We start from the raw sequence: 57671 nt of genomic DNA on the forward strand, positions 1-57671 counted from the left end.
CGCCGTTGGTGCGCGCGTCGCCGAGGATGAGCACCGACGTGCGCGGGCCGACGGCGTCGAGCCACTTGCCGGTGAACCCGCGCAGGGCGCCGCCGTAGTCGCTGTGCCCGTCCCAGCGCACCACGGCCGCTTCTTCGAGGATGCGCGCGCCGAGGTGCTCCGGGTCGGCGACACCCGCGGTGACCAGGTGCGTGACCTCGTCGGTGCTGTCCACGAACGCGAACACGCGCACCTTGCTGAACTGGTCGCGCAGCGCCTGCACCAGCAGCATCGTGAAGTTCGCGAACCCCGCGACCGAACCCGACAGGTCGCACAGCAGCACGATCTCGGGCCGGCCGGGCCGCCGGTGCCGGAACGCCGGACGCACCGGCACGCCACCCGTCGACAACGACCGCCGCAGCGTGCGCCGCAGGTCGATCTGTCCGCGGGTGGTGCGCTTGCGGCGCGCGGCCAGCCGGGTCGCGAGCTTGCGCGACAACGGCTGCACGGCGCGGCGCAGCTCGGCCAGCTGCGCCCGGCTGGCGATCAGGAAGTCCACGCGGTCCGCGGCCGGCGCGATCGCGTGCTTGGCCACGCGGTCGCGGCCCCGCACCTCGGCCGCGCGCCGGCGGGCCTCCGTGCGGACGTTCCCGCGGAAGTCCTCGACACGGCGGCGGACCTCGTCGCGCGTGAGCCGGTCGGTGAACTCGCCGCCCTCGTCGGAGCCGCCGCCCGCGGCCCGGATCGCAGCGAGCACGCGCACGATCAGCGTCTGCGGCTGCAGCCGGTCCAGCGTCTGGTGCGCGGAGAACCCGCCGCCGGCGCCGGAACCCGCGCCGTACCCGCCGAGCATCTCCACGGCGACGCCGGCCAGCTGCGCCAGCGCCTGCTGGTCGCCTTCGGCGAGCGCGGCCGCCACGGCCTCCCGCAGCTGTTCGAGGTCCCGCGGCCGGTCGTCGCGCGCCAGCTCGGGCACGCCCACGCCGGCCGGGAAGTACAGGTCGAACGCGGCGTCGAACACCGCCCGCTGCCCGCCGCGGCGCACGAGCGCGGCGGCGAGGCCCTCGCGCACGAGCTCGCGGTCGTCGAAGCCGAGCACCTCCAGCGCGGCCCCCGCGTCGACGGTCTCGGCCGGGCCCGCCGGGATGCCCTGCGCCCGCAGCGCCTGCACGAACGCCGTGAGCCGCTCGGTGACGCCGGGCGCGCTCAAGACGCGTCCAGCACCTGGTCGAGCTTGAGGCCCGCGCCGGCCTTGGTGATGTCGTCCTGGTGCTTGAGCACCACGCCGAGGCTCTCGCGCACGATCTGCTCGTCGAGCGTGCCGGAGCCGAGCTCCAGCAGCGTGCGCGCCCAGTCGATGGTCTCGGCGACCGACGGCAGCTTGCGCAGGTCCATGGCGCGCAGCGCGGCGATCACGCGGACCACGGAGTCGGCCAGCGCAGCATCGATGCCGGGCACGCGCAGCTTCACGATCCGCAGCTCGAGCTCCGGGTCGGGGAAGTCGATGTGCAGGAACAGGCAGCGCCGCCGCAGCGCCTCGGACAGCTCGCGCGTCGCGTTGGACGTGAGCACCACGAACGGGTCGCGGGTGGCGGTGATCGTGCCCAGCTCGGGCACGGTGACCTGGAAGTCGCCGAGCACCTCCAGCAGCAGGCCCTCCACCTCGACGTCGGCCTTGTCCGTCTCGTCGACCAGCAGCACGGTGGACTCGGTGCCGGAGATGGCCTGCAGCAGCGGGCGGCGCAGCAGGAACTCCTCACCGAAGATGTCGGTGCGCGCGTCCTCCCACGTCTCGTCGCGCCCGGCGGTGATGCGCAGCAGCTGCTTGGCGTGATTCCACTCGTACAGCGCGCGGGCCTCGTCGATGCCCTCGTAGCACTGCAGGCGCACGAGCCGCGAGCCGCTGACGGCGGCCACGGCCTTGGCCAGCTCCGTCTTCCCCACGCCGGCCGGGCCCTCGACGAGCAAGGGCTTACCCAGCCGGTCGGCGAGGAACACGGTGGTCGCCACCGCCGTCGAGGCGAGGTAGCCGACCTCGGCCAGCTGCGCCGACACGTCGTCGACGGACGAGAAGAAACCGGTGCCCACGTGACCTCCTAAGCGGATGCTCACCTCGCACTGTACTGGCCGGGCCTCAGTCCGTCTCCACGATCCGCGCGAGTGTGCGGTTGAGCTCCGCCACCGTCACCCCCAGCCGGTCAGGCTGGCCGGCCCGCTGCTGGTCGCCGCCCACACCGACGGCCCGGCCGGGGCGGGCACGCTCGTCGCGGGACCGGTCACGGCGCCGCCGATGGTCGCCGCGGGCCGCACCGCGACCGTGGCCCGGCCGGCACGGTGCGGGAGCCGAGCGGCCGGTCGCGAGCTAGCATCTGGCCACGTGACCTACGTTGCGGCGACCAGCCGATACGACTCGATCCCCTACCGGCGCTGCGGGCGCAGCGGACTGAAGCTGCCCGCCATCTCCCTGGGCCTGTGGCACAACTTCGGCCACGACCGGCCGCTGCAGGTCCAGCGCGACATCCTGCGCCGCGCCTTCGACCTCGGCATCACGCACTTCGACCTGGCCAACAACTACGGCCCGCCCTACGGCTCGGCCGAGTCCAACTTCGGCCAGATCCTCGCCACGGACTTCAAGCCCTACCGCGACGAGCTGGTGATCTCGACCAAGGCCGGCTACGACATGTGGCCGGGCCCGTACGGCGACTGGGCCTCGCGCAAGTACCTGCTGGCGTCGCTCGACCAGTCGCTGGGCCGCATGGGCCTGGACTACGTCGACATCTTCTACTCCCACCGCTTCGACCCGGAGACTCCGCTGGAGGAGACCGTCGGGGCGCTCGACCGCGCCGTGCGCTCGGGCAAGGCGCTCTACGTCGGCATCTCCTCCTACAACTCCGAGCGCACCGCCGAGGCCGCGCGCCTGCTGCGTGAGCTGGGCACGCCGCTGCTGATCCACCAGCCCTCGTACTCCATGTTCAACCGGTGGACCGAGGACGACCGCCTGCTCGACACCCTCGAAGAGGCCGGAGCCGGCTGCATCGCGTTCTCTCCGCTCGCCCAGGGTCTGCTCACCGACCGCTACCTCGGCGGCGTGCCGGCCGACTCGCGCGCGGCGCAGGGCAAGTCCCTCGACCCGGACACGATCACCGAGAACCGGCTCGCGAAGATCCGCGGCCTCGGCGAGATCGCCACGCGCCGCGGCCAGTCGCTGGCGCAGCTCGCGCTGGCCTGGGCCCTGCGCGACCCGCGCATGACGTCGCTGGTGATCGGCGCGAGCAGCGTCAAGCAGCTCGAGGACAACGTCGCCGCGCTGGACAACCTCGAGTTCACCGCCGAGGAGCTGGCCGAGGTCGACCGGTACGCGACGGAGTCGGACATCAACCTCTGGAAGCAGTCGAGCGACAGCTGACGGTCCGCCGGTGGCCGGTGGCGATGTTCGCGCCACCGGCCACTGTGGACGGTCGTCGACGGCTCACCCGGCGCGGGTCGGCCGCGGTGCCGGCAGGTGCGAGGTCTCCGGGAACAGGTGCAGCGCGCGCAGCGCCGCGCCCAGCTCCGCGATGTCCTGCGGGTCCGTGAGCGAGCGCCCGAGCTCGTCGGTGATGCGGCGCAGGCGGTGGCGGATCGTGTTGGGGTGGCAGAACATCCGTTCCGACGTGAGTTTCGTGGAGCCCTGGCAGTCGAACCACGCGCGCAGGGTCAGCAGCAGCACGTTGCGGTCGTCGCCGGGCAGGTCGAGGATCGGGCGCAGCACGTGGTGCGCGAGCTGCACCGACGCCTCCGGCGCGCTGGCGACCAGGCCCGCGAGCGGCGACTCCGTGAACTGCACCAGGCCCGTCGAGCCGGGCGCCATGCTGGACAGCGCCACGCGGGCGAAGTGCAGCGCCCGGGACGTGTTGCCCAGGCCTGAGAACACCGGGCTCATGCCGACGCGGCCCACCGGGGCTTCGCGCAGCAGGTCGATGGTCACCTTGCACGCCGACGGGTCGCGCAGCGACACCACACCCACCTGCAGGTCCGGCGTGAGCCGCCACGCCGAGGCGTGCTGGGCTTCGCGCAGGCGCTGCTCGATCTTCGGCAGCGGTTCGTGGCCCAGCCGCGGCGTTTCGGCCGCGACGACCACGAAGCTGCCGTCCACGGTCAGCTCCAGCACGCGGGCGATGTCCCACAGCGTGCCCTCGGTCGCGGCGCCGCCGGCGAACAGCGCCTCCACCAGAGCGGAGCGCCGGTTCTGGTGCGCCACCACGACTTCGGCCGCGGTGTCCCGATAGGACGAAGTGAGCGCCTCGGCGTAGTCGTCGACCAGCGCCCACACCGCGGACGTCGCGGCGACGAGCCCGGCGAGGTCCTGGTGGTCGCCGCGCGCGGTCAGCAGCACGAACCGGTGCCACACCTCGGTGAGCCCGATCCGGTACGCGCGCAGGACTTCCGGCAGCGGCGCGCCCTGCAGCGCCCGCGCGCGGCCGGTGGCCCGCGCCTGGGACAGGTCGGGCACGTCTTCGCCGCGCAGCGTGCGCATCACGTAGTCGAGGTTGGCGCGCACGGACTTGCGCAATTCGGCGTGGGTGACGAACCGCTCGTCGCGGTAGACCGGCATCTGCTCGAGGATCTGGTGCGTGGTCGCTTCGATCAGCTCGGGCATGGCGGTTTCGACCTCGGCGGCCAGCACCGAGACCACGGGGGCGAGCCCGTCGCGCAGAACTGTCTGGTAGTGCATCAACGCCCTCCAGGCCTGGGCGAAGGGCGCTCGCGCGCCCCTCACCCGTGACCGTACGGGGACTCGTCGTTGAGCCCTCGGGAAGGTCATCTAACACGACACCCGATCACTCGGCCGGGTGAACTTGTGACACTTGCCGCGAATGCGGAAGAACTGATGTAGAACTTCCGCATTCGCGGGTCACATCTTCGCGGCGGCCGCCTTGATCGCCTCGCGGATGCGGAAGTACGAACCGCAGCGGCACACGTTCTCGATCGCGTCGATGTCGGCGTCGGTGGGGTTCTTGGTCTTCTTCAGCAGCGCGACGGCGGCCATGATCTGGCCCGGCTGGCAGTAACCGCACTGCGCGACGTCCTGCTCCAGCCACGCCTCCTGCACCGGGTGCAGCTTGTCGCCGTCCGCCAGGCCCTCGATCGTGGTGACCTCGCGGCCCTCACACTCGGAGACCGGCGTGACGCACGGGTTCATGGCCTCGCCGTCGAGGTGGCTGGTGCAGGCCTTGCAGACGTTGATGCCGCAGCCGTACTTGAGGCCGCGCACCTTCAGCTTGTCGCGCAGCGCCCACAGCAGCGGCAGGTCGGCCGGCGCGTCCACGGTGACGGTCTTCCCGTTCACCACAAAGCTGTAGTTGGGCATGGGAACTCCTTGCGGTGGTGGGGAAGATCAGCGGGGGAACGGATCGAAGTCGACGGGGAAGTTGATCGGGAAGCTGCGCGGCTTGATGCCGGTCGCGCGGGCGTAGGCGTTGGCGATGGCGCCCACCGGCGCGGGCAGCCCGAGCTCGCCGGCGCCGCCGATCTCGCTGCCGTTGGCCGGCATCACGAACACGTTCACGTCCATCGGCGCGTTCTTCTGCCGCGCGTAGTGGAACTGCGAGTAGCTGCCTTCGAGCGGGAGTCCGTTGTCGATGTGCAGGCCCGCGGTGAGCGTGGTCGAGATGGCGTCGGTGAGGCCGCCGAGCATCTGCGACTGAATGCCGCGGGGGTTCACCGGCTTGCCGACGTCCACGGCGATCGTCGCCTTGGTCACGCGCGGGTTCTTCGGGTCGCGCGCGTCCATCTCCACCAGGCAGGCGGTGTAGGACTTGTACTCGCCGTGGACCGCGATGCCCTGGGCGAAGCCCTTCGGCATCTTCTTGCCCCACTCGCCGAGCTCGGCGACCTTGTCCAGCACCGCCTTCTGGCGCGGCTCCTTGATGAACTCGCGGCGGAACTCCAGCGGGTCCTTGCCGAGCTTGGCCGCGATCTCGTCGGCCATGATCTCCTCGGCCCCGCGGGTGTTCGCGGAGTACACCGAACGCCACGCCGAGGTGTGGAACTTCAGCGGCACCTCGTTGAGCAGCTGCGTCGTGACGCCGTAGTTGTAGGGCGACTTCACCGTCAGCAGGAACACCGTCTGCGCGAAGCTCAGGTTGCCGCCCACGGGCAGCTTCGCGGCGAACGCGGTGAGGATCTCGCCGAGGCCGTGGCCCCAGTCGGTCTCGACACTGGCCACGCGGTGCTCGAAGGTGAGCACCTGGCCGAGCGCGAACGTCGCGCGGATCTTGTGGTGGCTCGCGGCGCGGGCGCGGCCGTGGCGCATGTCGTCGATCCGGCTCCACATGAGCCGGACGGGCTTCTTCATGGCCTTGGAGATGTGCGCGGCTTCCAGCGCGGCGTCGAAGAACAGCCGGCGGCCGAACGAGCCGCCGCCCTGCTGGACGTGCACGGTGACCTTGTTCTCCGGCAGCCCCAGCTCCTGCGCGATGGTCTGCTTCGCGACGATCGGCGACTTCAGGCCGGCCCAGATGGTGGCGCTGTCCTCGCGGACGTCGGCGACCGCGGAGTTCGACTCCATCGGCGCGTGGCTGACGAACGCGAAGTCGAACTCGCCGTCCACGTACTGCGTCAGCAGCGGCGGCACCACGAACGGCAGCGCCGCGGCCTTCAGCTTCTTCGTGATGGACGCGTTGTTCTCGCCGTCGACGGTGCCCGCGTTCCAGGTGACGTCGAGGGCGTTCTTGCCGTCGAGCGCCTGGCCGAAGGTCTCGGCCATCACCGCGACGCCGGTCTGCACGACGGCGATGTCGATGATGCCGGGCATCGCGCGCACGGCGGCCTCGTTGTTGACCTTCTTGACCGTGCCGTTGATCGTCGGCGGGCGCCGCACCATCACCGGCATCGCGCCGGGGATGTCGAGGTCGAGCGTGTAGACCTGCTTGCCCGTGACCATGGCGAGCGCGTCTTTGCGCGACGTCGGGGTGCCGACCAGCGTGTGGGCTGACTCGGCCTTCGGCTTCACGGCCGCGGTGGGCAGGTCCGCGCGGGCTGCCGGGCCGGCGAGCACACCGTAGGAGGCCTTGCGCCCGTCCGGCGAGCGCACGAGACCGTCGCGGGTCGACAGGCGCGCCGCCGGGACGTTCCACTGCGAGCTCGCGGCGGCCACCATCCGGGCCCGGGCCGTCGCGGCGGCGGTGCGGATCGGGTCGTACAGCGAGCGCATGGTGTTGGAGCCGCCGGTGAGCTGGTTGAACAGCAGTTCCGGGCGCGCGTCGGCCAGCACCACGTCGACCTTGTCGAGCGGCAGGTCCATCTCTTCGGCGACGAGCATCGCGCTGGCCGTGTTGATGCCCTGGCCCACCTCGGCGCGCGGCAGCTGCAGGCGCACGCGGCCGTCGTTGGTCACCTCGAGCACGAGCATGCCGGCCGTGGGCGCGTTCGAGAGTGTGAGCACGTCGCCGAGGTCGAGGATCTCGGCGGGCTGCGGCAGCGTGGGCACCACGGCTTCGGCCTTGTCCGGCACGAGGGTGTCGAACGACAGCTTCGTCGCGACGGTCAGCGTCGGCGCGGCGACGAGGTAGGTGAGGAAGCGGCGGCGGCCGACGCGCCCGTCGTCGTCCGGCGCTGCGTTGTCCGGCTCGGTACCGCCCTGTGGTCCGGGGCTGGTGGTGGGACTGGCCATCGGGAATCCCTTCGAGGCACTCGCGCCGGTGCGGACGGCGCGGCCGGGCGAGCGCCGCTGCGACGGTGCAGCCCGGGTGGTGGGGTGTGACGCGGTGGTGGAACGGGAGGTCTGGCGCGCCACGCTAAGGACGTGACAGAATCGACGCAACGCGCAGTAGTCGTGTCGACTGATGTCTGTGACGAGGTAACAGCCGACCGCCTTCGAATGTGCGTCGTGACACATTCACCACTGGTCGGATCGGGTGTTCACGGGGGTGCCGACGGGTGAGCGCGGGCTGCGCCGGATGGCCGTTCGTACACTCGTCACGCCTTGGCTCCGCGCGCCCTGCGCCGGGATGGCGCCGACAGCCCGTATCGTCGCCTGGACGCTCTGCCGCTGGTCACCGAACGGGTGAAAAGAAGGTTTCCTGCCGAAGCCGGTTACCTTGGCAGTGATGACATCGGCACGAGTAGGAAGCGGGCGGCACGTGGTGGGCGCGGGGACTCCGCCGGTCGGCACGCCGGCCGGGATGCGCAGGATCAACCAGCGGGCGGTGCTCGACCTGCTGCGCCGCGGCGGGCCGGCGACGCGGCCGCAGGTCGCGAAGGACACCGGGCTGTCCAAGCCGACGGTGAGCCAGGCGCTGCTGGCACTGGAGGCCGCGGGCCTCGCGCGGGCGACCGGGCACACGTCCACCGGCACCGGCCGTTCCGCCGTGCTCTACGAAGCCGACCCCACCGCGGGGTACGTGCTGGGCGTGGACATCGGGCGCGAGCACATTCGCGTCGCCGTGTCGGACCTGGGCCGCACGGTGGTCGCGAGGCGCGACGCCCGCAACACGGCCCGCTCCGGCAGCGCGCTCGTCGCCTCCGTCGGCCGGCTGGCGCGCGAGATCGTGGCCGAGGCCGGGCTGACCGACGCCGACATCGTGGTGCGCGTGCTGGGCTCCCCCGGCGTCGCGGACCCGGCGAAGCGCTGCTTCCGGCACGCGCCGAACCTGCCGGGCTGGGGCAAACCCGGCCTGCTCGACGAGCTGGAGGCCGCGCTGGGCGCCGGCCTGGTCGTGGAGAACGACGCCAACCTCACCGCCGTCGGCGAGTGGGAAAGCGGCGCCGCCCGCGGCGCGTCCGTGGTGGGCTGCCTCATGATCGGCACCGGCGTCGGCATGGGCCTCATGGTCGACGGCCGCGTCTTCCGCGGCGCGACGGGCGCCGCCGGCGAGATCGGCTACCTCCCCTACGGCCGCACCCAGTCCGGCGGCGAGGTCCCGGCCCGCGGCCACCTCGAAGAGGCCACCGCCGCCCAGTCCGTGGTCCGCGGCGCACGCGAACTCGGCCTGGGCACGGCGAAATCGGCCCGCGAGGTCTTCCGCCTGGCCCGCGAGGGCGACGAACTGGCCCAGCGCGCGGTGCGGACGGAAGCCGACCGGCTCGCCTACACGGTCGCCTCCGTGGCCGCCGTGGTGGACCCCGAACTCATCGTCCTGGGCGGCGGCATCGGCACCGCCGCCGACCTGCTGCTGGACCCCATCGACCGCGCCCTGCGCTCCTTCACGCCCCTCGTCCCCACCGTCGTCCAAGGCGAACTGGGCGACGACGGTGTATTGACGGGGGCGATGAGTGTGGGGTTGCGGGCCGCGGAGGGGTTGGTGTTCGAACGTCGGGTCGGGGCGGCCTGAACCTCACTGCGACCCGGCCGCGAGCCGGGACGCCTCGGCCAGTTCGGCCAAGTGGTGCAGCGAGTTGACGAGGTGGTCAGGGGGGAACGGCGGGAACCGGATACCGCGATCGCGGATGAACTGCGGTACCGCCGCCCAGTCGTAGGTGAGCGTGACTTCGGTGCCGGACGGACCGAGCGGCGTGAGGTCGTAACGCCAGGTCCAGCCCCCGAACTCCAGTTCGCCGTCTTCTTTCTCCTGTCCGGTGAACCAGCCGACGACGCGCGGCGGCTCGAGCACGTGAACCTTGTTGACCACCCGGTAGCCGGTGGCGTAGTACATGTCCATCCGGAACAGCTGCCCCACCTCGGTGAGCAGCGCCCGGTCGACGGGTTCCCGGACCCAGCCGGTGCCGTCGATCGCGGCGTGGGTCGCCGGGTCCGCCAGGACCGCGAAAACCGTGCCGGCGGGTACTGCGATGGTCAGGGTGGCACTCACGTTCTTCTCGGCCATGACGGGCACGCTCCTCATCAGTTCGTCTCGGGCTTCCTCCCGTGTGAAGCCCTGCGCACCCACTCGACGAACGCACCGGCGCCGGTTCGACACCGCGGCTGAACATTCCCGCGCGGCCCAGAGCTCGGCCGCGGTGGTCGGCGGGCGGCCGGGGTGGAATCATCGGGCGTTGTGAGCATCGAGCCCGACCGGCGTCTGATCGACCCGGAGCGCGTGGCCGCCGCTGTCGCCGGGTTGGGGGACAGGGCGGTCATCGAAGAGTGGGCCGGGCGGTTCGCCGTGGTGGCCGATCCGTCGCGGCTGGCGTTGCTCGTGTCGATCCACTACGCGCGCGAGATCAGCGTCACCGACCTCGCGGCGGCCACGGGCATGACGGACACCGCCGTTTCGCAGGCGCTGCGGCTGCTGCGAGCCCACGGATTCGTGACCGCGCACCGCGACGGGCGTGTGGTGCGGTACCGGCTGGCGGACGCGACCGTGCACGAGCTGATCCACCGCGTGCGCCCCCACGACACGGGTGCCGCGGAAGCGAGTCCGGACCGGTAGGTTTGCGCTCATGATCGGACTGCCGGACACCATCACCGCCTGTCTGTTCGACCTCGACGGCGTGCTGACCGGAACGGCCGTGCTCCACCGTGAAGCGTGGAAACGGACGTTCGACGAGTTTCTTCGCGGCCGGGACGGCGACACGTTCCGGGAGTTCACCGACCACGACTACGCGGCCTTCGTCGACGGCCGCCCGCGCGCCGACGGCGTGCGCGAGTTCCTGCGCTCCCGCGACATCCGGCTGCCCGAAGGCTCCCCCGACGACGGTGTGAACGAGCCGACCGTGAACGGCGTCGGCAACCGCAAGAACGAGCTGGTCCTGAAGATCATCGAAGAACGCGGCGTGAACCCCTACCCCGGGTCCGTGCGCTACCTCGAAGAGGCGAAGGCGGCCGGCCTGCGCATCGCCGTGGTGACGTCGTCGGCCAACGGCGCGAAGGTGCTCGAAGCCGCGGACCTCACGAAGTTCGTCGAGGCCCGGATCGACGGACTGGTCATCCGGCGCGACAACCTCAAGGGCAAGCCCGCCCCCGACTCCTTCCTCGCCGGCGCGAAGGCGCTCGGTGTCGAGCCTGCGCACGCGGCCGTGTTCGAGGACGCGCTCTCGGGCGTGCAGGCCGGGAGCGCCGGCCACTTCGGATACGTGGTGGGCGTGAACCGCGCCGACCAGGCCGCCGAACTGAAAGCCCACGGCGCCGACGTCGTGGTCGACGACCTCGCCGAACTCCTGGAGAAGGCATGACCGAAACGCCGTTCGGCTACGAGTGCTCGCCGTGGGAGCTGCGCTGGCGCGGCCTCGACGTCGACGCGCTGCAGCGCACGGAATCGGCGTTCGCGCTGTCCAACGGCCACATCGGCTTGCGCGGCACGCTCGAGGAAGCCGAGCCGCGCGGACTGCCCGGCACGTACCTCAACGGCTTCTACGAGCAGCACGAACTGCCCTACGCCGAAGGCGGCTACGGCTACCCCGAGGAGGGGCAGACCGTAGTCAACGTGACCGACGGCAAGATCCTCCGGCTGCTGGTGGAGGACGAGCCGCTCGACATGCGCTACGGCACGGCGCTGGAGCACGACCGCGTGCTCGACTTCCGCAGCGGCACCCTGACCCGCTCCACCGAGTGGTCCTCCCCCACCGGCCGCCGCGTGCGCGTGAAGACCGAGCGGCTCGTGTCGTTCACGCAGCGCGCGATCGCGGCGATCCGTTACGAGGTGGAGCCGCTCGACGAGGACCTGCAGCTCGTGGTCCAGTCCGACCTGCTGGCCAACGAGCCGATCGAGTCCGACGCCCGCGACCCACGCGTCGCCGCCGCTCTCGACACGCCGCTGGTGTCGCAGTTCAACCGCGCGGCGAACTACCAGGCCGTGCTCGTGCACCAGACGCGCAACTCCGGCCTGCGCATGGCCGCCGCGATGGACCACAAGATCGAGGTCGACGACGGCATCCACACTCGCATCCACAGCGAGGACGACCTCGCGCGGCTCACGGTCGCCGTCGACGTCCCGAAGGGCGGGCGCCTGCGGATCACGAAGTTCCTCGCCTACGGCTGGTCCGCGCAGCGGTCCGTGCCCGCGCTGCGCGCGCAGGTCGAGGCCGCGCTCGCCGGCGCGCGGCAGACGGGGTGGAAGGGGCTGATCAGCGAGCAGCGCCAGTACCTCGACGACTTCTGGGCGACCTCGGACATCGAGATCGACGGCGACCCCGAGCTTCAGCAAGCCGTGCGGTTCGCGCTGTTCCACCTGCTGCAGGCCGGGGCCCGTGGCGAGCAGCGCGCGATCGCCGGCAAAGGCCTGACCGGTCCCGGATACGACGGACACGCGTTCTGGGACACCGAGACCTTCGTGCTGCCCGTGCTCACCTACACGATCCCGGGCGCGGCTAGGGATGCGCTCAGCTGGCGGCACTCCACAATGGACAAGGCCAAAGAACGCGCGAAGCAGCTCGGCCTGAGCGGCGCGGCGTTCCCGTGGCGGTCCATCACCGGCGCCGAGTGCTCGGCGTACTGGCCCGCGGGCACCGCGGCGTTCCACGTGAGTGCCGACATCGCCGACGCCGTGCAGCGCTACCTCAACGCGACCGGCGACGAGGAGTTCGAAAGCGGCTGTGGCGCCGAGCTCCTGGTGGAAACCGCGCGGCTGTGGGCTTCACTGGGCCACTACGACCGGCACGGGCACTTCCGCATCGACGGCGTGACCGGCCCGGACGAGTACTCGGCGGTGGCGGACAACAACGTCTACACCAACCTGATGGCGCGACGGAACCTCCTCGCCGCGGCGCAGGTGTGCGAGAAGTACCCCGACGACGTGCAGCAGTTCGAAGTGGACATCGCGGAGATCGACAGCTGGCGCTCCGCGGCCGAGGCGATGTTCCTGCCCTACAACCAGGAACTCGGCGTGCACCCGCAGTCGGAGGGCTTCCTGGAGCACGACGAGTGGGACTACAAGGGCACCGGCCCGGCGTTCTACCCGCTGCTGCTGAACTACCCGTACTTCGACCTGTACCGCAAGCAGGTCGTGAAGCAAGCCGACCTCGTGCTGGCGTTGCACTTGTGCGGCGACTCGTTCAGCCCCGAGGAGAAGGCCCGCGACTTCGCCTACTACGAGGCCCGCACGGTGCGCGACTCGTCGCTCTCGGCCGGCACGCAGGCCGTGATCGCGGCCGAGGTGGGCCACCTGGACCTCGCGTACGACTACCTGGCCGAGGCCGCGCTGACCGACCTGCACGACGTGCACAACAACGTCCGCAACGGCCTGCACATGGCCTCGCTAGCCGGCGCGTGGCAGGGCACCGTCGCGGGCTTCGGCGGCCTGCGCGACCACGGCGGGCAGCTCTCGTTCGCCCCTCGCCTGCCCCGCCAGCTCGGCGGCATCACCTTCCGCCTGGCCTTCCGCGGCACGCGCTTCCAGGTCGCCATCCGCCCGGGCGAGGCCACCTACCACGTCCTCGAGGGCGAGCCCTTGGAACTCGTCCACCACGGCGAGCGCTTCATGGTCACCACGGACCCCGTGACGCTCCCCATCGCGGACGTCGACCCTGGCGACCCGCCGCTCCAGCCCTACGGCCGCGCACCCCAACGCCGGGACGGGTCGAAGCTGCGCCAGTTCGTGTCCCCGGAGGCCTGAGTTTCCCCGGCCCCGCGGGCGCTCAGGCTCCGCGGGGCTCTACCACCACCACACCTGCGCCTGCAGCCACCCCGAATCCGCCGGCCGCACCACAAACCGACGCTCAGGCGTCCTCAGCGTCTTCGGTGCCCGGTGGCGGCTCCACTTCCTCCGTATGGCTCGGCGTCAGATCCGGCCCCGGAGCCGTGGGCACCTCGGAGCGCACACGGCTGGGGTCGGGCAGCGTCAGGTCGTCTTCGTCGTCCTCGGAGCGGTCGCGCGGGAAGAGCTCACGTGTCATGGGTCCGGGATACCTCGTTTCGGCCTGGTCGCACCAGGGGTGTCACGCGGCTGGACGCGAACCCGTGCTGTCCGGCGTTGTGGCGAGCGCGTCGAGCAGGGTGAGCAGGAGGCCGTCGCGGGTGGACCACGGGCAGATGGCCATGCGGCCGCCCGTGATGGTGAGCAGGGCTTCGGCCACGACGGCGCCGCCGAGGGCCTGCTGGGCGCGCTGGCGCGAAATGCCGGGCAGTTCGGCGCGTTTCGCCGACGGCATGGCGGCCAGGCGCGGGATCCAGACGCGCAGGTCGTCGAGGTGCAGCTCGCGGTCCTTGCCGGGGCGGTCGCCCGCGAGGCGGGCCAGCTGGCGCAGCACCTTCGAGCAGCCAACCACGCGGTGGTCGGCGAGGTGCTCCGTCGCGTCGCCCAGGGCGCCGGACACCTCCTCCAGCACGTGCTCACGCAGCGCGCGGACCCGCTTGGACCGCACCGGCGGCTCGGCGGGAAACCAGTCGCGCGTGACCGAGCGGGCACCCAGCGGCAGCGAACGGGCGAACTCGGCCTGCGAACCGCCGCCGGCCGACAGCTCCACCGTGCCGCCGCCGATGTCGAGCACCAGCAGCGGGCCCGCGGACGCGCCGTACCAGCGCCGCGCGCCTACGTAGGTCAGCTCGGCCTCGCGCCGGCCGGAGAGGAACTGCAGCTCCACGCCGGTGTCGCGGCGGACGCGGCGCACCACCTCGGTGGCGTTGGCCGCGTCGCGGATCGAAGACGTCGCCAGCGGGAACACGTCGCGTACGCCGTGTTCCTTCGCCACGGCCACCCCGTCGGCCACCGCCGCGGAGATGGCGGCGATCCCGCGCGGGCTCAGCCGGCAGTCGTCGTCGAGCTCACGGTCGAGGCGCAGCCGAGTCTGGTGGCTCAAGGCCGGCTCCAGCGGCGTACCCCCGGGCTCGAGGACGACAAGGCGGGCGCTGAACGAACCCACGTCCAGCACTCCTGCAGCCGGCCCCGCTACTCTGCGCACAGTCAGGCCTACCTCGCTTTCGCCTTCGCCGTCGTGTTCCCCCGGAAGACCGTTCTTACACCCGAAGTGACCCACCAGCGGCAGATTTACGGTTTTCCACCACAGCCGCGGGCCCGAGGTGCGACTTCTTCACACCTTCCGATTACGACATGATAAACCGAACGCCTGAGCGAACCAGATTCGTCCCGCTCACCGGCGCGTCGGCGCAGGTCAGCCGATGATCTCCCGCAGCTTCGCCACCGCGTCGACCCGGGCCTCGCGACCGGGCTGCAGTGGACTGACCACGAGCGTGGTCACCCCCGCTTCCTTGAAAGCCGCCACCCGTTCCTTGACGTACGACGCGGGGCCCACAAGCGAGATCGCGCGCAGCAATTCCAGTGGCACGGCGGCCGCGGCTTCGTCCTTCTTGCCGTCCAGGTAGAGGTCCTGGATCTCCTTCGCCTCGGCCTCGAAGCCGTAGCGCTGGGCGAGGGTGTTGTAGAAGTTCTTGCCGCGCGCGCCCATCCCGCCGATGTAGAGCGCCAGGTGCGGCCGGATCTGGTCGAGCAGGTGCTCCACGTCGTCGCCGATCGCGAGCGCCGGGCCCGCGAACACGTCCAGCTCGCCCAGGGCCGGGTCGCGCTTGGCCTTGCCCTCGGCCAGCGCCTCGCCCCACACGTCGTTCGCCTTCTCCGGGTGGAAGAAGATCGGCTCCCAGCCCTCGGCGAGCTCCGCGGTCAACGCGACGTTCTTCGGCCCCAGCGCCGCGAGCAGGATCGGGATCCGCTCGCGCACCGGGTGGTTGATCAGCTTCAGCGGCTTGCCCAGCCCCGTGCCCTGCTCCGGTGGCAGCGGGATCGGGTAGTGCTTGCCCTCGTGCACGACTCGCTCGCGCCGCCACACCTGCCGGCAGATCTCCACGATCTCGCGCGTGCGGGCCAGCGGCGCGTCGTACTTCACGCCGTGGAACCCCTCGATCACCTGCGGGCCCGACGCGCCCAGCCCGAGCGTGAACCGGCCGCCGGACACGAAGTCCAGGCCCGCCGCCGTCATCGCGGTGAGGCTCGGCGTGCGCGTGTAGATCTGGAAGATCCCCGACGCCAGCTGCACGCGCTCGGTCTTCGCCGCGAGGTACCCCAGCTGGCTCACCGCGTCGAAGCTGTAGGCCTCCGGGACGAAGGCGATGTCGAGCCCGACCTTCTCCAGCTCGACGATGTCCGCCACGCTGTCGGCGAACCCGCCGGAGTAGTTGATGCCCGTCCCGATCCTCATCGTGCTCCCTCGTTCCCACGGCCCGGCGCACCAGCCTGGCTAAGCGTGCGCTTAGCCTAGCGGGGCACGACCCCGCGCGGCCACCTCCCCGAAGCCGGTCCGGCGCAGGAGATACCGGTCTCCGCGACGTCGAGCCTGGACTCTGCGCCCTCCGGCCCGAATCGCCAGGCGGTGGTCGAGGTCACGCACGCGACCGATGCGCAACGGCGGACCGCCTGCTCGCGGAAGGCACGCGAGGCACGGCTCTCAGCCGAGGTCGGCGAACTGGTTCGCCGTGATCACCGCGCCGAGCGCTTCGGCGCCAGTGCCGAGTGCGCCCGGGAGGACCTCGGGCGTCCGGTTGGTGACTGGCGAAACGTTGCGCGCCAGCGTCTCCCTGATGCCGGTGAGCAGCGGCTCGCCGGTCTGCGCGAGGGTGCCGCCGACGACGACCAGTTTCGGGTTGAGCACGGTGCAGACGGGGGCCAGCGCGGTGCCGACGGCCCGGCCCGCGTCGCCGAGCAGGCGCCGGACGCCGGGATCTCCCTGGTGCGCCAGGGAGATCAGATCGGCGAAGCTGCAGGTGGGGCCGTGGCTGTGGGCGAGCGTGGTGGCCAGCGCGCGAGCCCCGACGACGGTCTCCAGGCAGCCCCGGCTGCCGCATCGGCAGATGAGCCCGTCCGGTACCACCGTGACGTGCCCGAGCTCACCCGCGGCACCGGCGTCACCCTCGTAGAGCCGGCCTTGCAGGACAAGGCCGGCGCCGACCCCCTCGGACAGCATCACGTAGACGAAGTTGTCCGCGGACGCCGCCGCGCCGAGGCGCCATTCGGCGAGCGCGCCGAGATCGGCGTCGTTGCCGACATGCACGGCCAGGCCCATGCGCTTCCCGAGCCGGGCCGCGATGTCGACCTCCCCCCAATCGCTCAGCATCGGCGGTGAGCTGAGGGTCTGCGAATGCAGCAGCACCGGAGCCGAGACCGCCACCCCGACTCCCAGCAGCCCCCGGTGCGGGATTTCGAGGTCCGCGACAAGGTCGAGCGCCGTGGAGGCCACGTACTCGAGGGTGTCGGCCGGCTGGTGTTCGACGTCGATGTCGTGGGCGTGTTCGGCGCGCACGGTGCCGTCCACGCCGGCGAGCAGGATCCGGACCCCCGCGTGGGCCAGGTGAATGCCGATCAGCGCGCCCAGTGCCGGGTTGACGGCGAGCGCCGCGGCCGGGCGCCCGCCGGCCACGCCCGCGGCGGGGACTCGCTGGGCCAGCTCGACCAGGACACCGTCCGTGATCAGGTCGGCGACGAGGCCGGAGACGGTGGCCGCCGAGAGGCCGGTCATGCGCGCGATCTCGAGACGGGTCGTCGGACGCCCGAATCGTGCCGCGGCGAGCACTGCGCGCCGATTGCGCATTTGTCGCGATTCCACTCCGGTCACGTTAGCAAGGTTAGCCACATAATTGAAATAACCTCCCCCATTTCTGGCGAGGGTTGGCCATTGACTCGCTCTATCTCGGCCTCTTAAGTTGACGACGACCCCGCGGCCACCGTGCCCGCCCTGACACGAGGAGGTGTCGTGTGCGCAAGACGACGAAACTCAGCACGCTGATTCTCGCGACCGCTGCTTTGTTGTCCTCCGTATCCGCGACCGCATTCGCCGCACCATTCCCCGCCCACAATCCGCCCGGAAATCTGCACGCCGGGCCGTATCCCGACGCGTTTGCCCGCGCCGGCTACTCGAGGAGACAGGTCGACGCCAAGGTGAACACCACTTGGCAACAGCTCTTCCACGGCAGCCCGGGCACCGACGCGAACCGCTACGACGGCCAGACGCTGTACTACCAGCTCGCGCCGGACTTGGCCTATGTCGAGGACATCGGCAACCAGGACGTGCGCACCGAAGGCATGGGTTACGCCATGATGATCGCGGTGCAGCTGGGCCACAAGCAGGAGTTCGACGCGCTGTGGAACTTCGCGAAGACGAAGATGCAGATCCAGAGCGGGCCCGAGCAGTACTACTTCGCCTGGCACACCGACACCACCGGGAAGATCATCGACACCGGCGTGGCGCCCGACGGTGACCAGTGGATGGCCGCGGCGCTCGACTTCGCGTCCGGCCGGTGGGGCGACGGGCGTGGGACTTACGACTACGGGCAGCAGGCGGAGCAGATCCTGCACGCGATGTGGCACGAGTCCGATCACGGCGGCGTCGACATGTTCGACCGCCAGTCCTCCCTGCCGACGTTCTCGCCGCCGTTCGCGGTCGACTACACCGATCCCTCCTACAGCCTCACCGGGTTCTACAAGGTGTTCGCCGCGGCTGACCCGTCGGATCGCGAGCTGTGGGACAAGGCCTACACCGCGGGCGAAAATCTGCTGCAGAAGGCGGCGAACCCGGCGACGGGCCTGGCGCCGGACTACGCCCACTTCGACGGCACGCCGTACCTGCGGCCGAGCGAGACGGTCACCGACAATGCCTACGACCACAACTTCCAGGAAGACGCGTGGCGCGCCATCGCCAACGCCAACGTCGACGCTTCCTGGTACGGCGTCAAGCCGTGGGAGGCGCAGTACTCCAACACGCTGGAGCACTTCTTCCAAGGCCAGGGTGTCAGCACTTATGTCAGCCGCTACCACCTCGACGGCACCCCATTGACCTCCGGCCAGAACACCTACGAACCCGCGCACGCCGAGGGGCTCGTGGCGATGAACTCGACCTCCGCGATCTCGGCCACCAATCCGGACAAGAACGCCTTTGTCCGGGATTTCTGGAACACGCCGATCCCGACCGGGCGGGCCCGTTATTACGACGGAATGCTCTACCTGCTCGGCCTGCTCTACGACAGCGGCCAGTTCAGGATCTGGGCACCGCACGGTAACCACAACTGAGCGACAGACCGGGCGAGAAGTAGAAATCAGGGCGGGAGAGCCGGAATCCTCTCCCGCCCTGATTCCTTTTCACCGGATCAGGGTCGTACGAGCAGTTCTCTCCCCTGAGAGTGCGCTTGGCCCAGCGGGGCACGACCCGCCCGGCCACCGCCCGCACGGATCACCGCTCCGCGGGCCGGCAGCCGACGATCCGCAGGGCGAAAGTGCCGTAGAGTGCGGCCACTTCGGCCGCGGTGTAGTGGCCGTCCGGGTGAAACCAGGCCTTCGCGTTGTTGCCCATCTCCAGGATCGCGAACGAGGCGACCCGCGGTTCGGACACGTCGAACAGACCTTGCGCGCAGCCGCGGTCGACGATGGCGAGGATCTGCGCACCGTAGGCGTCACGTTTGTCGATGATGGCCTGGCGCAACGGTGTTTCCAGGTTGCGGATCTCGCTGTTGCAGACCGTGACCTCCGCGGGGTTCTCGAGGAAGTCCAGCACCGTGACCTCCGTGGCGCGACGCAGCTGGTCCGCCAGGTCGGTCACGCCGTCGAGGGCGGCGGCGAGCGCGGCCAGGGCGCGGTCCATCGCCACGTCCATGATCCGGTAGAGGAGATCCTGCTTGGACGTGACGTGGTTGTAGAGGTTCGGCGCCGAGACCGCCAAGACCTGCGCGATGTCCTTCATCGAGGTGCCGCGGTAGCCCCGGCTCGCGAAAAGATCGCGAGCGGCTTCGTGCACGGCCTGCGGCGAGACGGCCGTTGACTTGGTCACAGCTCCAGACTATCGTCCCTTTCCACCCATTAATGAACGTTAATTAACGGTCGATCGGCCGACTCCGGCCGATCGATCTCGCGAACGGCCGACTCCCGCCACAGCCACGCGGCCGCCCTCGCTCCTGGATGCCAATGCAGTCATCGGGTTCGGACAGCGCTGCCCGCCGTCCCCAAAACGACGAGGAGAGGTACATGGCGAGTGAGCTGACGCCGGACCGGTCACGGAGCACATCGAGATCCGCGACCGCGGAGGGCGCTCCCGCGGGGTCGTCGCCCCAAGCTCGTCCACCGATGCGGCGGGTCGCCCTGTCGGTGCTGATCGGCACGACCATCGAGTGGTACGACTTCCAGCTCTACGGGATCGCCGCCGCCCTGGTCATCGCACCGCTGTACTTTCCCTCCGCAGACCCGCTCGCCGGCTCGTTGCTCGCGTTCTCCACCTTCGCGATCGGGTTCGGGGCCCGGCCGATCGGCGGGATCATCCTCGGCCACTTCGGCGACCGGATCGGCCGGAAGAAGATGCTGGTCCTGTCGCTGACCATGATGGGGTTCGCGACCTTCCTCATGGGCGTGCTGCCGACGTATGCGCAAGTGGGCGTGTGGGCGCCGATCCTCATGGTGCTGTTGCGCCTGGTGCAGGGCTTCGGAGTCGGTGGCGAATGGGGCGGCGCCGTGCTCACGGCCGTGGAATACGCCTCGCCCCGCAAGCGCGGCCTCTACGGCAGCCTCCCCCAGATCGGCGTCCCGGCCGGGCTGGTGCTGTCCACCCTCGTGTTCCTGCTGGTTTCGCAGCTGCCCGAGCAGCAGTTCATGGCGTGGGGCTGGCGGATTCCGTTCCTCATCAGCATCGTGCTGGTGGTGGTGGGGCTCGTAGTGCGGTTGCAGCTGCGCGAGACGCCGGTGTTCGAGAAGGTCCGTGAACGCAACGAGGCGCAGCGCGCGCCGCTGATCACCGCGATCCGCGCGTACCCCAAGCAGATTCTGCTCGCCATCGGATCGATGGTCAGCACCGGTGCTTACTACTACATCGTCAACGCCTACGCCCTGAGCTATGCCGCCTCGGCGAAGACCATCGACCGGGCCTCCATGCTCACCGCCATCATGGTCTCCGGAGTGGTCGCGTGCGCGGCGCTGCCGTACTTCGGCTCGATGAGCGAACGGTTCGGCAGGCGCCGCATGATCCTGATCGGCCTCGCCGCGATGGCGGTGTGGATCTACCCGACGATCCTCGCGGTCGCGAGCGGCAACTTCGCCGCCGTGATGGCGGCTTACCTCGTGGGCGCGATCTTCTTCAGCATCAGTTACGGGCCGCAGGCCACGTTCATCGTGGAGATGTTCGACGCCCGGGTCCGGTTCAGCGCCGCGTCGACCAGTTTCCAGATCGGCGTCCTGCTGGGCGGCGCGCTCGCGCCGATCATCGCGGCTTCACTGGTGCGGGCCACCGGCTCGGTCGTCTCGGTGGCTGTCTACGTCTGTCTGGTGTCGTTGGTGTCGCTGGGCTGTGTGCTGGGCGTCAGCCGGGCGGCACTGGCCCGAGGGAGTGCCGACCTCGACTCCGTGTGATCACTTCCATCCCCGATCACCTCGGAGTTTTCGGCTGCGCGGATCCGCCTGCGCGCCTCGGGGGCCGTGCCCACGCGGGTACGGCCCCTTGGGGTGTTCGCGTGCTGCCCTAGCGGGGCACGACCCGCCCTGCCACCTCCCCGAACCCGATCCGGCTGCCGGCCGGCCCGGGTGCGGTGGCGCTGATCGAGACCTCGTCGCCGTCTTCGAGGAACGTCCGTGTCTCGCCGTCGCCCAGCGCGAACGGTTCGCGCCCGCCCCAGCTCAGCTCCAGCAGCGACCCGCGCTGCTCCTTGGCCGGGCCGGTGACGGTGCCCGACGCGTACAGGTCGCCGGTCCGCAGGCTCGCGCCGTTCACGGTGAGGTGCGCGAGCTGCTGCGGCGCCGTCCAGTACTGCGTGGCGAACGGCGGGCTCGACACGAGGTGGCCGTTGATCCGGATCTCCAGCGCCAGGTCCAGCCCCCACGGCTCGGTGACCCGCAGGTACTCCAGCGGCTCCGGATCCTGCGCCGGCTGCGACACGCGCGCGTGCTCCAGCGCGGCCAGCGGCACGATCCACGGCGCCACCGACGTGGCGAACGACTTCCCGAGGAACGGCCCCAGCGGCTGCGACTCCCAGCCCTGGATGTCGCGAGCCGACCAGTCGTTGACCAGGCACACGCCGAACACGTGCTTCGCGAAGTCCTCGACCGGCACCGGCGTGCCCGGCGTCGACGGGGTGCCCACCACGAAGCCGACCTCGGCCTCGATGTCGAGCAGCTGCGACGGCCCGAACGACGGCTCGGTCGCGGTGCGTGGCTTGCGCTGCCCCGACGGCCGCACGACCGGCGTTCCCGACACCACGACGGTGCCGGCACGCCCGTGGTAGCCGATCGGGAGGTGCTTCCAGTTCGGCATCAGCTCGTCGTCGGCGCCGCGGAAGATCCGCCCGGCGTTGATCGCGTGCTGCTCGCTCGAGTAGAAGTCGACGTAGTCCGCGACCTCGAACGGCAGGTGGTTCGTGATCTCCGCGCGCGGCACGAGGTGCGGGCGCAACTGGTCGGCGTAGCGCTCGGCCGTGAGCCACTCCCGCACCTGCTCGCGAACGGCGCGCCACGTCGCCGGCCCGGCCGCCAGCAGCGGGTTGAGCACACCGCTCGTGAGCAGCTGCGCGAACGACGCCGCCGCTTCCTCGGCCGCCGCCGACAGGTCGAGCACGTGCTCGCCCACCGCCACGCCGACGCGGCGTTCGGGCTCGCCGCCGCGGGAGAACACGCCGTAGGGCAGGTTGTCGAGCCCGAAGTCCGTGTCCTCGGGCAGGTCGAGCCAGGTCACCGCGCGCCCTCCGCCCGCCGGGCGGCGATCCACCCGGTCACGAGCGTGTCCAGTGTGGACAGTGGCAGGTTCCCGTTGCCCAGCACCACGTCGTGGAACTCGCGGATGTCGAAGTCCGCGCCCAGCGCCTCCTCGGCCGCGGCGCGCACGCGCTCGATCTCCAAGCGCCCCACCATGTAGCCGAGCGCCTGGCCCGGATTCGCGACGTAGCGGTCGATCTCCGCTTCGATCTCGATCCGCGCCATCGGCGTGTTGGCCACGGCGTAGTCCACGGCCTGCTGCCTGGTCCAGCCCAGCGCGTGCAGGCCCGTGTCGACCACGAGACGGGCGGCGCGCATCGAGTCCTGTGTGAGCATGCCCAGGCGCGTGACGTCGTCGGAGTACAGGCCCATCTCCTCGGCCAGCCGCTCGGAGTAGAGGCCCCAGCCCTCGATGTAGGCGTTGAACGGCACCAGCCGCCGCAGCAGCGGCAGGTCCGTGAGCTCCTGCGCGAACGAGAGCTGGAAGTGGTGCCCCGGCACGGCTTCGTGGAACGCGATCCCCTCACTGGTGAACCGCGGCCGCGAGCTCGCCTCGTGGGTGTTGGCGTAGTACGTGCCCGGCCGCGAGCCGTCGAGCGACGCGGGCAGGTAGTAGGCGATCGTGCCGCTGGCCGCGTCGGCCTCGGGCACCGGCGCCACCACGCATTTCGCGGCGGGCACGCGTGAGAACCACTGCGGCGCAACGGCTTCCGCCCGCGTGATGGCGGCGCGGGCGCCGGCCAGCAGCTCCTCGCCGTCGCGCCAGCGCAGCTCGGGGTCGCTGCGCAGGTGCTCGAAGATCTCGGCGAGGTCCTCGGTGCCGAACACCCGCCCGCCCAGCTCGCGGTACTCCCCCGCCAGCTTGTCGGCGATCCGCAGGCCCGTGTCGTGCAGGTCCTGCGCCGTGCGGTCGGTGGTGGTCTCGGCGCGGATCAGGCCCTGGTACTTCTCCTGCCCGCCCGGCAGGTGCCCGATGCCCGGCTCCGACTCGGACTTGGCGACCGGCGCCACCTCGTCGGCCAGGAACGCACGGTAGCGCGCGAACGCCGGACGCACGACCTCGGCCAGCAGCCGGTCGCGCTCCTCGGCGAACCCGGCGACCTCGATCGCGGGCGTGACCCGCAGCGGGTCGGCGTCCTCGGCCGCGAGGTAGCGCTCGACGTACCCGATGCCCACACGCACCAGGAAGTCCGGCGGCGCGAAGCCGTCGGCCACGGTGGCGCGCTGGGCTTCGATCACGGCGTCGAGGTAGTCGCCGACGCCCGCGAGCCGGCGGAGGTAACCCCGGGCCTTCTCCTCGTCCTCCGGCACCAGCGCCGAGAGGTTGGTGATCAGGTACAGCGCGGGCGAGCTGAACCCGTCGCTCACGGCGAACCCGGACAACCGCGAGTCCAGCGTGTCGACGACGCCGCGAGCCCGGGCGATCACCACGTCGCGCGTCACGGCGTCCGTCGCCGAAAGACCGGCCCGGTCGATGGTCTCCGCGCGGTCGGCGAGGTCGGCGAAGCGGGCGCGGAAGCTCGCGGTCGCGGCGAGGCTCGGGTCGGGCAGCGCGCCGTGGTCGCCGGGCAGGCCGTACATCGTGCGCTCGACCGGCGCGCGTTCGAACTCGAGCTCCAGCAGGTCCTCGGCGAGGCCGTTGACGGTGTCCCCGTGGCCGGCGACCCACTGCGCGACCACGGTGTCGAGCACCGACAGCGGCAGCGCGCCGCCGGAGAGCACCACGTCGTGGAACGCGCGGACGTCGAACTCGCTGCCCAGCCGGGTCTCGGCGGCGGCACGGATCCGCTGGATCTCCAGGCGCCCCACCAGGTACGCGAGCGCCTGGCCCGGGTAGCCGATGTAGCGGTCGATCTCCGCCTCGATCTCCAGCTTGCCCATCGGCGTGTTCCCGACGAGGTAGTCGATGGCCTGCTGCCGGCTCCAGCCCAGCGCGTGCAACCCGGTGTCGACCACGAGCCGCCCGGCGCGCATCGACTCCAGCGTGAGCATGCCGAGCAGCGAGACGTCGTCGGAGTACAGGCCCATCTCGTCGGCGAGGCGCTCGGTGTAGAGGCCCCAGCCCTCGACGTAGGCGTTGAAGTCGCCGAGGCGGCGCAGCAGCGGCAGATCGGTGAGCCCGAGCGCGGTGCTGAGCTGGAAGTGGTGACCCGGGATCGCCTCGTGGAAAGCCGTGGCCTCGGCGGTGTGCCGGAACCGTTCGGTGGCCTCGTAGGTGTTGGCGAAGTAGGTGCCCGGACGCGAGCCGTCGACGGCCGGCGGCATGAAGTACGCGGGCGGCGCGCCGGGCGCGGAGTCCTCCGGCACGGCCTCGACGGTCCACGGTTGCTCGGGAATCGTGCCGAACCACTTCGGCGACTCGGCCGCCGCGCGCGTGATGGCCGAGCGCGCGGTGTCGAGCAGCTCCTCGGCGCTCGTCCAGCGCAGCTTCGGGTCGGTGCGCAGCCGCTCGAAGATCTCCTGCAGGTCGCGCGTGCCGAACACGCGCTCGCCCAGCGCCTGGTACTGCTCGACCTGGCCCGCGATCACCTCGAGGCCGGTGTCGTGCAGCTCCTGCGGCGAACGGTCGGTGGTGGTGTGCATGCGCGCGAGGCGCGCGTAGATCTCGTCCCCGGCGGGCAGCCACGACACGCCCACGCGGTCGTCGCGCCGGCCGTGGGCGAGCACCTCGGCTTCGAGGAAGTCGCGGTACTCCTTGAACGCCGGGCGCACGACGTCGCGCAGCAGCTCCTCACGCCGGCTCGCGAACCCCTCGTCCGGCGCCGGCTGGCGCAGCAGCGGGTCGCCCGCCGGCTCGGCGAGGTAGCGGTCGACGTGGGCGATCGCGCCCTTCACCAGCCGTTCGACGGGCACCAGCCCGGCCTCGATGCCCTCGCGGTGCCGCAGCGCGACCGCGCGCAGGAAGGCCGGGATCCCGGCCAGCCGGTCGAGGTGCACCGAGGCCTTGTCCCCCGGCAGCACCGGCACCATCGGCAGCGCCGAGAGCAGGCCCGCCGCGGGCCCCACGAACAGGTCGGTCACGGTGAACTCGCCGAAGCGGCTGTCGATGAGGTCGAGCTTGCCCTCGATCGAGTTGATCACCACCTCGCGCGTGACGCGGTCCGTCGCGTCGAGCTCGGCGGCCTCGATCGCCCGCGCGCGCTCCAGCAGGCCGGCGAGCCGCTCGCGGTACGCGGCTTCGGCGGCGGCGCTCGGGTCGCCGAGCCCCGGCGCGTCGGGCTTGATGCCCAGGATCGCGGCGGAGAGCGGTTCGAAGCCGAACATCTCGTCGACGAGCTCGTCGGCGAGATCGGTGACGACGGTCATGGGTGCGGACTCCCGGGGTTCGGTGGTGCCGTGCGATTCCGACCCTAATGGAGACCCAGGCCCGGGGGTGGCGTTCCGGCACGAGCGTCCCGTTCACTCATGGTGAACGGCGGATCCGTGCCGTTCCTGATACCCGGGGCCACCGAAACCCGGCTGGGGCCACCGGACCGGGCGACGCGGCCCGGCCTCGCCGCGCCCGGAGCGGCCCGGAAGGTAGCGTTCCCCGAGTGGCCGTGACCGATCCCGCCGATGTCCGCCTGCTCGCCGCCCTCGCCGAGCTGGGCAAAACGGCCGTGCACGACCTCGCCGCGAAGGTGGGCATGGACCCGCGTGAGGTCGCCTACCGCCTGGTTGCCTTGTCCGGCAGCGGATTGCCGCTGCTCGTGGGCGTGGAGAGCGACCCGGCCGGGCTGCGCGCGGCGATCGCGGGAGCGCCGCCGTCGTGGCAGCAGGCCCCGCCGCCCTCGGGGGCGATGCCCGTCGCCGCGCCCGGCGGACGGCCCGGCCCGGGCATGCCGGCCGGAGCGGGTCCCGGGATGCCGACGGGACAAGGATTTCCGGCCGCGGCCCCGCCGAGCGCCCCCGTTCCGCGTCCCGGGAACGGACCCGGAACGCCAGGAGCGCCGTCCGTCCACGGTGGACCGTCGGGACCCGTGCACGGCGTGCCGTCCGGCCCGTACGGAGTCCCTTCGGGTCCCTACGGCGTGCCGTCTGGCGCGTACGCAGCTGCACCGACGCCGCTCGACCCCGCACTGAGCACGTGGGGTGTGCCGCAGACGGCGTCCTGGGCACGCGGCGACGAACCGCGCCGCGCGGGCCCGGCCGAGGGCAAACACGGCCGGATCGGCGAGACGCTCGCGACGCAGGGACTCGAAGGCGAGCAGCTCACCGTGCAGCTGCTCGAGGTGCAGGACCCGGCCGACTACCTGTTCGGCGCCGCCGGCTACCGGCTCGACGCGGGCGAGCGCGCGGTGGTGGTGCACACCGAGATCACCAACCGCGGCAGCGTGCCCTTCGCGTCGCTGCCGGACAACTACCTCGAGCTCGTCACGGCCGACGGCACGACCGTCGCCAAGGCGCCCGTGTCGCTGACCTCCCGGCCGCCGCACAAGATCGGCGTGCGGCCCGGCGAGACGCTCGGCGGCCACACCGTCTACGTCCTCCCGGACGCGACGCGCGTGGTCTCGGTCCGCTGGAGCCCCCGCCCGGAGCCGGACGACCGCACGCTGACCTGGGCCGTCGAGGGCTAGTAGCTCTCCTCGCGCAGGATCTCCAGCGCGCGGGCGAGGTCGTCGGGGTACTCGGCCTCGAACTCGACCCAGCGGCCGTCGGCCGGGTGCGCGAAGCCGAGAGTGCGGGCGTGCAGCCACTGCCGCGTGAGGCCGAGGTGGCGCGCCAGCACCGGGTCGGCGCCATAGGTCAGGTCGCCCACGCACGGGTGGCGCAGCGCGGAGAAGTGCACGCGAATCTGGTGCGTGCGGCCCGTCTCGAGCTTCACGTGGGCCAGCGACGCGGCGCGGAACGCCTCCACCACCTCGTAGTGCGTCACGCTCGGGCGCCCGCCCGCGACCACGGCGAACTTGTAGTCGTGGCGCGGGTGGCGGTCGATCGGCGCGTCGATGGTGCCGCGCGTCGGGTCCGGGTGGCCCTGGACCACGGCGTGGTAGCCCTTGTCGACGGTGCGTTCCTTGAACGCGCGCTTGAGCACCGTGTACGCGTGCTCGCTCTTGGCCACCACCATCACGCCGGTGGTGCCCGCGTCGAGCCGGTGCACCACGCCCTGGCGCTCGGCGGCGCCCGACGTCGAGATGCGCAGGCCCGCGGCGGCCAGGCCGCCGACGACCGTCGGCCCGGTCCAGCCGGGGCTCGGGTGCACGGCGACGCCCACGGGCTTGGAGATCACGATGATGTCGTCGTCGTCGTGGAGGATCTTCATGCCCTCCACTGGCTCGGCGATGACCTGGATCGGGGACTCCGGCTCCGGCAGCGTCACTTCGAGCAGGCCGCCGGCGGTCAGGCGGTCGGACTTGCCGGCGGGCCGGCCGTCCACCAGCACGTCCCCGGCTTCGGCGAGCTCCGCCACGACCGTGCGGGACAGGCCCAGCAGCTTGGCGAGGCCGGCGTCGACGCGCATGCCGTCGAGCCCGTCGGGGACGGGCAGCAGGCGCGCGGTCACGCGGTCTCCTTCTTGCTGTTCTTGTCGCGGGTCGAGGTGCCGTCGTAGTCCTTGCCCAGCAGCGACAGCAGCACGATGAGCACGCCGCCGCAGCAGATCGCGGAGTCGGCGATGTTGAAGATCGCGAAGCCCTCGCCGTTGGGGGCGAAGGCCGAGATGAAGTCGATGACGTGGCCGCGCAGCGGGCCGGGGGCCCGGAAGATGCGGTCGGTGAGGTTGCCGAGCGCGCCCGCGAGCACCAGGCCGAGGCCGATGGCCCAGCCGACGCTGCGCAGCCGCCGCGAGAGCCAGATGATGGCGACGGCCACGGCCGCCGCGACCAGCGCGAGCACCCACGTCATGCCCGTGGCCATCGAGAACGCGGCACCGGGGTTGCGGATCACTTGCAGGTAGATGAGGCCGCCGAGGATGCGCACCGGCTCCTTGCCCTCGAGGTTGGCCGCCACGAGGTTCTTCGACACCAGGTCGATCACCCAGATCAGAGCCGCGACCGCGAACACCAGCCCGACCCGGCGCTTGGGCAGCACCACGGGCGCTTCGGGCTCCTCCGAGACCGCTGAGGCCGCGTCACCGCTCACCGCCGGTTCGACGGCGGGCGCGCCTTCGGGCCGGCCGGGTTCGGGCGAACCGGGCTCGGACAGATCGTGTTCGGACGAGGAGGACTCGGTGCTCACGCCCCCATTGTCCACGCCCCGGCCTCACCCGTTCGCGGCGGCAGGCCGCGAACGGCCCTTCACGGGTCCGGCGACCACCAGAAACGCCACCGCGAGCAGCACCACTGCCGACGAAACCACCCCCGCGACGCCCGGTAGCAGCATCGCCACCGCCACGAAGCCCACGGTGACCGCGAGGACCAGGAGACTGCGCTCGTACCCCGCCAGCACCACCAGCCCCACGGCTGCGAGCGCCGGGCCGCGGGCATCGGCGTCGAGGTCGAATTGGGCGTAGGCGGCGAGGTCCAGCACGGGCACCGCCAGCACACCGCCGGCGAGGGCCAGGGCGAACCGGCCGGTTTTCGGCCTGGTCCCGGCTCGCGCGTAGCCGACGAGCACGATCGCCACGACCAGCGCGAGTGCGATCGGCCAGCCCAGCGCTGACGTCGAGGTCGGCGCGGGCAGCGGGTCCTGGCTCAGGAACTGCTCACCGCCGATGGCCGTGTCGAAGTAGTCCACGTGCACGCGGTCCATCGGCACCGCGGACAGGTTCACGAACTCGCCCGCGGCAGAACCGGCGCCGGCCGCGAGCCGCACCGCGGCCAGGATCAGCTCGGCGAAGCCCAGCAGCGCGAGCGGAACCCAGAAACCCCAAGATCTCCCCACGCGCCGAGGGTAGCGAGCGGGCTCAGGCGCAAAACGGCGGCAGCTCCCGCGGGTCCCCCACCGGGGCCCAGCGGCCGTCGACCTTCGTGTACTCCCAGCGGGCGCCGCGGGCGACGATCTGGCGCAGCGCGAGCACGAGGCGGTCCACGTGCTCCTCGGTGCTGCCCAGGCCGAGGCTCACGCGCACGGCCTGCTGCCCGTCGCGGCCGCATTCGCCGATGAGGCGCTTGGTGGCGACGTGGGCGCAGAACGCGCCGTCGCGCACGCCGATGCCGTACTCGGCCGAGAGGACCGCGGCGAGCCAGCCGGGTTCGAAGCCGTCGACGATGAAGCTCACCGTGCCCACGCGGTCCACCGGCGCGTCGAACAGGCGCAGCTCGGCGCAGCCGGGCACGCCGGCCAGGCCCTTGCGCAGCCGCTCCAGCAGCGTGGCCTCGTGCTCGCCCACGGCGGCCCAGTGCGCGGACAGCTGCTCGCACGCGACGCCGAGCGCGTAGACACCGACAGTGTTCGGCGAGCCGGCCTCGTGCCGCTCGGCACCGGTGTTCCACACCACGGCGTCCTCGGTCACGAGCTTGGTCGCTCCCCCGCCGGCGAGGTATGGCTCGGCGGCGCGCAGCCAGTCGGACCGGCCGATGAGAGCGCCGGCGCCGAAGGGCGCGTAGAGCTTGTGCCCCGAAAGCGCGACGTAGTCGACGTCCAGCTCCCGCAGGGAAATCCGGCGGTGCGGCGCGAGCTGCGCGGCGTCCAGCGCCACGCGGGCGCCGTGCTTCCGTGCCACGGCGGCGATCTCGGCCACCGGCAGCAGCTCACCGGTCACGTTGGACGCTCCGGTCACCACCACGAGCCGCGGCCCCTCCGGGCAGGCGTCGAGCGCTTCGTCCACAACGGACACCGCGGCCAACCGCGTGCGCGGCAGCTGCACGCGGCGCACATTCGGGCCCCGCCAAGGCAGCAGGGCCGCGTGGTGCTCGGTGTCGAACACGACCACGGACGTGCGCCGCGGCAGCGAACGCGCCAGCAGGTTGAAGGAATCCGTGGTGTTGCGGGTGAACACGACGGTGTCGGTGGCGCGCGCGTCGACGAACCGGCGCAGGATGTCGCGCGTGCGCTCGTAAAGGCGCGTGGACACCTGCGAAGCGAAGCCCGCGCCGCGGTGCACGCTCGCGTACCAGGGCAGGAACTCGTCGACGGCGGAGCGGACCGCGTCGAGACACGGCGCACTCGCGGCGTGGTCGAGGTTGGCGTAACCGATCTCGCCGCCGGTCACCAGGGGCACCCGCAGTGCCGCCCCCGCGACGCCGGGGATCCCCTGTGCGGCAACGGTTTCGGTGTTTTCAGCGGTACGGTCCAGAGCGAGAGTCATGGCGGTGCCTCCTCGGCAGTCCGGGGGACCCCCGGCGAGGGGCCCGCGCTTGCCCGTCGCACAACACGACCGGCCCGGTCTTCACCCGGGGCACCCCACCGCGGTAGGAGGGTTGCCGGCCAGCAAGCCGGGGCTGAACGCTGGCACTCATGACCTGTTGATGAAGGTAACCGATTCCGGGCGTGCGGAGAAAGCCCCGTCCCGTGATCTGAGATGGCGCTCACACGCCGGCGAACCCGCGAACGTCACCGAAAACGCGTCAACGGCCCAGCTCACCGCGCCAGCGCGCGAGCCGCCCGGCCCGGTCGACGGCGCGGATCCGGCGCTCGGTCGCGTCGCGGACCCCGGCCGTGGTGACCACCAGCAGCTGGTCGTCCTCCTGCAGGCGGCTGGTCTTCTGCGGCGTGAACCCGGAGCCGCGGCGGACCACGAGGCTCACGGTGGCGCCGGCGGGCAGGCCGAGCTCGGAGATGTACACGCCGTGCAGCTTCGAGCCCTTCTGGATGCGCACCTGCAGCAGCTCGGCGCCGAGCTCGTCCAGCGGCGCGGCGTCGACCTCGATCTCGTGCGCCTCGGAGGGTTTTGCGAGGCCCAGCAGCCGCGCGACCGGGCCGAGTGTGGCCCCCTGCAGCAGCGTCAGCACGACGACCAGCACGAACACGGCGTCGACGAGTCGCTCCGCGCCCGGCACACCCTGGGACAGCGGGATCAGCGCCAGCACGATCGGCACGGCCCCGCGCAACCCGGCCCACGACAGGAACGTCTGCTCCCGCCACGGCAGCCGGAACGGCAGCAACGACAAGACCACCGACAACGGGCGCGCGAGCAGCAGCACCACCGCGCCCGCGACGAGACCCGGGATGAGCGCCTCGAGGATCCGGCCGGGCGAGGCGTAGAGACCGAGCAGCACGAACAGCCCGATCTGCGCGAGCCAGCCGAGCCCCTCGGCGAACGAGAGCGTGTCGGAGCGGTGCGGCAGCCGCGAGTTGCCCAGCACGAGACCGGCGACGTAGGTGGCCATCAGGCCCGACGCGTGCGCCAGCTGCCCGCTGGAGTACGCGAGGATGCATACGGCCACCGTCGCGAGCGGGTAGAGGCCCGTGGCCGGCAACGCGGCCCGGCGCAGCGCCATCGCACCCAGCCACCCGAACAGCAAACCCAGCACGAGCCCGGCGGCGAGTTCGTAAACGACCAACAGCGGCAGGGTCCAGTCCAACGCGGCCGCCGAGGAGAGCGCCACGACCGCGATGTACGCGGGTGCGTCGTTGAGCCCGGATTCCAGCTCCAGCGTACCCACGAGCTTCGGCCCCACGGAGAACGTGCGCAGCACCGAAAACACCGCCGCCGCGTCGGTCGACGCGAGTACGGCGCCCCACAGCAGCCCGAATCGCCAGTCGAGGCCGAGCAGCCAGTGCAGGGCCGTGCCGGTGACCACGATGCTCACGATCACGGCCACTGTGGACAGCAGGATTCCCGGGCCCAGCGAGGATTTCACCGCGCTCCAGCGCGTGGTGAGGCCACCTTCGGTGAGGATCATGACGAGCGCGGCCAGCCCCAGCGACTGCGTCAGGCTCGAGTTGTCGAAGTGGATCCCGATGCCCGATTCGCCCAGCGCCACACCGATGCCGAGGTACAGCAGCAGCGACGGGAGACCGAGGCGGATCGACACGCGCACGGCGAGCACCGACGCGAGCAGGACGACACCGCCGACGCCGAGCACGACGGGAAGCTGGTCCATGTCCGCCCCCTCCCGGTCGCCGTGGGCTTCCAGAATAGAGAGACGGAGCCGTTCACTCGTTCGTGCACCACTGGACAACTCGGGCAAACTGCTGTGTTAGGACACTCAGCCCCCACTGAGTGTCGCCAGATCGACACCGAGCGCCGCGAACGGCTTCTCCCCGACCGGCCTCAACCGCACCGCGCGTTGCCGGTCGCGGGTCACCCACCCCGCGTCGACGGCCCGCGCCAGGATCGCCGCGGGCACGGCGCCGGCGAGGTGGTCGCGCCGCTCCGTCCAATCCAGACAGTCACGCAGCAGCGGGCGCCGGCCGCGCTCCGGCACGGCGACACCGAGCCCGCCGAGCACCTCGCGCCCGGCCGCGGTCAGCGTCAGCCCGTCGCCGGTGTCGACGATCCCCTTCGCGATCAAGCCCTCGCGCAGCGCCACACCGACGGTGCCCGCGAGGTGGTCGTAGCAGCTGCGCGCGAAACTCAGCCGCTGCGTACGCAGGGACGCCTTCAGCCCCACCGGTTCGCGGTGCTCGGCGTGCTGCGCCAAGTGCTCGATCAGCTCGGCCACCCGCGGGTCGGCGATGCGGACGTACGCGTGCCGGCCCTGCTTCACCCGCGCGACGAACCCGGCGTCGTGCAGCCGCGTCACGTGCTCGCTCGCGGTCGACACCGCGATCCGCGCCGCCGCGGCCAGCTCGCCGATCGTCCAGGCGCGCCCGTCCAGCAGGGCGAGGCACATCGTCGCCCGGCTCGGGTCGGCGAGCACCGCGGCCACCTCGGCCAGCGCGACGGTCTCCATGCCCCCACCGTAGGAGCCCGACGCTTCGGCCGCCGCCGAAGCGCTACTTCACGCCGGCGAGGAACTTCGCGCCGAGTGTGACGGCGGGGCCGGAGTCGTTTCCGCCCTCCAGGAACACACAGAACGCGACGTCTCCGCGATAGCCCACGAACCAGCCGTGCGCTTCGGCGCCGTCACCGAACTGCGCGGTGCCGGTCTTGCCGTAGACGGTGCCCGAGCGCGCCAGTCCGGTCGCGGTGCCGCCTGTGACGACCTCGCGCATCATCGCGCGCACCGAGGCCAGCACGCTCGCCGACGGCGCGTGGTAGCCGTCGTTGACGGTCGTGGCCGACGAGGCGTCCAGCCACAGCTTCGGCGTCACCGCCTTGCCCGCGGCCACCGTCGCGGCCATCACCGCCTCGCCGAACGGGCTCACCTGCACGGTGCCCTGGCCGATGCCGTCCTCCACCTGCTCATCGGCGCTGCCGGCGGCGCCGACCTTGCCCATCTCGGTGGTGAGGCCGGGGATGTCGAAGTCGGCGTTGAGGCCGTACTGGCTCGCGGCTTTGGCCAACGCGTCCGGCGGCAGCTGCGAGGCGAGCTGGCCGAACGAGGTGTTGCACGAATGCGCGAACGCGCGGTGCACGGTGGTGGTGCCGAGGTCGAAGCCCTCGTTGGAGATCGTGCGGGTGCCGATCCGCGCGGTGAGCGGGCACGCCACCTGCGAGTCTTTGGTGACGATGCCGGCCTCCAGGGCCGCCGTCGCGGTCGCGATCTTGAACGTCGAACCCGGCGCGTACAGGCCGTTCAGCGCCGAGGGACTCGTGCCCGCGGCGGCATTCTGCGCCACCGCCAGCACCCCGCCGTTGGACGGCTGGATCGCCACGATCACGGCCTTGCCGCGGTAGGAGTCGACGGCCGACTGGGCCGCGTTCTGCACGGAGACGCTCACCGTGGATTTCACCGCCTGCTGCCCGCTCTCGGTCTTGCCGAAGAGCGTTTCCAGCGCCTTGCCCGAGGTGTCGACCCGCTGGACCGCGAAGGTGTCGGACGGCGCCGACGTGCCCTGCCCGGTCAGCGCCTGCGTCAGCAACGGAAACTTCGCGGCAGGATCGAGGTGCGTGCCACCCGGCCCGCTGATGACCACCGGCTTGCCGTCGCGATCCACCACGGCGGCCTCGTCGGCCGCCGCGGTCGCGATCACGAGCCGCTGGCCGGCCTGCAGCTTCGGCTGCAGCGTGGCGGGCGTCCAGTGCACCCGCCAGCTGTCGCCGGACTTCACCACGTCGAAGCTGCCGCTGTAGGACCAGACGTGGCCGGGGCCGAGGTTCCAGGTGAGCGTGTAGCTCGCGGCCGTCTTCGTCGCGGCCGCGGCGGCGGGCTCGACCTTGTCGATCTTGGCCTGCACGTCCTGCGGCTTGAGCGTGTACCAGGCGTCGCGCAGCGCGGCGGCCGCGTCGTGCGGGTTGTCGGTGAGCAGGCTGGCCTCGTCGGTCTGGTTGCCCGCGAAGTCCTTCAGGTACAGCTGCGCCGCCGACGTCGGGTCCGGGGCGACCGGTCCGGCCACGACCGAGCTCTCGGTCGGCTCGGCGGCCGCCTCGGGTGCCGGCGAACCGCCGGTCAGCAATACCACCGCCGCGACGACGATCGCGACCATGGCGACCGCGCCCCCGGTCAGGACGGCTCTCTTTCCGGCAGGACTCACTTGCGACTCTCCCCCAGGCCCGTGCGGCGTGCGCGCACCCGGCCCAGCTTGCCCATCGCTGACGGACAAGGGGCGTTACAGGTGAGAAAGCGGCCTTCCCGACGCCGATTCGTGATCAACGCCAGGAAGGCCGGTTCGCTACGCCTTCTCGACCGCCACGCGGACTTTCACGCCGTCGCCGACGGTGCCCTCGAAACCTTCCGGCGCGTCGCCGTAGGTCACCGACGTGGCCAGCGTTTCCGAGGCCACGAACTCCTCGAACTTCTTCACCGCGGCCACGACCTCGTCCGGCGCGTCGATCGTGAGCGCGATGCGGTCGGACACGTCGAGGCCGGCCTCGCGGCGGGCCTGCTGCACCACGCGCACCAGGTCACGGGCGATGCCCTCGTCGGCCAGGTCGGCCGTGACCTCGGTGTCGAGCTGCACCAGCCCGCTGCCGCCCGGCAGCTCGGCCGCCGCGCCGCCGTCCTTGGCCACCAGGCGCCGCTCATACTCGCCTTCGAGCAGCTCGACGCCTGCCGCCACCACGGCGCCGCCCGGGTTCGTCGTCCAGTCGCCGGCCTTCACGGCCTTGATGACCTTCTGCACGTCCTTGCCCAGCCGCGGCCCGGCCGCCCGCGCGTTCACGGCGACCTCGAACGAGCCGTGCGCCGCGACGTCGGTGGTCAGCTCGACCGACTTCACGTTCACCTCGTCGCGCAGGATGTCGGTGAACTCGCGCAGCGCCTCCACGTCCTCGGCCGCGACCAGCAGCTTCGCCAGCGGCAGCCGCACGCGCAGCTTGTTGGCCTTGCGCAGCGAGAGCGCCGTCGACGCCACCTGCCGCACGCGGTCCATGGCCGTGACCAGCGCCGCGTCGGCCGGCAGGTCGAGCGAGCTCGGCCAGTCGGTCAGGTGCACCGAACGGCCGCCGGTGAGGCCGCGCCACACCGTCTCGGTCGTGAGCGGCAGCAGCGGCGCGACGACACGGGAGGTCACCTCGAGCACCGTGTGCAGCGTGTCGATCGCGTCCTGGTCACCCGCCCAGAACCGGTCGCGCGAACGGCGCACGTACCAGTTCGTGAGCACCTCCAGGAAGTCGCGCACGGTCTGGCACGCGCCGGCGATGTCGTAGTTGTCCAGCGCGTACTCGACGTCCGTCACCAGCTCGTGGGTCTTCGCGAGCACGTAGCGGTCGAGCAGGTGCGCCGAATCCGTACGCCACCGGCCTTCCACGCCCTCGGCATTGGCGTAGAGGGCGAGGAAGTAGTACGAGTTCCACAGCGGCAGCACGGCCTGGCGCACCGCGTCGCGGATGCCCCGGTCGGTGACGACGAGGTTGCCGCCGCGCAGGATCGGGCTCGCCATGAGGTACCACCGCATGGCGTCGGACCCGTCGCGGTCGAACACCTCGGTCACGTCCGGGTAGTTCCGCAGCGACTTCGACATCTTCTGCCCGTCGGAGCCGAGCACGATGCCGTGGCTGATGCAGGTGCGGAACGCGGGCCGGTCGAACAACGCCGTCGCGAGCACGTGCAGCAGGTAGAACCAGCCGCGCGTCTGCCCGATGTACTCCACGATGAAGTCGCTCGGGTAGTGGTGCTCGAACCACTCGGCGTTCTCGAACGGGTAGTGCACCTGGGCGTAGGGCATCGAGCCCGAGTCGAACCACACGTCGAGCACCTCGGGCACGCGGCGCATGGTCGAGTTCCCGGTCGGGTCGTCCGGGTTCGGCCGGGTCAGCTCGTCGATGTACGGGCGGTGCAGGTTGTCCAGCCGCACCCCGAAATCGCGCTCGAGGTCGTCAAGGGAGCCGTAGACGTCGGTGCGCGGGTAGGTCGGGTCGTCCGACTGCCACACCGGGATCGGCGAACCCCAGTAGCGGTTGCGGGAGATCGACCAGTCGCGGGCGTTCTCCAGCCACTTGCCGAACTGGCCGTCCTTGACGTTGTCCGGGTACCACGTGATCTGCTGGTTGAGCTCGACCATGCGGTCCTTGAACTGCGTCACCGCGACGAACCACGACGACACCGCGCGGTAGATCAGCGGGTTGCGGCAGCGCCAGCAGTGCGGATACGGGTGCTCGTAGGTCTCGTGGCGCAACAGGATCGGGCTCTGCTGCGCGGCGGAACCCGTGCCGTTCTTGAGGTCGCGGATGATGTTCGGATTGGCCTCGAACACCTGCTGGCCCTCGTAGTCGGGCACGGTCGCGTCGAAGCGGCCGCGCGCGTCGACCGGGGTTGCCGGCGTGATGCCCGCGGCGTCGGTGACGACCTTGTCCTCTTCACCGTAGGCGGGCGCGATGTGCACGACGCCGGTGCCGTCTTCGGTCGTGACGTAGCCCGCCGACAGGACCCGGTGCGCGTTCTCCCGGCCGAGGAAGTACGGGAACGGTGGGGCGTAACGGTTTCCGAGCAGCTCCGCACCGGTGTAGTGCGCCACGACCGTCAGCTCTTCGCCGAGCTCGCGCGCGTACGCGCCGACGCGGGCTTCGGCGAGGAGGAACCGCTTGCCGGGGAAGTTCTCGCTCTCCACCACGACGTAGCGAACCTCGGGGTGCACGGCGGTGGCGAGGTTCGAGGGCAGCGTCCACGGCGTGGTCGTCCAGATGAGCAGGTACGTGCCGTCGAGCTCGTTCCCGTTGCCCTCCAAGCGGAACCCGACCGTGACGGCCGGGTCCTGGCGGGTGCGGTAGACGTCGTCGTCCATGCGCAGCTCGTGGTTGGACAGCGGCGTCTCGTCGCGCCAGCAGTAGGGCAGCACGCGGTAGCCCTCGTACACCAGCCCCTTGTCCCACAGCTGCTTGAACGCCCAGATGACCGACTCCATGTAGGGCAGGTCGAGCGTCTTGTAGTCGTTGTCGAAGTCGACCCAGCGCGCCTGGCGGGTGACGTACTCCTCCCACTCCTTGGTGTAGCGCAGCACGGACTCGCGGGAGGCGTCGTTGAACTTGGCGACCCCCATCGCCTCGATCTCTTCCTTCTCCGTGATGCCGAGCTGGCGCATCGCCTCGAGCTCGGCGGGCAGGCCGTGGGTGTCCCAGCCGAACCGGCGGTCGACGTGCTTGCCCTTCATCGTCTGGTAGCGCGGGACGATGTCCTTCACGTACCCGGTGAGCAGGTGCCCGTAGTGCGGCAGGCCGTTGGCGAAGGGCGGGCCGTCGTAGAACACGTACTCGTTGTCGCCGTTCGCCCCGGCCGGGCGCGCGTCGATCGAGGCCTGGAACGTCCGGTCGGTTTCCCAGTACTCGAGCACGCGCTGCTCCAGTGCGGGGAACGACGGCTGGGCCGGGACCGACGTCTCGCCGTCCACCTGGGCCTTCGGGTACATCGGGGTGCGCTCCTTGCGTTCGTCGCTCGCGTACGGACGACCGGTGCCTACCGGTCACCCACACGGGGACGAGACGCTCGCGCGTCACGCGGTACCACCCCGCTTGCCCGGCGTTCGTACTGCCGGGCCACTCGTTCATCGGCTGTGACGGGCCGCCCCGTCCGGGTCTACTGGGGACGCACGCGCCCCGTTCTTCCGGAGGCTCCCCGGTGATGGCCGGATCGACGCCTTACTGGTACCAGGTTAGCCCGGGCGCGCAACCGCGTTTGCGGTGGCCCGGGGTCCGGTCGTGACGGCGGCGAGGGCCGCGGCGGCGAGCCACAGCGCGGCGGCGATGACGCCGAGGGTGTGGAGGCCGTGGACGAAGGCCGGGTGGTTCGCCGGATCTTCCGCGACGGCGCCGAAAACGGCGACGCCCAGGGCTCCGGCGGCTTGGCGGGCGGCGTTGTTGACGCCGCCGGCGATGCCCGCGCGTTCGGGCGGCGCGTCGGTGACGGCGGCCGTCACGACGGCGGCGGTGAGCAGGCCCATGCCGGCGCCGAGGCCGAGGAGGGCGGGCAGGAGGGTGGGGTAGGTCGTCGCCGTGTCCACGCGCAGGAGTGCGCTGAGGCCGGCCGCGCCGAGGAGGAGTCCGGCGATGATCGGCGGGCGGGAGCCGAGTTTCGCGGTGAGGCGGCCGCTGAACGGGCCGAGCAGGACCAGTGGCAGGAAGAGCGGGAGCAGGGCGAGTCCTGCGTCGAGCGGTTTCAGGTGCAGCACGCTCTGCAGGTAAAGGGTGAAGACGAGGACCGCGCCGAGGCCGACGAAGTTCATGGCGGCGGAGATGGTCGTGGCGCCCGCCGTGCGGCGGGATTTGAGCAGGCCCAGGGACAGCATCGGGTCGGCGGAGCGGTGCTCGACCACGACGAATGTCGCTGCTGCCGTCACAGCGATGACGGCGGCGACGGGCTGGCGTCCGATGACGGCGTAGACGCCGGCACCAAGGGCGAGGGCGGCCGTGGTGGCGCCGGGCAGGTCGATGCGGCCGGGTGTGCGGGCGCCGGGTTGGACCAGCTTCCGGCCGGCGAGCGCCGCCGCCACGACGATCGGCACGTTGAGCAGGAAGACGGGCCGCCAGCCGGCAAGGGAGACGAGCACCCCGCCGAGCAGCGGGCCGGCGGGCAAGGCGAGCGCTGACACGCCGGCCCAGATGCCGAGGGCGCGGGCTCGGGTGCTGGGATCCGGGCACTGCTGGTTGATCACGGCGAGCGTGCCCGGCAGCAGCAGCGCGGCACCGATCCCCTGGACGGCCCGGGCGGCGATCAGCCAGGACGCGGACTGGGCGAACCCGCACGCGGCGGACGCGACGCCGAAAACCGCCAGCCCCGTGAGCACCACGCCGCGGTGGCCGAGGACGTCGCCGAGCGCGCCGCCCGCGAGCAGCAACGCCGCGAGGACGACGGAGTAGCCGTCGACGACCCATTGCAGCGCGGTAAGTCCTGCGTGGAGCTGCTCGCCGAGGGTCGGGAGGGCGACGTTGACGACGGTGACGTCGAGCTGCACCAGGAACATCCCGGTGCACAGGGTGATCAGGAGCGCCGGTCTCATGGTGTCCAGTGGACCCCGTGGACGCTTCCGTCGCGGTGGAAGTGTCGCGGGTGCACCCTGGACGTCGTGGACGGAGACGCAGACATCGCCGCGACCGCGGCCCTCTTCGCCGACCCGGCGAGGGTCCGCGTGCTGCTTGCCCTCGGCGACGGCCGCGCGCTGGCCGCGTCGGTGCTGGCCGCCGAGGCGGGCCTGTCGGCCCAGGGCGCGAGCTCCCACCTGGCCAAGCTGCTGGACGCGGGGCTCGTCACGGCCGAACGCTCCGGCCGGCACCGCTTCTACCGTCTCGCCGGCCCGGCCCCGGAGCTGTTGGAGACGCTGGCGCGGTTCTCCCCGCCGCGACCGGTCCGTTCGCTGCGCGAAGGCACGCGGGCGGGCGCGTTGCGCACGGCGCGGACTTGCTACGACCACGTCGCCGGTCAGCTTGGCGTCGCCATCACGGCGGCCCTGGTTTCGCACGGCGCACTGATCACTGTGGACGGTGACCCGAGCACTGCGCGTCGGCCGGGTGACCGGATTTCCGCGCAGCTACGGGATCATCCGTATGCGTTGGGGCCTGCGGCTCCGACGGTGTTCACTTCTTTGGGCGTCGATCTTGCGGCGGCATCCGCGGCGCGGCGGCCGTTGTTGCGCTTCTGTCTGGATTGGAGCGAACAGCGGCACCACTTGGCGGGTGCGCTCGGTGCGGCCGTTGCGGAGCGGTTGTTGGACGCCGGCTGGCTGCGCCGCCGCACTCAGGCCCACCGCGCGGTCCGGCTGACGCCCGCGGGAAGCGCCGCGCTGGGCGAGATTCTGGGGATTTAGCGGCGCGGCCGGTCAGCGGTGCGCGGCGGCGAGGACGGCGTCGGGACCGCAGCGCGCGCACGGGGTGAAGCCGAGCTGGCGCGCTTCGCCGACGCCGATGGGGATGGTGTCGCGGCCGGAGAGCCAGGGGCAGTCGACGAGGTGGTAGCGGGGGTACTCGTCGACCACCACGACCAAGTCCTCGAGCTCCTTGACGACCGCGAGGTCCTCGGCGCTCGTGTTTTCCTCGGCGGGCGGGGTTTCGCGGACGGGCGCCTTTTCGGTGGCGGACGCGGTCGCTGTCTCGGCCGTCGCGGCGGTAGCGGTCGCGGCCGTCACGGCGGTGGCGGTTTCGGTGGTCACGGCGGTCGCGGACTCGGCGGTCGCGGTCTCCTTGGCTGCGGAGGTGTCCGCAGTGGCATCGCTGTCCGCAGCGGCTCCGGCCGGCTGAGGCGCGGGCGCGGTTTCGGACTCCGCCTCCGGTGCCGGCTCGATCTCGGGCTCGGGCACGTCGGCCGGGTTGCCGAGCTCGCCCCTCGAAGGCAGCAGGGCGGTCTGCTCGGCGTCGAAGTTCTCGACCTTGGCGGCCTTCTCACCCACTCCGGCGTCCTCGACGGCCGCCTTGGCCTCGCCCGGCTCGGGGCGGTTGCGCCGCCGCAGCCAGTCCACGAGCAGGATCAGCCCGGCGAGCACCGACAGGCCGATCGAGACCCACGCCCACAGCGAGCTTGCCGTGATGAGCGCCGTGACGAGCAGCGCGAGCGCCGCCAGCACCAGAACGAGGACGATGTAGAGCACGCTGAATTACAGCACGCGAAACCCGGATCCCGGGACACGACCCGCCCACGCCGGGTACTGCACCGGCTGCATTCCGTGGCCACCCCACCGCCGCACCCGCCCCCAAGATCCACACCACCCTCAGCGACGACCACCCACCACTCACCCGCCGACCCCCCAGTCGCCAAGCGGTTGATCATTTGCGCCGAACCGCACAAACCACCGATCCGCCGCAACACCGGACCGATCGGGCGCGCCCGCTCCCGCCCGGTGTTCGGCGCCACCGCGGACCGCGGGCGCCACCAGCTTCGCCGCACCAACCGGCAGCACCCCGAACTCGCCCGGCGGTCGAGTACTCGCGCCGAGCCACAGCGCCCGGGCCGGGCACAACCCGAATCAGCCAGGACACCGCCCCGGCCGGCCACCGGGCGCGCGAGGCAAGCCGATCTGTGCCGGTCCGGCGCCGCCACCGACCACGGGTGCCACGACCAATCGCCAAGGAAAACCACTTTCACCCAGCCGCAAGACTCGCCCGGCGGTCGATCACCGGCGGCGGTGGCACCGCACCCGTCAAGCCCCGCTTCGGCGAGTCCTGCACGACCGCGACGGCACCTGGGGCGGGCACGCCGCGCGAACCGGCTAACCCGATCACTCCACCCGCGCAGCTCCACCGGGTCGGCGCACGAGAGATGCCAGCCGCGACCTGCTTCGGCGACCCCTGCACGGCCGCGACGGCACCTGGGTCGGGCACACTGCCCGAACCGGCCAACCCGAACACTCCACCCGGCTGCACCCGACGAGCCGAAGCTTTCGCGAGTCGGGTGCGTCGAGGACACCTGCCAGCCGTGGGTCCCTGCGCTCGCCGAACCGGCTGGCGGCTAGCGAGCCGGCGCTCGCGAGTCGGGCGCGAGGCTCAGGTCACGGAAAGTCGGTCCGGACCCCGGGCGCGTCGGGCGCCGCCAAAGCGGACCGAGCGCACCCCGGTCTCGCAGAGCGCGAGCGGTCCGGCGCACTCCGTGCGCACCACTCCGAACCAACACCGGAAAATCGCCAGGCCACACCGGAAAAACTCGCGATCAAGGTCGGCCCGAACGGGCAGTTTCCCGGCCCAAAAGCCCACCCCGAAATTCACGCTCGCGACATTCCGTGCGCATTCCATCACCGAATGCGCAGGGGCATTCCGGGGCCGTCGAAAACGCCGATCACGAATTGCCACTGCCTGACTACCGAAAATGCGGAAACCGCAGGACGCCCGCCCTGTCGACGCGCATGACGAAGCCCCGCCGGATCCCGGGCAACCAGGATCAGGCGGGGCGTCAGCCAAGTCAGAGACTCAGACGAGCGAAGAACCTCAGCCGGCTTCGGCGCGGGGGCCGAAGGAGTAGCCCTGGCCGCTGTTGGAGCCGGAGGACTGGCCCGAGTTCGACGACGCCGAGGCCGGGGCCGCGGAGCCGCGATCGTCGAGTTCGCGCAGCTGGGACTCGAGGAAGCCGCGCAGGCGAGTGCGGTACTCGCGCTCGATGGTGCGCAGCTCTTCGATCTTCTTGCCCAGCGAACCCTTCTCGGCGTTCAGGTTGTTCATCGTCTCGGTGTACTTGCGCTGCGACTCGCGTTCCATGGTGGTCGCCTTGTCGCGCGCCTGGCGCTCGAGCGTCTCGGCGCGCGTGCGCGCGTCGTTCAGCATGGTCTCGGCGCGGGTGCGCGCCTCGTTGACCATCGAGTCGGACTTCGCCCTGGCGTCGGAAAGCAGCTGCTCGGACTTGGTCCGCGCCTCCGCCAGCATGCCGTCGGACTCGGTCTTCGCCTCGGCGGTCAGCCGGTCGGCCATCTCCTGGGCGAGGCCGAGGACCTTGGCGGCCTGCACGTTCGGCTCACCACTGTCGCCGACCATCGAGTGCGCCTGCGTCTGCTCCATCGCCGAAGCCGGCGGCGGCACGGGCGCCAGGCGGCGGGACGGCTCGTCCCGCACCGGCGGAGGACCGCTCGCCTTCGCGTTCTCGAGCTCGCCCCGGGTCGATTCCAGCTCGTTGTCGAGCTGTTCGACCTGCTGACGCAGCTCGTTGTTGTCCTCGATCAACCGGGCAAGCTCGGTCTCCACCAAGTCGAGGAACGCGTCCACCTCGTCCTCGTTGTAGCCCCTCTTGCCGATGGGCGGCTTGCTGAACGCGACGTTATGCACGTCAGCGGGGGTCAACGACATCAGATCACCTCACGCACTCCATGGCCTGCAGGGTCCACCCAAGTTTCCCCGATCACCTGGGAGTTGCCAGTTGCATCGCGAAGAACACAACCAACAGCAGAACCATAATCGATAAGTCCAGTCCCATCCCGCCGATCCGAACCATCGGGATCATTCGTCTGAACAGACGAACCGGCGGGTCGGTCACTGTGTAGATGGTCTCGAGCGTGACCGCAACCCCTCCGGCGGGACGCCACTCTCGTGCGAAGGTCCGCACGAGCTCGATCACGATACGCGCCGTCAACAGAAGCCAGAAGGCGAACAGCACGTACCAGACCACCAGCCACACAGCATTCACTCGACCACTCTAGCGGGGGACGCCGGGGGAAGTCGCAGCAAGCGGCCCCGGCGTGGCGCCGAGTCGACAAAATCACGTCTGGCTGCGCCCAGCGGTCCGCCGGACTTCAGCCGCACTTCAGCTGCGCAGGAAAAGTCCGCCCTCGGCGATCCGCCGGCGGTCCTCCGCGGTCACGTCGACATCCGGCGGTGAGAGAAGGAACACCTTGTTGGTGACCTTGTCCATCGACCCCCGGAGCGCGAACGCGAGCCCCGCGGCGAAGTCGACGAGCCGCTTGGCGTCCGCGTTCTCCATCTCCGTGAGGTTGATGATCACGGGGATGCCCTCGCGGTAGTGCTCGCCGATCGCTCGCGCCTCGACATAGCTCGTCGGGTGCAGCGTGGTGATGCGGCTCAACGGATCGCGGACGGGTGCGCGCACGGGCTCGGTGACCGGCCGCAGCCGGGCGACGGGCTCGGGCTGGCGGTCCACGGCGAGAGCGCCGTGCGTAGTCGGTTCCGCAGCGGTGACCGACCGTGATCGGGCCCGCGGAGCGGGCTCGTCGTACGTGTCATCGGTCTCACGGTACCGTGAGCGCGATCGCGCCGGCGGCTCGTCGTAGGAGTCGTACTCGTCGTCGTAGTCACGCCGGTAGTCCTCGTCCTCGACGTCGTAGCCGTCCTCGTCCGCGGGCACCATCCCGAAGTAGGCCTTCAGCTTCTGCAGCGCGCTCATGCCTCTCCCTAGCCCTAACCGCTCCCGCACCGTGCTACCCCACCCGACCGATCACGAAACGTGACGGCCACGCGGACTCCCTACGGCGAGGCTAAACCGCGCCCACCGAGCAGTGCGGTTCCGACACGCACACACGTCGAGCCGTGCGTGATCGCCTGTTCGAGATCATGGCTCATCCCGGCGGAGACTTCTGCGGCAATCGGGTGATCTTTGCGAAGTCGCTCCGACACGTGGGCAAGCAGGGCAAAGGCCCTGCCCGGATCCTCTTCGCGGGGTGCGACGGCCATCACGCCACGCAACCTGAGCTCACCCACGTGAGTGATGTGGTCGGCGAGCGCGGCGACGTCGGACAAGGGTGTGCCGCCCCGCGCCGGGTCGCCATCGAGGCTCACCTGGATCAGGACGTCGAGCGGATCGGCCCGCTCCCCCGCCTCCCGCGCGGTGCCCGCCGCGCGGCCCAGCGCGTCGGCCAGTCGCGCCGAGTCGACCGACTGGACTTCCGCCGCCCAGCGCACGACGGAGCGCGCCTTGTTGCGCTGCAGGCTGCCGACCATGTGCCAGCGCGGCGCGGCGTCGGGGCGCAGCTGCCCGACCTCCACGGCTTTGGGACCGGCCTCCTGGTCGCGGTTCTCGGCCAGGTAACGCAGCCCCAGATCCACGAGGAGCGCCGCGTCGGACGCCGGGAAGGTCTTGGTCACCCCGAGCAACCGCACCTCGTCACGCGCGCGTCCCGCGGCCGCGCACGCCGCGGCGATCCGGTCCTCGATCGCGGCCAGCGAGGCCGCCAGCTCGTCCCGCCGGGCGGCCTCGTTCATGCCGCCTCCGGTGTTTCGCGGGACACCCGCACCCGGTCGGTGGCACGAGCAGGCCGGCACGATCCGGTACTCACGCCGCCTCCAGCCACGTGATCCCGGCGATCCGGCCGGTGGTCCCGTCGCGGCGGTAGCTGAAGAGCGTCTTGTCCTCCGCCGTGCACCGCGGATCCACGCCGATGCGCCCGACACCGAGCCCGGCCAGCTGACGCCACAGCCCGGCGCGCAGGTCGAGCCCCGCCGTGCCCTGGCGGGTCTTGCAGGCGCTTCCGGGCACGTGCTTCTCAACGTCGGCCGCCATGTCGGCGGGCACCTCGTAACACGCACCGCAGATCGCCGGGCCGAGCAGTGCCTCGATGCGGGCCGGTTCGGCGCCGAGGCCGCGCATGGCCTCCACCGCCGCCGGGACCACGCCGATGCGCGCGCCCACGCGTCCGGCGTGCACCGCCGCGACCACGCCCGCCTCGGGGTCGGCCAGCAGCAGCGGCACGCAGTCGGCGACGAGGACCACGAGCGCGACGCCCGGCTTGTCCGTCACCAGCGCGTCGGTGGCCTCCGCCGCCCGGGTCTCTGTGCCGTCCACCACGGTGGCCGTGCGGCCGTGCACCTGCTCCATCCACGCCAGCCGCTCCTCCGCCAGGCCGAGCTCGGAAGCCAGCCGCTTGCGGTTCGCGAAGACGTTGCCCTCTTCGTCCCCGACGTGGTCGCCGAGGTTGAAGCTGTCGTACGGCGGCCGGGAAGCCCCGCCCGCCCTGGTCGTCACGACTCGTCGTACTCGCACCCGGCCATCCTTCCAAAGCACGCCAGAACACGCCGAAGGCCACCTCGACGTCGGTCGAGGTGGCCTTCGGCGGCGATCCTGGATTTCCTACCGGCGCATGAACGGCGGCACGTCGACCTCGTCGTCCGACGGGTCGTCGTGCACCGTGGCCGGACGGCTCGGCAGGCTGCCGGACGTGGGCCCGGAGCCGATCGGCGAGTAACCGCGCGAGCCGCCGCCCGGCTGGGGCAGGCCGCCCGGCGGGGTGCCGGGCTGTGGCAGCGGCGGCTGGGTGCGCGGCGGCGCCACCGGGTACCCGGAGCTGCTCGCCGGCGGCACCGGCGTGGCGCCACCCGACGGAGCGGGCGACTGTGAGCCGCCCACGTGCCCGGCCGAGGCCGACGCCGTGGTGCCGCCCGAGCGCGAGCCGAACGCCGGCGGGTCGAGCTTCTTGTGCGTGGGCGCGCCGGCGTCGAAGCCGGCCGCGATCACCGTGACGCGGACCTCGTCGCCGAGGGAGTCGTCGATGATCGTGCCGAAGATGATGTTGGCGTCGGGGTGCGCTGACTCCTGCACCAGCGACGCGGCCTCGTTGATCTCGAACAGGCCCAGGTCGGAGCCGCCCGCGATCGACAGCAGCGCGCCGTGGGCGCCGTCCATCGACGCTTCGAGCAGCGGCGAGTTGATCGCCTTCTCCGCCGCCTGGATGGCGCGGCCCTCACCGCGTGCGGACCCTATCCCCATGAGCGCGGACCCCGCGCCGGACATCACGCTCTTCACGTCGGCGAAGTCGAGGTTGATCAGACCGGGCGTGGTGATCAGATCGGTGATGCCCTGGACACCGGACAGCAGCACCTCGTCGGCCGACCGGAACGCGTCCATGAGGGACACGCCGATGTCGCCGAGCTGCAGCAGCCGGTCGTTCGGGATCACGATCAGCGTGTCGCACTCGTTGCGCAGCGACTGGATGCCGTCCTCGGCCTGCTTGCCGCGGCGCTTGCCCTCGAAGGTGAACGGGCGGGTCACCACGCCGATGGTCAGCGCGCCCAGCTTCCGGGCTATCTGCGCGACCACGGGGGCGCCACCGGTGCCGGTGCCACCGCCCTCGCCGGCGGTCACGAACACCATGTCGGCGCCCTTGATGACCTCTTCGATCTCCTCGCGGTGGTCCTCGGCGGCCTTCTGCCCCACTTCGGGGGCGGCGCCGGCACCAAGACCGCGCGTCAGCTCGCGGCCGATGTCGAGCTTGACGTCGGCGTCGGACATGAGCAGTGCTTGCGCGTCGGTGTTCACCGCAATGAACTCGACGCCCTTGAGGCCGACCTCGATCATCCGGTTCACGGCGTTCACGCCGCCGCCGCCGATGCCGACGACCTTGATCACCGCAAGGTAGTTGTGCGGGGGCGTCATCGTGGCCGCCTTCCTGATCGTGATGTGCTCGTGCTGCCCGCCGGGGCCGCAACCCTGACCCTCAACCCGAGAATGAGAGTTATGTCAACCACCGGCGTTAGAGCAGGACGGTAGGCACCAGGCAGGCTCTAATCCAGTAGCCACGCCGTGTGCCGCAAAGGTGTTTTGCCACAACGCGAACGAGTGCGCAAGGCCGGGAACCCGATCACCCCGTGATCCACTCGTCTGCTATGGCACCCGGAAAACACCAGAGCGGCGGCACCGGCGGGAAACCGGTACCGCCACTCCCGGCAGGTCAGCACGAGATCAGGCGGGCATCGACATCACGAGAACCACGTCATCCGAAGGCTTTCCGGTCGGCGAGCCGCCGGCCTGCTCCACGCTGATCGCGAACTGATTCGCGCCGGCCAGCCCGTCGGCCACCACCAGCGAACCCGCGGGTCCGCCCGGCAGCAGCCCGGCCGGGCGCGGCGCGAGGTTCGGGCCCATCAGCCACGCCTGGTAGACGTGCCCCGCGGGATACGGCGGCAGGTCCGATTCCATGAACATCATGCGGTCGAGCTGCTTCGACACGACCACCGTGCCCCCGCCCCCGCCGGGCGCGGTGCCGTGGATCGCCTGCGCGTCCGGCGCGGCCAGGATGTCCGCGACGGGCTGGTAGCGCACGCGCGCCTGGTCCAGCTGCGACTGCGCCGCGTCGAGGCGCCCCTGCGTGGTCACCGCGAGCCCGCCGAACACACCGGCGAGCGCGAGGCCCACGACCGCGGCCGCCGTGGCCAGGATCAGCGGCCAGCGGCGCCGGCCGCGCGAACGCTCCCCGGGCTCCGGCCCGGACAACGGCGGCAGCTGCGGTGTCGAGCGCATCTCGGCGAGCACGCGCTGCTTCAACGACGCGGGCGGCTCCTCGGCCATCGCCGCGCCGAGCCGGGCCGCGGTGGCCCGCAGCTCGCGGACCTCCTGTGCGCAGGCCACACACTGCTCGAGGTGCCGGCGGAACAGGGCGCGCTCGGTGTCCGACAGGGCGTTGAGCGCGTACGCACCGGTCAACGTGTGCATCTCCGGCGAGTTCACGCGGTCACCCCCAGGCAGTCGCGCAGCCGGATCAGCCCGTCGCGCACCCTCGTCTTGATCGTCCCCTGCGGAGTCGCCAGCACGTCGGCGACCTCGCGGTAGGTGTAGCCCTGGTAGTACGCCAGGAGCACCGACTCGCGCTGCAGCTCCGTGAGCGACTTGAGGCAGCGGCGCACCTGCGAGCGCTCCAGCCGGGCGGTGACCGACTCGGCCACCTCGTCGAACGGCCGGCCGCGCGCGGCCTCGAACGTCGCCTTCTGCTCGCGTTCGGTGCCGGCCCGCGCGGACCGCACGCGATCCACGGCGCGGCGGTGTGCCAGTGTCATCGCCCAGTTGAGCGCGCTGCCCTTCTCGGGCGAGTAGCGCGTGGCGGTCTTCCAGAGCTCGACGAGCACCTCCTGCGTCACCTCCTCCGACTGCGCCGAGTCGCGCACGATCCGCCGCACGAGGCCGTAGACCGGTCCCGCGAGCTGGTCGTAGAGCAGCTCGAACGCGCGCTCGTCGCCCTTGGCGACCTGGGCCATGAGGTCTTCGGCGGTGGGCGCCGCCTGCTCGGCGCCCACCGGCACGGCCGCGACCGGGCGCGGGCGGGCGGTCTCATCCATGGAGCGCTCCTGACGAGTTCTGCGGGGTCCGGGTGGCCACCGGGGCCTTGCGCAGCCACAACGTGACGCCGTGGCGGCGGATCAGGGCCGCCACGCGCTGCGGCTGCAGGGGCCGGCCGAGCACGAGCCGCGCGAACGAACGCGCGCCGGCCGGCCTCCGGACTCCTCGCAGCGTAGCGAGCAACGGCGCGGTGTCACTGTTTTGGGCACGGTGGTGCAAGGCGACGGTGAGGTCGAGCAGCGCGTCGGGCCGCGGCAGGCGCATGCGGTACTCCCCCGCCATCTCCTGGAACGGCGACACGTAGAACTCCTTCTCGGCGCGGGACTCGCCCGCCGCGTCGGGGCGAAGCAGGTACGCGTGCCGGCCGCCGTAGGTGTTGTGGACCTCGGTGACGACGCACTCGAGCGCCCCGTCCGGTGTGTGGCACCAGTAGACGGTGATCGGGTTGAACACGTACCCCAGCACGCGCGCCGACGCGAGCATCGTCACCGGCCCGCCGCGCAGGTCCACCCTGCGGTCGGCGAGCCAGCGGTCCAGTTTGGACCGGATGCCGCCCGCGTCGCCGGGGTCGAAGTGGTCGCGGCCGTCGAAGGTCGCGAAGGGCCGCAGCCACCACGGCAGCCGCGGCGGCGAGTCGAGGTCGGTCAGCCACAGGTACAGCTTGTGCACGAACGCGTGCGGCGGGTCGGCGCGGCGCACGTGGCCGACCGTGGCGTCGTACAGCGCGGCGGTCACCAGCCCACCCCGAAGCTCCCGGCCGCGCGGACGCCCGACGAGCAGCCGTCCTCGTGGAACCCCCAGCCGTGGTAGGCGCCGGCGTAGGCGATCACCCCGTCGTTCAACGCGGCGAGCTTCCGTTGCGCCGCAACCGATTCCGGCGTGTACACAGGATGCTCGTACGTCATCTTCGCGACGACGGACGACGCGTCGGGCTCGGCCCGCGGATTGAGCGTGACGACGTAGCCGGTGGGTTCGTCGAGGCGCATCAGGCGGTTCATGTCGTAGCTCACCTGCACGGCGTCGCTGCCCGCGCCGCACACGGGCGTGCGGTAGTTCCAGCCGGACCGCGCGGCCTCGGCGTGCGGCAGCACACTCGTGTCGGTGTGCAGCCAGGCGTCGTTGCGGGAATAGCGGAACGCGCCGAGCACCTCGCGCTCGGCGGGCGTCGGGTCGGCCAGCAGCCGCAGCGCCTGGTCGGCGTGGGTGGCGACCACGACGCGGTCGACGCGGTGGCGGGTGTCGGCGTCGTCGCGGATCTCGATGCCACGCGCGGTCCGCCGCACCGAGCGCACCGGCGTGGACAGGTGCACGGCGGTGAGCTGCTTCGCGGCCAGCTCCACGTACTCGCGCGAGCCGCCCTCGACCGTCCGCCACGCCGGCGAGTTCTTCACCGTGAGCATCCCGTGGTTGCGCAGGAACTCGAACAGGTAGCGCGCCGGGTACTTCAGCGTGTCGGTGCGGTCGGCGGACCAGACGGTGGACACGAGCGGCAGCACGAAGTGGTCCACGAAGTAGCGCGAGTACCCGCCGATCGCGAGGAACGCGCCGAGGCCCACGTCGCCGGCGTCCTCGCGCTGCAGCAGCCGCGCCGCGTGCCGGTGGAAGCGCTTGACCTCCGTGAGCATGCGCAGGTAGCGATGGTCGGTGGCGTTGCGCCGCTGCGCGAACAGGCCGCGCACGCCCTTCGCGCCGGCGTACTCGAGGCCGCAGCCGTCGCAGCGGATGCTCATCGACATCTCGGTCTCGCAGGTGCGCACGCCGAGCTCGCCGAACAGGCGCAGCAGCGTCGGGTACGTGCGTTCGTTGTGGACGATGAAGCCGGAGTCCACGCCGATCGTGCCGCCGTGGGCGCTGGGCACGTCGTGGGTGTGGGCGTGCCCGCCGAGCCGCGGGTCGGCTTCGAACAGCAGCACCTCGTAGCGGCGCTGCAGCAAGTAGGCGGCGGTGAGGCCGGCGACCCCGCTGCCGATGACAGCGATGCGGTGTCCTGTGGGGTGTCCCGTGGTCTGGTGCACGGCAGGGATTCGGGACCGGTGCCGATGTGGATTGGTGGGAATCGGGACCCATCCGCGCGGCGGAGGGCTCCGAACCCCGGGTATGCCGAACAGCACCGCGAACCGCTTGGCCACCTTCGTCGAACGCCTCCTCGGCGCGCCGCTGCCGATCGCCGTCCGCACGTGGGACGGCGAGCGCGTGGGTCCCGAGGGCCCGACCGTCGTCCTGAAGAACCGCCGCGCGCTGCGCCGGCTGCTCTACGCACCGGGCGAACTGGGCCTGGCGCGCGCGTACGTGTCGGGCGACCTCGACATGGAAGGAGACCTCACCGAGGGGTTCCGGCGGATCTGGGCGCTGACCCGCTCGGGCGAGCTGAGGAGGGTGCAGCTCGCCCCGCGGGACTGGGCCGGTGCGGCCGGGCTCGCCGCGCGCCTGGGCGTGCTGGGCCCGCCGCCGAAACCGCCGGTGGAGGAGGCGAGGCTGACCGGCGTGCTGCACAGCCTGCGGCGCGACCGGTCGGCCATCGCCCACCACTACGACCTGTCCAACGCCTTCTACCAGCTGCTGCTCGACGACTCGATGGCCTACTCGTCGGGCTACTGGACGTCCGGAAACCCACCTGCACCCGGCTACGGCCTCGCGCAGGCGCAGCACGACAAGCTGGAGCTGATCTGCCGCAAGCTCGGCCTGCGCCCCGGCATGCGGCTGCTCGACGTCGGCTGTGGCTGGGGTTCGCTGCTGGTGCACGCGGCCAAGCACCACGGCGTGCACGCGGTGGGCGTGACGCTGTCGGCGGAGCAAGTGCAGCACGTGCGAGGGCGCCTGGCCCAGCACGACCTCGAAGACCGTGTTGAGGTGCGGCAGCAGGACTACCGGGAGCTGACCGACGGGCCGTTCGACGCCGTCGCGTCGGTCGAGATGGGCGAGCATGTCGGCGAAGAGAACTATCCGACGTACGCGAATACGCTGTTCCGCATGCTCAACCCGGCCGGGCGGCTCGTGCTGCAGCAGATGTCGCGCGGGCGCGCCGGGGACACAGCGCCCGGCGGCGGCGCGTTCATCGAGCGCTACATCGCCCCGGACATGACGATGCGGCCGCTGAGCCGCACGCTCGGGCACCTCGAGACGGCCGGGTTCGAGATCCGCGACGTGCACGCGCTGCGCGAGCACTACGTGACGACCGTGCGCGAGTGGGCCGAGACCCTGGAGTTCCACTGGGCCGAGGCCGTCGCGCTGGTCGGCGAGGTGGAGGCGCGCGTGTGGCGGCTCTACCTCGTCGGCGGCGCGCTGGCGTTCGAGGAGAACCGCATGGGCGTGGACCAGATCCTGGCCGTGCGGCCCACCGAAACCGGCGGCAGCGAGCTGCCGTCCACGCGGGAGTGGGCGTGATCGGCCTCGGCCCGCTCGTCGCGATCACCGCCGGCGTGGTGCTGGTGGCGGTGACGGTGACGTTCGGGATCGCCCGCCTGCGCGGCCGCTACGACACCATCGACACGTTCTGGGGGCTCGGGTTCGCCCTGGTCGCCGTGGTCGCGTTCCCGCTGGGCAGCGGACCACTCGTGCTGCGGCTGGTCACGGCCGCGCTCACGGTCGTGTGGGGCGTGCGGCTCGCCGTCCACCTGCACGTGCGCAACCGCGGCGGTGGCGAGGACCCGCGCTACCAGCGGATGGTCGAGCGCGCCGGCGACAACCCCGGGGTGCGGATCTTCGTCCGCGTCTACCTCCTGCAGGCCGTGATCCTCTGGTTCGTCTCGCTGCCGGTGCAGTTCGCGATGTACGGCACCGGCCTCGGCGTGCTCGGCTGGATCGGCGTCGCGGTGTGGGTGCTCGGCTTCACGTTCGAGTCCGTCGGCGACGCCCAGCTGAGCCGCTTCCGCGCGGACCCGGGCAACCGCGGTGAGGTGCTCGACACCGGGCTGTGGCGCTACACGCGGCACCCGAACTACTTCGGCGACGCCTGCGTGTGGTGGGGCCTGTACCTGCTGGCGTGCTCGACGTGGCCCGGCGCGGCGACGGTCCTCTCGCCGATCGCCATGACGTTCACCCTCGCCCGCGGCACCGGGAAACCGATACTGGAGAAGGGCATGGCGCGCACGCGGCCGGGCTACGCGACGTACGTGGAGCGCACCAGCGGGTTCTTCCCGTTGCCGCCGAAGAAGCTCACTCGCCGGTGAGACCGTCGGTCAGCTCGCGCAGCAGGTCGAGGTGGCCGAGGTGGCGGGAGGTCTCCTCGATCATGTGCGTCACGACCCAGCGCACGTTGAGCTGCCGGTCGCCTTTGAAGAGCACGGTGTCGGTGAACTCGCGCGCCGCCACGACCTCGCGGCAGCGCGCGACCTCGGCTTCGTAGCCGGCCACGAGCTGCTCGATCGGGGTCGTCAGCGCCACGCGGAACTCGGCGTCGCGGTCGAGCTCCAGAGCCTCTTCCCACTCGTCGGTTTGACCGTCGAGCACCACGCGGAACCAGTAGTTCTCCACGAGCGTGAGGTGCCCGAGCAGGCCGGCAATGGTGGTCAGCTCGCTGGGCAGGTGGCGGCGGCGGGCCTGCTCGTCGGTGAGCCCGCCGCACTTCCACACGACGCTCGCGCGGAGGAAGTCGAGGAAACCGGTGAGCTGGGTGCGCTCGTCGGCGTCCATGGGCGGGTCGGGGCGTTCCGGTGGCGTGGTCACGAGGTGCAGCCTTCCGCACCGGGCAACCTTTTTTCGTCAGATATATTGCGCGCAATCTGATTGCGCACTATCTTCATGGAAGGCGAACCACAGCGATCCCCCACCCCGGGGGATCCAGCACCGAGGAGGCAGTTGTGCCCAGCCGCGACGCGACGACCCACTGGACCGGCGGACTTCAGAACGGCAAGGGCGAGGTCACGCTCGACTCGTCCAACGCCGGCACGTTCGACGTGTCGTTCCCCACCCGCTCGGGCAACCCCGACGGCCAGACCAGTCCCGAAGAGCTCATCGCCGCCGCGCACTCCTCGTGCCTCGCGATGAACCTGTCGGGCGTGCTGGAGTCGCAGAAGCTCGAAGCGGAGTCCATCGACGTCTCCGCCGAGGTCACGCTCGGCCCGGCCCAGGGCGGCGGCTTCGAGATCAGCGGCATCGCCATCACCCTGCGCGCGAAGCTCGACGGCGTGACGCCGGAGCAGTTCGCGGAGCTGGCCGAGACCGCCGAGAAGACCTGTCCGGTCACCAAGGCGCTCGCCGGCACCACGATCACGATGGACGCGGCGCTCGTCTGATTCACCAGGCGGTGAAAGCCCCTCCGGCCGGAGGGGCTTTCACCGCTCTGTCCGGTCCCCGCGCGGCTTACCAACCCGTTTGCCGCCAGGGCAGCCGGGCTTCACGATCGGCTGCGGCAGAAGGGCCCGGCAACCTCACGCGGACCGCCGGCGACTCGCTCCCCTTGCCGGCCCACGGCCATCCCCGCGCCTGCCCGCGGGCGGCCGCTCCGGCCACGGCGATGAGCCCACGACTGTCCACAGTGGCCGGAGTGCGCTTCGGGTAACCCGGACACGCCGGGCGGAAACCGGCGGCGCGCAAACGGTTCCGGGTCGCGAAGATCACCCCGGGCCGCCGGTTACCGGCTGTTAGAATCGGGAACCGGTTGTTCCGGTTGTCGAGAACGAGGTGCCCGTGGCCCAGCCCGAAGCCGAGACCACGTCCCCCGCGGCGCCCCAGCAGGCGCCACCCTCGTGGCTCGTCCTGTTGCTCGCCGTCTCTTGTGGACTGACAGTCGCGAACCTCTACTACGCGCAGCCGTTGCTCAACGAGCTGCGGACCACGTTCGGCGTCGGTGAGGCCGCGGCCGGCGGTGTGGTCACCGCCACCCAGATCGGCTACGCGGCGGGCATGCTGCTGATCGTCCCGCTCGGCGACCGCGTCGAGAACCGCAGCCTGGTGTCACTGCTGCTGGCCATCGCGTGCGCCGGGCTCGTGGCCACCGGCCTCGCGCCGCAGTTCTCCGTGCTGCTGATCGCGTCGCTCATCGCCGGCTCGACGTCGGTGGTGGTGCAGATCCTGATCCCGCTCACGGCCGACCTCACGCCCGACGCCGTGCGCGGGCGCATCGTCGGGCGGGTGATGAGCGGGCTGCTGTTCGGCGTCCTGCTCTCCCGCGTCGCGGCGAGCCTGCTGGCCGAGGTCACGACCTGGCGGGTCGTGTTCCTGATCTCGGCCGGACTGATGGCGATCCTCGCCGTGGCACTGCGCTTCAGCCTGCCGCGGCGCGCGCCGAAGACGTCCGTCCACTATGGAGAGTTGCTGCGCTCGACGCTGCGGCTCGCCCGCGACCACCCGGCGCTGCGCCGCCGGGCGCTGTACCAGGCCGCGCTCTACTCGGTGTTCAGCGCCTTCTGGACCACGATCGCGTTCGTGCTCACCTCCGCGCCGTTCCACTACTCGCAGCTGGGCGTCGGGCTGTTCGCGCTCGTCGGCGCGGCCGGGGCGGCGATCGCGCCGCTGGCCGGGCGTTGGGCGGACCACGGCCACGGCCGCGTGGCCACCGGCGCGTCCTTCCTGCTGTGCGCGGTGGCGTTCGCCGTCGGCGGGTTCGGCGCGCACAGCGTGATCCTGCTCGCCGTGGGGGCGATCGCCCTCGACATGGCCGTGCAGACCACGATGGTGTCGGGCCAGCACGTGATCTACCAGCTCGACCCGAACGCCCGCGCCCGCGTGAACAGCATCTACCTGGCCACGTTCTTCGTAGGCGGAGCGGTCGGGTCGGAGATCGGCTCGGTCCTCTACCACCTGGGCGGCTGGACGGCCGTGTCGGTTTTCGGCGCCGTCATCCCGCTGATCGCGCTGGCCTGGTGGACAACCGAACGGCGCTCTGCTGACAACTGAGCGCTGACAACTGAGCGCTGATAACTGAGCGCCGACAACCGAGCGCCCGCAACTGAGCGCTGACAACTGACCCGCGCTCAGGAGAACGCGCCGGTGTGTCGCGCGGCCCACTCGGCGTAGGTCACGCCACGGCGGCCCAGCAGGTCCTCGACCACGCCGGTCGGCGCCTCCGGCCGCGCCACCGCGGCGGCGAACCCGTCGAGCAGCCAGTCGGCGATCTCCCCCGGGATCCCCAGCTCGACCCACTCGGCGTGCTGCTGCTCCCGGGTCAGCTCCACGAACGGCACGTCGCGGCCCAGGGCTTCGGCGATTTTCCCGGCCATCTCCCGCAACGTGAGCGCCTCCGGTCCACTGAGGACGTACGTCCGCCCGTCATGGCCCTCGGTGGTGAGCACGTGCGCGGCGACGGCCGCGATGTCGGCCAGGTCGATCGGCGTCTGCGTCGCTTCCGCATACGCGGTGCGGATTTCCCCGTGCGCGTGCACGGAATGCGCCCAGCCGAGCGAGTTCGCCATGAACACCCCCGGCCGCAGGAACGTCCGGGCGAACCCGGCCTTCGTCACGGCGGCCTCCACCGCCGCAAACTCCGGCCCGCTCGATCCGGCTTGCTCGTCCCCGACACTGCTGCCGGACAGCGCGACCACCCGCCGCACTCCCGCCTCGGCGGCGAGCTCGCAAAACCGCGTGACCGTTCGCGCCATCGGCGCGAGGTACACATCCTCGACGCCTTCGAGCGCCTGCGGCAGCGTCGACGGCCGCGCGAGCGACCCCACGACCACCTCGACCCCGGCCGGCAGTGCCGCCTGCACTGGGTCCTTCGTCAGCGCGCGCACCGCCGCGCCGCGGGCCAGGAGTTCGTCGACCACGAGCCGCCCGACGTTTCCGGTCGCACCCGTCACCAGGATCGGCATGCTGCCCCGCCTCTTCTCATCTGCCACAGCCTCTCGTATGCCGTACGGAATTAAACAGCGTACAGCATACGGAGAAGATGGTGCCAGTGGGAAAGACGAGGTCAGGACGTGATGGTCGGCAGCTCGGGCGCCGAGACGTCGTAGACCTTGCCCTTCTGCGTGAGCAGGGCGGCCAGCACCTTCGCCTTGCGGTCGGTCTTGCCGGCGTCGCCCCAGCGGACGGTCTTGCCGTCGGTGAGGGTGAACTGGACGCTGGCCGGCGTCTGGGCCGTCGCGGTGGTGACCTGCTTGAGCAGGGCCTGCGGGATCACGCCGAGCACCGCGGTCACCGCACGCGTCACCGGGTCGTCGGCCGACACCTTCGGCAGCTTCAGCTCCGGCAGCCCCGCCGGGCGCGTCTTCACGGTCTTGAACACGACCCCGCCGCCGTCGACGAGGTGCACCCCGTCGCCACCCGGGCCGCTGTCGAAGAACGCGATGGCCGTGCGCTCGGTCACCGTGATCTCCACGGTGTTGGGCCACGAGCGCGACACGTCCACGGTCGCGACACCCGGCATCTCCGCCACTCGGTCGCGGATCCCGTCGACATCGACGAGCAGCATCGGCTTGTCGGCCGGCACGGCGGCGACGGCCCGGATCTGCTCCGCCGACACCGCTTTCGCGCCCTGCACCGC

The 57671-nt window shown here is 71.4% G+C and carries 50 protein-coding genes and 1 riboswitch (2 of these 51 cut by a window edge); of the genes, 13 read left to right on the forward strand and 37 right to left on the reverse strand.

Annotated elements, in window-relative coordinates:
• The 3 genes from AB0H62_RS14485 to AB0H62_RS14495 all read right to left on the reverse strand — a co-directional run.
• Positions 1-1189, reverse strand: the 5' portion of a protein-coding gene (locus tag AB0H62_RS14485) for a VWA domain-containing protein (protein WP_220242186.1). It extends 194 nt beyond the left edge of the window; 1189 of the gene's 1383 nt are visible here — the first part of the coding sequence; its start codon is at positions 1187-1189; its stop codon lies beyond the left edge, outside the window.
• A complete protein-coding gene (locus tag AB0H62_RS14490; protein ID WP_220242187.1) occupies positions 1186-2067 on the reverse strand; it encodes a MoxR family ATPase in 882 nt (293 codons plus the stop codon). Before AB0H62_RS14490 ends, AB0H62_RS14485 begins: the two co-directional genes overlap by 4 nt.
• A 96-nt stretch (positions 2068-2163) precedes the next feature.
• Positions 2164-2289: a hypothetical protein gene (locus AB0H62_RS14495; RefSeq protein WP_360586346.1), complete on the reverse strand. Its 126-nt coding sequence runs from the start codon at positions 2287-2289 to the stop codon at positions 2164-2166.
• A gap of 67 nt (positions 2290-2356) precedes the next feature.
• Here AB0H62_RS14495 and mgrA point away from each other — a divergent pair, with 67 nt between their 5' ends.
• A complete protein-coding gene (mgrA, locus tag AB0H62_RS14500; RefSeq protein WP_220242189.1) occupies positions 2357-3385 on the forward strand; it encodes an L-glyceraldehyde 3-phosphate reductase in 1029 nt (342 codons plus the stop codon).
• A 63-nt stretch (positions 3386-3448) separates the two neighbouring features.
• On the opposite strand, the gene AB0H62_RS14505 is transcribed toward mgrA, so the two are convergent.
• The 3 genes from AB0H62_RS14505 to AB0H62_RS14515 all read right to left on the reverse strand — a co-directional run bounded on the left by AB0H62_RS14505 (position 3449) and on the right by AB0H62_RS14515 (position 7633).
• Positions 3449-4693 (reverse strand): helix-turn-helix domain-containing protein, encoded by a 1245-nt coding sequence (locus AB0H62_RS14505; RefSeq protein WP_220242190.1) that lies wholly within the window; start codon positions 4691-4693, stop codon positions 3449-3451.
• A 180-nt stretch (positions 4694-4873) separates the two neighbouring features.
• On the reverse strand, positions 4874-5329 hold the full coding sequence (locus AB0H62_RS14510) for a (2Fe-2S)-binding protein (RefSeq protein ID WP_220242191.1): 456 nt from the start codon (positions 5327-5329) through the stop codon (positions 4874-4876).
• Between the two features lie 27 nt (positions 5330-5356).
• Positions 5357-7633, reverse strand: coding sequence for a molybdopterin cofactor-binding domain-containing protein (locus AB0H62_RS14515; RefSeq protein ID WP_220242192.1), 2277 nt, complete (start codon positions 7631-7633; stop codon positions 5357-5359).
• Between the two features lie 511 nt (positions 7634-8144).
• On the opposite strand from AB0H62_RS14515, the gene AB0H62_RS14520 reads away from it, so the two are divergent.
• On the forward strand, positions 8145-9293 hold the full coding sequence (locus tag AB0H62_RS14520) for an ROK family protein (RefSeq protein WP_220247870.1): 1149 nt from the start codon (positions 8145-8147) through the stop codon (positions 9291-9293).
• Positions 9294-9296: 3 nt separating this feature from the next.
• Here the strand turns inward: AB0H62_RS14520 and AB0H62_RS14525 are convergent, their stop codons facing one another.
• The gene (locus AB0H62_RS14525) at positions 9297-9785 is read right to left on the reverse strand and encodes an SRPBCC family protein (protein ID WP_360586350.1); all 489 of its coding nucleotides are present in this window, start codon (positions 9783-9785) and stop codon (positions 9297-9299) included.
• A gap of 177 nt (positions 9786-9962) precedes the next feature.
• On the opposite strand from AB0H62_RS14525, the gene AB0H62_RS14530 reads away from it, so the two are divergent.
• Genes AB0H62_RS14530 through AB0H62_RS14540 form a run of 3 tightly spaced genes read left to right on the forward strand, consistent with a single transcriptional unit; the run spans position 9963 to position 13451 of the window.
• The gene (locus AB0H62_RS14530) at positions 9963-10331 is read left to right on the forward strand and encodes a metalloregulator ArsR/SmtB family transcription factor (RefSeq protein ID WP_220247871.1); all 369 of its coding nucleotides are present in this window, start codon (positions 9963-9965) and stop codon (positions 10329-10331) included.
• Between the two features lie 10 nt (positions 10332-10341).
• Positions 10342-11073 (forward strand): beta-phosphoglucomutase family hydrolase, encoded by a 732-nt coding sequence (locus tag AB0H62_RS14535; protein ID WP_220242194.1) that lies wholly within the window; start codon positions 10342-10344, stop codon positions 11071-11073.
• Entirely contained in the window at positions 11070-13451 is a 2382-nt protein-coding gene (locus AB0H62_RS14540) for a glycosyl hydrolase family 65 protein (protein WP_360586352.1), read from the forward strand. Before AB0H62_RS14535 ends, AB0H62_RS14540 begins: the two co-directional genes overlap by 4 nt.
• Before the next feature lie 103 nt (positions 13452-13554).
• Here the strand turns inward: AB0H62_RS14540 and AB0H62_RS14545 are convergent, their stop codons facing one another.
• The 4 genes from AB0H62_RS14545 to AB0H62_RS14560 form a co-directional block, all read right to left on the reverse strand.
• Complete coding sequence (locus AB0H62_RS14545; RefSeq protein ID WP_360586354.1) at positions 13555-13731, reverse strand: hypothetical protein; 177 nt, start codon at positions 13729-13731, stop codon at positions 13555-13557.
• A gap of 42 nt (positions 13732-13773) precedes the next feature.
• Positions 13774-14736 (reverse strand): exopolyphosphatase, encoded by a 963-nt coding sequence (locus tag AB0H62_RS14550; RefSeq protein ID WP_360586356.1) that lies wholly within the window; start codon positions 14734-14736, stop codon positions 13774-13776.
• Positions 14737-14946: 210 nt separating this feature from the next.
• On the reverse strand, positions 14947-15987 hold the full coding sequence (locus AB0H62_RS14555; protein WP_360586358.1) for an LLM class F420-dependent oxidoreductase: 1041 nt from the start codon (positions 15985-15987) through the stop codon (positions 14947-14949).
• 246 nt (positions 15988-16233) lie between these two features.
• Positions 16234-17397, reverse strand: a complete 1164-nt coding sequence (locus AB0H62_RS14560) for an ROK family protein (RefSeq protein WP_360586360.1) — start codon at positions 17395-17397, stop codon at positions 16234-16236.
• Positions 17398-17537: 140 nt separating this feature from the next.
• Here AB0H62_RS14560 and AB0H62_RS14565 point away from each other — a divergent pair, with 140 nt between their 5' ends.
• Positions 17538-18848 (forward strand): glycosyl hydrolase family 8, encoded by a 1311-nt coding sequence (locus AB0H62_RS14565; protein ID WP_360586362.1) that lies wholly within the window; start codon positions 17538-17540, stop codon positions 18846-18848.
• A gap of 160 nt (positions 18849-19008) precedes the next feature.
• Here the strand turns inward: AB0H62_RS14565 and AB0H62_RS14570 are convergent, their stop codons facing one another.
• Positions 19009-19602: a TetR/AcrR family transcriptional regulator gene (locus AB0H62_RS14570; protein WP_360586364.1), complete on the reverse strand. Its 594-nt coding sequence runs from the start codon at positions 19600-19602 to the stop codon at positions 19009-19011.
• 293 nt (positions 19603-19895) lie between these two features.
• Here AB0H62_RS14570 and AB0H62_RS14575 point away from each other — a divergent pair, with 293 nt between their 5' ends.
• Positions 19896-21167: an MFS transporter gene (locus AB0H62_RS14575; protein ID WP_255638194.1), complete on the forward strand. Its 1272-nt coding sequence runs from the start codon at positions 19896-19898 to the stop codon at positions 21165-21167.
• A 109-nt stretch (positions 21168-21276) separates the two neighbouring features.
• Here AB0H62_RS14575 and fahA read toward each other — a convergent pair whose 3' ends face one another.
• Positions 21277-22482: a fumarylacetoacetase gene (gene fahA / locus AB0H62_RS14580; RefSeq protein WP_360586366.1), complete on the reverse strand. Its 1206-nt coding sequence runs from the start codon at positions 22480-22482 to the stop codon at positions 21277-21279.
• Positions 22479-25808, reverse strand: coding sequence for a DUF885 domain-containing protein (locus tag AB0H62_RS14585; RefSeq protein WP_360586368.1), 3330 nt, complete (start codon positions 25806-25808; stop codon positions 22479-22481). Before AB0H62_RS14585 ends, fahA begins: the two co-directional genes overlap by 4 nt.
• Positions 25809-26035: 227 nt before the next feature.
• On the opposite strand from AB0H62_RS14585, the gene AB0H62_RS14590 reads away from it, so the two are divergent.
• On the forward strand, positions 26036-27058 hold the full coding sequence (locus AB0H62_RS14590) for an AsnC family protein (RefSeq protein ID WP_360586370.1): 1023 nt from the start codon (positions 26036-26038) through the stop codon (positions 27056-27058).
• On the opposite strand, the gene AB0H62_RS14595 is transcribed toward AB0H62_RS14590, so the two are convergent.
• The 9 genes from AB0H62_RS14595 to AB0H62_RS14635 all read right to left on the reverse strand — a co-directional run bounded on the left by AB0H62_RS14595 (position 27055) and on the right by AB0H62_RS14635 (position 39779).
• Positions 27055-27984: an RluA family pseudouridine synthase gene (locus AB0H62_RS14595; RefSeq protein WP_220242206.1), complete on the reverse strand. Its 930-nt coding sequence runs from the start codon at positions 27982-27984 to the stop codon at positions 27055-27057. The genes AB0H62_RS14590 and AB0H62_RS14595 overlap by 4 nt on opposite strands.
• Positions 27981-28562 (reverse strand): signal peptidase II, encoded by a 582-nt coding sequence (gene lspA / locus AB0H62_RS14600; protein WP_354870061.1) that lies wholly within the window; start codon positions 28560-28562, stop codon positions 27981-27983. Before lspA ends, AB0H62_RS14595 begins: the two co-directional genes overlap by 4 nt.
• A 120-nt stretch (positions 28563-28682) precedes the next feature.
• Positions 28683-29303 carry a hypothetical protein gene (locus AB0H62_RS14605; RefSeq protein ID WP_354869774.1) on the reverse strand — a complete coding sequence of 207 codons (621 nt, stop codon included), beginning with the start codon at positions 29301-29303 and terminating at the stop codon, positions 28683-28685.
• A 22-nt stretch (positions 29304-29325) separates the two neighbouring features.
• Positions 29326-30669, reverse strand: coding sequence for an aminotransferase class V-fold PLP-dependent enzyme (locus tag AB0H62_RS14610; RefSeq protein ID WP_220242209.1), 1344 nt, complete (start codon positions 30667-30669; stop codon positions 29326-29328).
• A 40-nt stretch (positions 30670-30709) separates the two neighbouring features.
• A riboswitch (SAM riboswitch) is annotated at positions 30710-30824 on the reverse strand.
• Between the two features lie 104 nt (positions 30825-30928).
• Positions 30929-32407 carry a potassium/proton antiporter gene (locus AB0H62_RS14615; RefSeq protein WP_360586372.1) on the reverse strand — a complete coding sequence of 493 codons (1479 nt, stop codon included), beginning with the start codon at positions 32405-32407 and terminating at the stop codon, positions 30929-30931.
• A 105-nt stretch (positions 32408-32512) separates the two neighbouring features.
• The gene (locus AB0H62_RS14620; protein ID WP_360586374.1) at positions 32513-33199 is read right to left on the reverse strand and encodes a helix-turn-helix domain-containing protein; all 687 of its coding nucleotides are present in this window, start codon (positions 33197-33199) and stop codon (positions 32513-32515) included.
• 43 nt (positions 33200-33242) lie between these two features.
• A complete protein-coding gene (locus AB0H62_RS14625) occupies positions 33243-34883 on the reverse strand; it encodes a penicillin-binding transpeptidase domain-containing protein (RefSeq protein WP_360586376.1) in 1641 nt (546 codons plus the stop codon).
• Positions 34884-35021: 138 nt separating this feature from the next.
• Positions 35022-38192, reverse strand: a complete 3171-nt coding sequence (gene ileS / locus AB0H62_RS14630) for an isoleucine--tRNA ligase (protein WP_360586378.1) — start codon at positions 38190-38192, stop codon at positions 35022-35024.
• Positions 38193-38435: 243 nt separating this feature from the next.
• Positions 38436-39779 (reverse strand): MFS transporter, encoded by a 1344-nt coding sequence (locus AB0H62_RS14635; RefSeq protein ID WP_360586380.1) that lies wholly within the window; start codon positions 39777-39779, stop codon positions 38436-38438.
• Between the two features lie 66 nt (positions 39780-39845).
• Between AB0H62_RS14635 and AB0H62_RS14640 the strand changes: the two genes are divergently transcribed.
• Positions 39846-40583 carry a helix-turn-helix transcriptional regulator gene (locus AB0H62_RS14640; protein ID WP_360586382.1) on the forward strand — a complete coding sequence of 246 codons (738 nt, stop codon included), beginning with the start codon at positions 39846-39848 and terminating at the stop codon, positions 40581-40583.
• A 12-nt stretch (positions 40584-40595) separates the two neighbouring features.
• Here AB0H62_RS14640 and AB0H62_RS14645 read toward each other — a convergent pair whose 3' ends face one another.
• The 11 genes from AB0H62_RS14645 to AB0H62_RS14695 form a co-directional block, all read right to left on the reverse strand.
• On the reverse strand, positions 40596-41360 hold the full coding sequence (locus tag AB0H62_RS14645; RefSeq protein ID WP_360586384.1) for a hypothetical protein: 765 nt from the start codon (positions 41358-41360) through the stop codon (positions 40596-40598).
• Between the two features lie 1330 nt (positions 41361-42690).
• Positions 42691-43539 carry a DivIVA domain-containing protein gene (locus AB0H62_RS14650; protein WP_220242217.1) on the reverse strand — a complete coding sequence of 283 codons (849 nt, stop codon included), beginning with the start codon at positions 43537-43539 and terminating at the stop codon, positions 42691-42693.
• 52 nt (positions 43540-43591) lie between these two features.
• Positions 43592-43867 (reverse strand): YggT family protein, encoded by a 276-nt coding sequence (locus AB0H62_RS14655; RefSeq protein WP_091616814.1) that lies wholly within the window; start codon positions 43865-43867, stop codon positions 43592-43594.
• 126 nt (positions 43868-43993) lie between these two features.
• Complete coding sequence (gene sepF, locus AB0H62_RS14660; protein WP_220242218.1) at positions 43994-44590, reverse strand: cell division protein SepF; 597 nt, start codon at positions 44588-44590, stop codon at positions 43994-43996.
• Between the two features lie 80 nt (positions 44591-44670).
• Positions 44671-45405: a YggS family pyridoxal phosphate-dependent enzyme gene (locus AB0H62_RS14665; RefSeq protein WP_360586387.1), complete on the reverse strand. Its 735-nt coding sequence runs from the start codon at positions 45403-45405 to the stop codon at positions 44671-44673.
• 70 nt (positions 45406-45475) lie between these two features.
• Positions 45476-46183, reverse strand: coding sequence for a peptidoglycan editing factor PgeF (pgeF, locus tag AB0H62_RS14670; RefSeq protein ID WP_354869816.1), 708 nt, complete (start codon positions 46181-46183; stop codon positions 45476-45478).
• Positions 46184-46270: 87 nt separating this feature from the next.
• Positions 46271-47572 carry a cell division protein FtsZ gene (ftsZ, locus tag AB0H62_RS14675; RefSeq protein WP_220242221.1) on the reverse strand — a complete coding sequence of 434 codons (1302 nt, stop codon included), beginning with the start codon at positions 47570-47572 and terminating at the stop codon, positions 46271-46273.
• A 306-nt stretch (positions 47573-47878) separates the two neighbouring features.
• On the reverse strand, positions 47879-48643 hold the full coding sequence (locus AB0H62_RS14680) for an anti-sigma factor (RefSeq protein ID WP_360586389.1): 765 nt from the start codon (positions 48641-48643) through the stop codon (positions 47879-47881).
• Positions 48640-49248, reverse strand: coding sequence for an ECF RNA polymerase sigma factor SigK (gene sigK / locus AB0H62_RS14685; RefSeq protein WP_220242223.1), 609 nt, complete (start codon positions 49246-49248; stop codon positions 48640-48642). Before sigK ends, AB0H62_RS14680 begins: the two co-directional genes overlap by 4 nt.
• Positions 49241-49987 (reverse strand): DUF1365 domain-containing protein, encoded by a 747-nt coding sequence (locus AB0H62_RS14690; RefSeq protein WP_360586651.1) that lies wholly within the window; start codon positions 49985-49987, stop codon positions 49241-49243. The genes sigK and AB0H62_RS14690 overlap by 8 nt, the downstream gene beginning before the upstream one ends.
• Positions 49981-51264, reverse strand: coding sequence for an FAD-dependent oxidoreductase (locus AB0H62_RS14695; protein ID WP_360586392.1), 1284 nt, complete (start codon positions 51262-51264; stop codon positions 49981-49983). Before AB0H62_RS14695 ends, AB0H62_RS14690 begins: the two co-directional genes overlap by 7 nt.
• 82 nt (positions 51265-51346) lie before the next feature.
• On the opposite strand from AB0H62_RS14695, the gene AB0H62_RS14700 reads away from it, so the two are divergent.
• Together AB0H62_RS14700 and AB0H62_RS14705 are read left to right on the forward strand one after the other, a co-directional pair.
• Entirely contained in the window at positions 51347-52633 is a 1287-nt protein-coding gene (locus tag AB0H62_RS14700) for a cyclopropane-fatty-acyl-phospholipid synthase family protein (protein ID WP_360586394.1), read from the forward strand.
• The gene (locus AB0H62_RS14705) at positions 52633-53418 is read left to right on the forward strand and encodes a DUF1295 domain-containing protein (RefSeq protein ID WP_220247873.1); all 786 of its coding nucleotides are present in this window, start codon (positions 52633-52635) and stop codon (positions 53416-53418) included. Before AB0H62_RS14700 ends, AB0H62_RS14705 begins: the two co-directional genes overlap by 1 nt.
• Here AB0H62_RS14705 and AB0H62_RS14710 read toward each other — a convergent pair.
• Positions 53405-53914, reverse strand: a complete 510-nt coding sequence (locus tag AB0H62_RS14710) for a DinB family protein (protein ID WP_220242226.1) — start codon at positions 53912-53914, stop codon at positions 53405-53407. The two genes, AB0H62_RS14705 and AB0H62_RS14710, sit on opposite strands and share 14 nt — an antisense overlap.
• A gap of 134 nt (positions 53915-54048) precedes the next feature.
• Here AB0H62_RS14710 and AB0H62_RS14715 point away from each other — a divergent pair, with 134 nt between their 5' ends.
• Both AB0H62_RS14715 and AB0H62_RS14720 read left to right on the forward strand, forming a co-directional pair.
• A complete protein-coding gene (locus AB0H62_RS14715) occupies positions 54049-54483 on the forward strand; it encodes an OsmC family peroxiredoxin (RefSeq protein WP_360586396.1) in 435 nt (144 codons plus the stop codon).
• Between the two features lie 394 nt (positions 54484-54877).
• Positions 54878-56086 (forward strand): MFS transporter, encoded by a 1209-nt coding sequence (locus AB0H62_RS14720; RefSeq protein ID WP_360586399.1) that lies wholly within the window; start codon positions 54878-54880, stop codon positions 56084-56086.
• Positions 56087-56163: 77 nt separating this feature from the next.
• On the opposite strand, the gene AB0H62_RS14725 is transcribed toward AB0H62_RS14720, so the two are convergent.
• A complete protein-coding gene (locus AB0H62_RS14725) occupies positions 56164-56997 on the reverse strand; it encodes an NAD(P)H-binding protein (protein WP_360586401.1) in 834 nt (277 codons plus the stop codon).
• A gap of 101 nt (positions 56998-57098) precedes the next feature.
• Positions 57099-57671 carry the 3' portion of an FtsQ-type POTRA domain-containing protein gene (locus AB0H62_RS14730; RefSeq protein WP_360586403.1) on the reverse strand. Its footprint extends 297 nt past the window's final position, so the window shows 573 of its 870 coding nt (coding positions 298-870); its start codon lies beyond the right edge, outside the window; it ends in the stop codon at positions 57099-57101.

Origin of the sequence: Amycolatopsis sp. NPDC050768, assembly GCF_040654155.1 — a bacterium.
GTDB lineage: Bacteria > Actinomycetota > Actinomycetes > Mycobacteriales > Pseudonocardiaceae > Amycolatopsis.

Bases quoted from the DNA above. Each gene is read 5' to 3' on its own strand.
- AB0H62_RS14525 (WP_360586350.1), bottom strand. From the start codon at position 9,785: ATGGCCGAGAAGAACGTGAGTGCCACCCTGACCATCGCAGTACCCGCC.
- AB0H62_RS14540 (WP_360586352.1), top strand. From the start codon at position 11,070: ATGACCGAAACGCCGTTCGGCTACGAGTGCTCGCCGTGGGAGCTGCGC.
- AB0H62_RS14505 (WP_220242190.1), bottom strand. From the start codon at position 4,693: ATGCACTACCAGACAGTTCTGCGCGACGGGCTCGCCCCCGTGGTCTCG.
- AB0H62_RS14545 (WP_360586354.1), bottom strand. From the start codon at position 13,731: ATGACACGTGAGCTCTTCCCGCGCGACCGCTCCGAGGACGACGAAGAC.
- AB0H62_RS14635 (WP_360586380.1), bottom strand. From the start codon at position 39,779: ATGAGACCGGCGCTCCTGATCACCCTGTGCACCGGGATGTTCCTGGTG.
- AB0H62_RS14650 (WP_220242217.1), bottom strand. From the start codon at position 43,539: ATGTCGTTGACCCCCGCTGACGTGCATAACGTCGCGTTCAGCAAGCCG.
- sepF (WP_220242218.1), bottom strand. From the start codon at position 44,590: ATGAGCGCGCTGCAGAAGCTGAAGGCCTACTTCGGGATGGTGCCCGCG.
- sigK (WP_220242223.1), bottom strand. From the start codon at position 49,248: ATGGATGAGACCGCCCGCCCGCGCCCGGTCGCGGCCGTGCCGGTGGGC.
- AB0H62_RS14615 (WP_360586372.1), bottom strand. From the start codon at position 32,407: ATGGACCAGCTTCCCGTCGTGCTCGGCGTCGGCGGTGTCGTCCTGCTC.
- AB0H62_RS14610 (WP_220242209.1), bottom strand. From the start codon at position 30,669: ATGACTCTCGCTCTGGACCGTACCGCTGAAAACACCGAAACCGTTGCC.
- AB0H62_RS14520 (WP_220247870.1), top strand. From the start codon at position 8,145: ATGCGCAGGATCAACCAGCGGGCGGTGCTCGACCTGCTGCGCCGCGGC.
- AB0H62_RS14585 (WP_360586368.1), bottom strand. From the start codon at position 25,808: ATGACCGTCGTCACCGATCTCGCCGACGAGCTCGTCGACGAGATGTTC.
- AB0H62_RS14510 (WP_220242191.1), bottom strand. From the start codon at position 5,329: ATGCCCAACTACAGCTTTGTGGTGAACGGGAAGACCGTCACCGTGGAC.
- AB0H62_RS14555 (WP_360586358.1), bottom strand. From the start codon at position 15,987: ATGAGGATCGGGACGGGCATCAACTACTCCGGCGGGTTCGCCGACAGC.
- ileS (WP_360586378.1), bottom strand. From the start codon at position 38,192: ATGTACCCGAAGGCCCAGGTGGACGGCGAGACGTCGGTCCCGGCCCAG.
- AB0H62_RS14515 (WP_220242192.1), bottom strand. From the start codon at position 7,633: ATGGCCAGTCCCACCACCAGCCCCGGACCACAGGGCGGTACCGAGCCG.
- AB0H62_RS14575 (WP_255638194.1), top strand. From the start codon at position 19,896: ATGCGGCGGGTCGCCCTGTCGGTGCTGATCGGCACGACCATCGAGTGG.
- AB0H62_RS14725 (WP_360586401.1), bottom strand. From the start codon at position 56,997: ATGCCGATCCTGGTGACGGGTGCGACCGGAAACGTCGGGCGGCTCGTG.
- AB0H62_RS14665 (WP_360586387.1), bottom strand. From the start codon at position 45,405: ATGAACGAGGCCGCCCGGCGGGACGAGCTGGCGGCCTCGCTGGCCGCG.
- AB0H62_RS14700 (WP_360586394.1), top strand. From the start codon at position 51,347: ATGCCGAACAGCACCGCGAACCGCTTGGCCACCTTCGTCGAACGCCTC.
- ftsZ (WP_220242221.1), bottom strand. From the start codon at position 47,572: ATGACGCCCCCGCACAACTACCTTGCGGTGATCAAGGTCGTCGGCATC.
- AB0H62_RS14620 (WP_360586374.1), bottom strand. From the start codon at position 33,199: ATGGAGACCGTCGCGCTGGCCGAGGTGGCCGCGGTGCTCGCCGACCCG.
- AB0H62_RS14535 (WP_220242194.1), top strand. From the start codon at position 10,342: ATGATCGGACTGCCGGACACCATCACCGCCTGTCTGTTCGACCTCGAC.